This window comes from Desulfovibrio subterraneus, assembly GCF_013340285.1.
GTDB lineage: Bacteria > Desulfobacterota > Desulfovibrionia > Desulfovibrionales > Desulfovibrionaceae > Halodesulfovibrio > Halodesulfovibrio subterraneus.
Map to the genome: position 1 here is coordinate 114,820 of NZ_BLVO01000016.1, position 57,186 is coordinate 172,005.

50 protein-coding genes (2 of these 50 cut by a window edge) are annotated in these 57,186 nt (G+C 58.3%); 23 read left to right on the forward strand and 27 right to left on the reverse strand.

Translation table 11 applies throughout. The features are described from left to right. Together HUV30_RS14935 and cydB are read left to right on the forward strand one after the other, a co-directional pair. A protein-coding gene (locus HUV30_RS14935; protein ID WP_174406307.1) for a cytochrome ubiquinol oxidase subunit I crosses the window boundary here: on the forward strand, positions 1-1,018 show its 3' portion. It extends 287 nt beyond the left edge of the window; 1,018 of the gene's 1,305 nt are visible here — the last part of the coding sequence; its start codon lies off the left edge, out of view; it ends in the stop codon at positions 1,016-1,018. Positions 1,019-1,057: 39 nt separating this feature from the next. Then, positions 1,058-2,086 (forward strand): cytochrome d ubiquinol oxidase subunit II, encoded by a 1,029-nt coding sequence (gene cydB, locus HUV30_RS14940; RefSeq protein WP_174406308.1) that lies wholly within the window; start codon positions 1,058-1,060, stop codon positions 2,084-2,086. Positions 2,087-2,367: 281 nt separating this feature from the next. On the opposite strand, the gene HUV30_RS14945 is transcribed toward cydB, so the two are convergent. The 3 genes from HUV30_RS14945 to HUV30_RS14955 all read right to left on the reverse strand — a co-directional run bounded on the left by HUV30_RS14945 (position 2,368) and on the right by HUV30_RS14955 (position 4,936). Further along, entirely contained in the window at positions 2,368-3,306 is a 939-nt protein-coding gene (locus HUV30_RS14945) for a universal stress protein (protein WP_174406309.1), read from the reverse strand. A 260-nt stretch (positions 3,307-3,566) separates the two neighbouring features. After that, complete coding sequence (locus tag HUV30_RS14950; RefSeq protein WP_243452210.1) at positions 3,567-4,442, reverse strand: DUF169 domain-containing protein; 876 nt, start codon at positions 4,440-4,442, stop codon at positions 3,567-3,569. Between the two features lie 41 nt (positions 4,443-4,483). Beyond that, the gene (locus HUV30_RS14955) at positions 4,484-4,936 is read right to left on the reverse strand and encodes a MarR family winged helix-turn-helix transcriptional regulator (protein WP_174406310.1); all 453 of its coding nucleotides are present in this window, start codon (positions 4,934-4,936) and stop codon (positions 4,484-4,486) included. 213 nt (positions 4,937-5,149) lie between these two features. Here HUV30_RS14955 and HUV30_RS14960 point away from each other — a divergent pair, with 213 nt between their 5' ends. The 4 genes from HUV30_RS14960 to hisG all read left to right on the forward strand — a co-directional run bounded on the left by HUV30_RS14960 (position 5,150) and on the right by hisG (position 9,078). Continuing rightward, the gene (locus tag HUV30_RS14960; protein WP_174406311.1) at positions 5,150-6,238 is read left to right on the forward strand and encodes a thiamine-phosphate kinase; all 1,089 of its coding nucleotides are present in this window, start codon (positions 5,150-5,152) and stop codon (positions 6,236-6,238) included. A gap of 374 nt (positions 6,239-6,612) precedes the next feature. Continuing rightward, positions 6,613-7,620 (forward strand): tRNA (N6-threonylcarbamoyladenosine(37)-N6)-methyltransferase TrmO, encoded by a 1,008-nt coding sequence (gene tsaA / locus HUV30_RS14965; protein WP_174406932.1) that lies wholly within the window; start codon positions 6,613-6,615, stop codon positions 7,618-7,620. Positions 7,621-7,768: 148 nt separating this feature from the next. Then, positions 7,769-8,185, forward strand: a complete 417-nt coding sequence (hisI, locus tag HUV30_RS14970) for a phosphoribosyl-AMP cyclohydrolase (RefSeq protein ID WP_174406312.1) — start codon at positions 7,769-7,771, stop codon at positions 8,183-8,185. After that, positions 8,185-9,078 carry an ATP phosphoribosyltransferase gene (gene hisG, locus HUV30_RS14975; protein WP_174406313.1) on the forward strand — a complete coding sequence of 298 codons (894 nt, stop codon included), beginning with the start codon at positions 8,185-8,187 and terminating at the stop codon, positions 9,076-9,078. The genes hisI and hisG overlap by 1 nt, the downstream gene beginning before the upstream one ends. 68 nt (positions 9,079-9,146) lie before the next feature. Here the strand turns inward: hisG and HUV30_RS14980 are convergent, their stop codons facing one another. From HUV30_RS14980 to HUV30_RS15005, 6 genes are all read right to left on the reverse strand, one after another. After that, positions 9,147-9,926: a hypothetical protein gene (locus tag HUV30_RS14980; RefSeq protein ID WP_174406314.1), complete on the reverse strand. Its 780-nt coding sequence runs from the start codon at positions 9,924-9,926 to the stop codon at positions 9,147-9,149. A gap of 354 nt (positions 9,927-10,280) precedes the next feature. Next, positions 10,281-10,919 (reverse strand): lysophospholipid acyltransferase family protein, encoded by a 639-nt coding sequence (locus HUV30_RS14985; RefSeq protein ID WP_174406315.1) that lies wholly within the window; start codon positions 10,917-10,919, stop codon positions 10,281-10,283. Between the two features lies 1 nt (position 10,920). Continuing rightward, on the reverse strand, positions 10,921-11,973 hold the full coding sequence (locus tag HUV30_RS14990; RefSeq protein ID WP_174406316.1) for a phosphatidate cytidylyltransferase: 1,053 nt from the start codon (positions 11,971-11,973) through the stop codon (positions 10,921-10,923). Positions 11,974-11,977: 4 nt separating this feature from the next. After that, positions 11,978-12,616, reverse strand: coding sequence for a CDP-alcohol phosphatidyltransferase family protein (locus HUV30_RS14995; RefSeq protein WP_174406317.1), 639 nt, complete (start codon positions 12,614-12,616; stop codon positions 11,978-11,980). Positions 12,617-12,894: 278 nt separating this feature from the next. After that, positions 12,895-13,365, reverse strand: coding sequence for a hypothetical protein (locus HUV30_RS15000; protein WP_174406318.1), 471 nt, complete (start codon positions 13,363-13,365; stop codon positions 12,895-12,897). A 2-nt stretch (positions 13,366-13,367) separates the two neighbouring features. Next, a complete protein-coding gene (locus HUV30_RS15005; RefSeq protein WP_174406319.1) occupies positions 13,368-14,144 on the reverse strand; it encodes a DUF4198 domain-containing protein in 777 nt (258 codons plus the stop codon). A 187-nt stretch (positions 14,145-14,331) separates the two neighbouring features. On the opposite strand from HUV30_RS15005, the gene HUV30_RS15010 reads away from it, so the two are divergent. From HUV30_RS15010 to HUV30_RS15040, 7 genes are all read left to right on the forward strand, one after another. After that, complete coding sequence (locus tag HUV30_RS15010; protein WP_174406320.1) at positions 14,332-15,084, forward strand: GGDEF domain-containing protein; 753 nt, start codon at positions 14,332-14,334, stop codon at positions 15,082-15,084. 7 nt (positions 15,085-15,091) lie between these two features. Beyond that, positions 15,092-16,327, forward strand: coding sequence for a SpoIIE family protein phosphatase (locus tag HUV30_RS15015; RefSeq protein WP_174406321.1), 1,236 nt, complete (start codon positions 15,092-15,094; stop codon positions 16,325-16,327). A 4-nt stretch (positions 16,328-16,331) separates the two neighbouring features. Further along, positions 16,332-16,868: a SiaB family protein kinase gene (locus tag HUV30_RS15020; protein ID WP_174406322.1), complete on the forward strand. Its 537-nt coding sequence runs from the start codon at positions 16,332-16,334 to the stop codon at positions 16,866-16,868. 14 nt (positions 16,869-16,882) lie between these two features. Further along, complete coding sequence (locus HUV30_RS15025) at positions 16,883-17,278, forward strand: DUF1987 domain-containing protein (RefSeq protein WP_174406323.1); 396 nt, start codon at positions 16,883-16,885, stop codon at positions 17,276-17,278. A gap of 448 nt (positions 17,279-17,726) precedes the next feature. After that, entirely contained in the window at positions 17,727-18,551 is an 825-nt protein-coding gene (gene aroE / locus HUV30_RS15030) for a shikimate dehydrogenase (RefSeq protein ID WP_174406324.1), read from the forward strand. 113 nt (positions 18,552-18,664) lie between these two features. Continuing rightward, the gene (locus tag HUV30_RS15035; protein WP_174406325.1) at positions 18,665-19,825 is read left to right on the forward strand and encodes a YjgN family protein; all 1,161 of its coding nucleotides are present in this window, start codon (positions 18,665-18,667) and stop codon (positions 19,823-19,825) included. A gap of 8 nt (positions 19,826-19,833) precedes the next feature. Beyond that, on the forward strand, positions 19,834-21,027 hold the full coding sequence (locus HUV30_RS15040; RefSeq protein ID WP_174406326.1) for a M48 family metallopeptidase: 1,194 nt from the start codon (positions 19,834-19,836) through the stop codon (positions 21,025-21,027). A 33-nt stretch (positions 21,028-21,060) separates the two neighbouring features. Here HUV30_RS15040 and HUV30_RS15045 read toward each other — a convergent pair whose 3' ends face one another. From HUV30_RS15045 to HUV30_RS15060, 4 genes are all read right to left on the reverse strand, one after another. Beyond that, complete coding sequence (locus HUV30_RS15045; RefSeq protein ID WP_174406327.1) at positions 21,061-21,783, reverse strand: DNA alkylation repair protein; 723 nt, start codon at positions 21,781-21,783, stop codon at positions 21,061-21,063. 35 nt (positions 21,784-21,818) lie between these two features. Next, positions 21,819-22,736, reverse strand: a complete 918-nt coding sequence (locus tag HUV30_RS15050; protein ID WP_174406328.1) for a LysR substrate-binding domain-containing protein — start codon at positions 22,734-22,736, stop codon at positions 21,819-21,821. Positions 22,737-23,064: 328 nt separating this feature from the next. Continuing rightward, positions 23,065-23,985, reverse strand: a complete 921-nt coding sequence (locus HUV30_RS15055; protein WP_174406329.1) for a dihydroorotate dehydrogenase — start codon at positions 23,983-23,985, stop codon at positions 23,065-23,067. Between the two features lie 12 nt (positions 23,986-23,997). Next, the gene (locus HUV30_RS15060) at positions 23,998-24,816 is read right to left on the reverse strand and encodes an iron-sulfur cluster-binding protein (protein WP_174406933.1); all 819 of its coding nucleotides are present in this window, start codon (positions 24,814-24,816) and stop codon (positions 23,998-24,000) included. 391 nt (positions 24,817-25,207) lie between these two features. Between HUV30_RS15060 and HUV30_RS15065 the strand changes: the two genes are divergently transcribed. Next, positions 25,208-27,217 carry a peptidase U32 family protein gene (locus HUV30_RS15065; RefSeq protein ID WP_174406330.1) on the forward strand — a complete coding sequence of 670 codons (2,010 nt, stop codon included), beginning with the start codon at positions 25,208-25,210 and terminating at the stop codon, positions 27,215-27,217. 247 nt (positions 27,218-27,464) lie between these two features. Next, entirely contained in the window at positions 27,465-28,127 is a 663-nt protein-coding gene (locus HUV30_RS15070; protein ID WP_174406331.1) for a hypothetical protein, read from the forward strand. Positions 28,128-28,240: 113 nt separating this feature from the next. On the opposite strand, the gene HUV30_RS15075 is transcribed toward HUV30_RS15070, so the two are convergent. The 4 genes from HUV30_RS15075 to HUV30_RS15090 all read right to left on the reverse strand — a co-directional run bounded on the left by HUV30_RS15075 (position 28,241) and on the right by HUV30_RS15090 (position 31,908). Further along, positions 28,241-28,663, reverse strand: a complete 423-nt coding sequence (locus tag HUV30_RS15075; RefSeq protein ID WP_174406332.1) for a universal stress protein — start codon at positions 28,661-28,663, stop codon at positions 28,241-28,243. A 300-nt stretch (positions 28,664-28,963) separates the two neighbouring features. Next, positions 28,964-30,265: a TRAP transporter large permease gene (locus HUV30_RS15080; protein ID WP_174406333.1), complete on the reverse strand. Its 1,302-nt coding sequence runs from the start codon at positions 30,263-30,265 to the stop codon at positions 28,964-28,966. A gap of 2 nt (positions 30,266-30,267) precedes the next feature. Continuing rightward, the gene (locus HUV30_RS15085; protein WP_243452211.1) at positions 30,268-30,810 is read right to left on the reverse strand and encodes a TRAP transporter small permease; all 543 of its coding nucleotides are present in this window, start codon (positions 30,808-30,810) and stop codon (positions 30,268-30,270) included. 81 nt (positions 30,811-30,891) lie between these two features. After that, positions 30,892-31,908: a TRAP transporter substrate-binding protein gene (locus HUV30_RS15090; protein WP_174406334.1), complete on the reverse strand. Its 1,017-nt coding sequence runs from the start codon at positions 31,906-31,908 to the stop codon at positions 30,892-30,894. Positions 31,909-32,178: 270 nt separating this feature from the next. Between HUV30_RS15090 and HUV30_RS15095 the strand changes: the two genes are divergently transcribed. Further along, positions 32,179-34,524: a sensor histidine kinase gene (locus HUV30_RS15095; protein WP_174406335.1), complete on the forward strand. Its 2,346-nt coding sequence runs from the start codon at positions 32,179-32,181 to the stop codon at positions 34,522-34,524. A 108-nt stretch (positions 34,525-34,632) separates the two neighbouring features. Here HUV30_RS15095 and HUV30_RS15100 read toward each other — a convergent pair whose 3' ends face one another. Then, complete coding sequence (locus HUV30_RS15100; protein WP_174406336.1) at positions 34,633-35,586, reverse strand: zinc dependent phospholipase C family protein; 954 nt, start codon at positions 35,584-35,586, stop codon at positions 34,633-34,635. 229 nt (positions 35,587-35,815) lie between these two features. Next, complete coding sequence (gene cls / locus HUV30_RS15105) at positions 35,816-37,261, reverse strand: cardiolipin synthase (RefSeq protein WP_174406337.1); 1,446 nt, start codon at positions 37,259-37,261, stop codon at positions 35,816-35,818. Positions 37,262-37,485: 224 nt separating this feature from the next. On the opposite strand from cls, the gene HUV30_RS15110 reads away from it, so the two are divergent. From HUV30_RS15110 to HUV30_RS15120, 3 genes are all read left to right on the forward strand, one after another. After that, positions 37,486-38,556: a M24 family metallopeptidase gene (locus tag HUV30_RS15110; RefSeq protein WP_174406338.1), complete on the forward strand. Its 1,071-nt coding sequence runs from the start codon at positions 37,486-37,488 to the stop codon at positions 38,554-38,556. A gap of 82 nt (positions 38,557-38,638) precedes the next feature. Beyond that, positions 38,639-39,640: a proline dehydrogenase family protein gene (locus HUV30_RS15115; RefSeq protein WP_174406339.1), complete on the forward strand. Its 1,002-nt coding sequence runs from the start codon at positions 38,639-38,641 to the stop codon at positions 39,638-39,640. Positions 39,641-39,873: 233 nt separating this feature from the next. Then, positions 39,874-41,727 carry a hypothetical protein gene (locus HUV30_RS15120; protein WP_174406340.1) on the forward strand — a complete coding sequence of 618 codons (1,854 nt, stop codon included), beginning with the start codon at positions 39,874-39,876 and terminating at the stop codon, positions 41,725-41,727. Positions 41,728-42,069: 342 nt separating this feature from the next. Here the strand turns inward: HUV30_RS15120 and HUV30_RS15125 are convergent, their stop codons facing one another. From HUV30_RS15125 to carB, 5 genes are all read right to left on the reverse strand, one after another. Then, complete coding sequence (locus HUV30_RS15125; protein WP_174406341.1) at positions 42,070-43,068, reverse strand: KpsF/GutQ family sugar-phosphate isomerase; 999 nt, start codon at positions 43,066-43,068, stop codon at positions 42,070-42,072. A 314-nt stretch (positions 43,069-43,382) separates the two neighbouring features. Next, positions 43,383-45,491: a sensor histidine kinase gene (locus HUV30_RS15130; protein ID WP_174406342.1), complete on the reverse strand. Its 2,109-nt coding sequence runs from the start codon at positions 45,489-45,491 to the stop codon at positions 43,383-43,385. Between the two features lie 8 nt (positions 45,492-45,499). Then, positions 45,500-46,294, reverse strand: a complete 795-nt coding sequence (locus HUV30_RS15135) for a substrate-binding periplasmic protein (RefSeq protein WP_174406343.1) — start codon at positions 46,292-46,294, stop codon at positions 45,500-45,502. A 236-nt stretch (positions 46,295-46,530) separates the two neighbouring features. After that, positions 46,531-47,940, reverse strand: a complete 1,410-nt coding sequence (purF, locus tag HUV30_RS15140; RefSeq protein ID WP_174406344.1) for an amidophosphoribosyltransferase — start codon at positions 47,938-47,940, stop codon at positions 46,531-46,533. A gap of 2 nt (positions 47,941-47,942) precedes the next feature. Further along, complete coding sequence (gene carB / locus HUV30_RS15145) at positions 47,943-51,206, reverse strand: carbamoyl-phosphate synthase large subunit (RefSeq protein WP_174406345.1); 3,264 nt, start codon at positions 51,204-51,206, stop codon at positions 47,943-47,945. A gap of 333 nt (positions 51,207-51,539) precedes the next feature. On the opposite strand from carB, the gene HUV30_RS15150 reads away from it, so the two are divergent. From HUV30_RS15150 to HUV30_RS15165, 4 genes are all read left to right on the forward strand, one after another. Continuing rightward, positions 51,540-52,322 (forward strand): prepilin peptidase, encoded by a 783-nt coding sequence (locus HUV30_RS15150; protein WP_174406346.1) that lies wholly within the window; start codon positions 51,540-51,542, stop codon positions 52,320-52,322. Between the two features lie 166 nt (positions 52,323-52,488). Beyond that, the gene (gene hisH, locus HUV30_RS15155; protein ID WP_174406347.1) at positions 52,489-53,130 is read left to right on the forward strand and encodes an imidazole glycerol phosphate synthase subunit HisH; all 642 of its coding nucleotides are present in this window, start codon (positions 52,489-52,491) and stop codon (positions 53,128-53,130) included. Then, positions 53,120-53,899 (forward strand): imidazole glycerol phosphate synthase subunit HisF, encoded by a 780-nt coding sequence (gene hisF, locus HUV30_RS15160; protein ID WP_174406348.1) that lies wholly within the window; start codon positions 53,120-53,122, stop codon positions 53,897-53,899. Before hisH ends, hisF begins: the two co-directional genes overlap by 11 nt. A gap of 324 nt (positions 53,900-54,223) precedes the next feature. Beyond that, positions 54,224-54,859, forward strand: coding sequence for a LysE family translocator (locus HUV30_RS15165; protein ID WP_174406349.1), 636 nt, complete (start codon positions 54,224-54,226; stop codon positions 54,857-54,859). Between the two features lie 271 nt (positions 54,860-55,130). Here HUV30_RS15165 and HUV30_RS15170 read toward each other — a convergent pair whose 3' ends face one another. The 3 genes in view from HUV30_RS15170 to HUV30_RS15180 are tightly spaced (at most 13 nt apart) and all read right to left on the reverse strand, a layout consistent with a single transcriptional unit that may run on beyond the window. Next, positions 55,131-56,174 carry a GGDEF domain-containing response regulator gene (locus HUV30_RS15170; protein ID WP_205245244.1) on the reverse strand — a complete coding sequence of 348 codons (1,044 nt, stop codon included), beginning with the start codon at positions 56,172-56,174 and terminating at the stop codon, positions 55,131-55,133. Continuing rightward, a complete protein-coding gene (locus tag HUV30_RS15175; RefSeq protein ID WP_174406350.1) occupies positions 56,171-56,755 on the reverse strand; it encodes a chemotaxis protein CheB in 585 nt (194 codons plus the stop codon). The genes HUV30_RS15170 and HUV30_RS15175 overlap by 4 nt, the downstream gene beginning before the upstream one ends. A gap of 13 nt (positions 56,756-56,768) precedes the next feature. Beyond that, positions 56,769-57,186: the 3' portion of a CheR family methyltransferase gene (locus tag HUV30_RS15180; protein ID WP_174406351.1), read on the reverse strand. It continues 419 nt past the right edge of the window; 418 of the gene's 837 nt are visible here — the last part of the coding sequence; the start codon falls outside the window, past its right edge; the stop codon is at positions 56,769-56,771.

A 57,186-nucleotide genomic window follows, 5' to 3' on the forward strand; every position in this document is an offset into this window, starting at 1 on the left:
CATTGAAGCCACGGCGGCCTTCTTCCTCGAATCCACCTTCCTTGCCGTATGGTGGTTCGGTTGGGAAAAGGTATCCAAGAAGATGCACTGTTTCGCCATCTGGATGGTGGCATTCGCCTCCAACCTCTCCGCACTCTGGATCATCATCGCCAACGGCTTCATGCAGAACCCCGTCGGGTATGTCATCCGTAACGGCCGCGCAGAGCTGGACGACTTCTTTGCCGTTGTGACCAACCCCTATTCCATGGGGCAGTATCCGCACACGGTCATCGCATCGTGGATGCTGGCAGGCTTCTTCGTGATGGGTGTTTCCGCATGGCATCTGCTGCGCAAGAACGAAGAGGCTTTCTTCCAGAAGTCCTTCAAATACGGTGCGGCCTTTGCGCTTGTTTTTGCCGTGACAGTAGCCATTTCCGGCCACCATCAGGGTAACGTGGTTGCCGAACTGCAGCCTGCCAAGCTGGCTGCCATGGAATCCCACTGGGAAACCATGAAGGGCGCTCCCATGAACCTGCTGGTCATGCCTGACGAAGCGAACGAGAGAAACTCCATTGAAGCTCTCGCCGTTCCCAATGCGCTCTCCATTCTCGCCTTCAACGATCCCAATGCCGAAGTGAAGGGCCTGAAGGACTTCCCCAAGGAAGACCGTCCGCCCGTGCTTATCACCTTCCTCAGCTTCCGCGTGATGGTGGGCCTTGGCACCCTGTTCCCGATTCTCGCAGGCCTTGCATGGCTGTGGCGTGAAAAGATTCAGGAAAAGCCCTGGCTGCTCAAGGCGCTTATCTACACCATCCCCCTGCCGTACGCGGCCATCATGTTCGGCTGGACAGTGGCAGAAGTGGGCCGCCAGCCCTGGATCGTCTATGGAATGATGCGCACGAACGATGCTGTATCCCCCGTGGATGCCTCCTCGGTGCTGACCTCCATCATTGCCTTTGTGGTGGTCTATTCACTGCTGGGCGTGCTGGACATCTACCTGCTGCGCAAGTATGCGCTGAAGGGTCCCAAGAAGGCTTAGGGAAAACTCGCAGGCAACCTTTATCCAGAGGGTTACAATATGTTTTTGGAAACCGTATGGTTCATGCTTTGGGGCCTTCTCTGGGCCATCTACTTCATTCTTGACGGGTTCGATCTCGGCATGGGCACGCTGATGCCGTTCCTTGCCAAGAACGAAAAGGAAAAACGCACCATCTACAACGCTGCCGCACCCTTCTGGGACGGTAACGAGGTGTGGCTCATCACTGCAGGCGGCGTAACCTTTGCCGCGTTCCCCAAGGCGTATGCCGTCATGTTCAGCGCGCTTTATGCACCGCTGCTCATGCTGTTGTTCGCCCTGATCTTCCGCGCTGTCAGCTTTGAATTCCGCAACAAGGTGGAATCCGACGCATGGCGCAAGGTGTGGGACTTCTCCCTGTTCCTTGGCAGCTTCGTACCCGCATTGCTGCTGGGCGTGGCCTTTGCCAACCTGTTCCAGGGCATTCCCATTGACGGCGAAGGTGTCTACCACGGCAACCTTCTCAAGCTGCTCAACCCCTACGGCCTGCTTGGCGGCGTGATGTTCGTGCTCATGTTCTGCCTGCACGGTGCGTTGTGGCTGGCCATCAAGTCTTCCGGCGAACTGCACGAGCGCGCCATGAAGACCGCGGCCAACCTGTGGCCCTACTTCCTTGCTTCCGCAGTGGCGTTCCTTGCGGCCAGCGCAGTCTACACCAACCTGTATGACAACTATCTGGCCATTCCCCCGCTCATGGGCGTGATCATTCTGGCTGTGGTGTCTCTGTTTACCACCCGTCTGTTCATTTCCAGCGATTCCACCGTGCTTGCATGGTTCTCCAGTGCTGTGACCATTCTGTGCTGCACCCTTTTCGGTGTGATCGGCATGTTCCCCGCGCTGATTCCCTCGAACATCGACGCCCTGTACCATGTTACCATCTACAACGGTGCCTCCAGCCCGCTGACTCTCAAGATCATGCTGGGCGTGGCGCTCACCTTTGTGCCTGTTGTCATTTTCTATCAGGCATGGGTGTACAAGGTGTTCTCCTTCAAGATCACGGACAAGGATCTTGCTTCCGACGAAGCGTACTAGTCCGCGATTGCGATTGATTGAAATGCGAAGGCCGCCCGAAAGGGCGGCCTTATCTTTGGGACACTGCCCGTGTCGTTGCGGATTGCGGTAGCAGATAACGAGAAAGGCCGCCTGTTGGGAGGGCGGCCTTTCTCTCTGTGGGTGGGCTTTTCAAGGACAGGCATTGCGGCTGTACCCCTTAGGGGTGGTTGGCTTCTGCGGGAGGAGGCGTGCGTGCGTTCCGCAGAAGGTGCTCGGGGTACAGCCGCAACCACGCGAGCGTGGTAGGGGGGTAGCTATGGTTAACAAGTCAGCCAGAGGCAGGCGTTGTTCAATTGTCTCATCACGTCTCTGGACACGGACCCCATGAGCAGGCGGCGCATGAAGCTGTTGCCGTAGCCTGCACGGCCCATGGCGACCACGGCAAACTTGCCCCGTTCGCACACGGAAAGGATGCCTGCTGCCGGATCGTTGTCCGTGACGACGCGCACACGGATGGAATCGGAAGGTACACCGCGTTCTTCCAACTCGTTGCGACACTCTTCGAAGATCACTTCCGGCGGGGTGGGGTTGTTGTTGCGGTCGCGCAGCACGCGCAGCAGTGTGACGTTTTGTGTGCCCTGCGAACCGAGGGTTTCGCCAACGTGGCGCACCATGTTCATGGCGTAGCGGGAACCGTCTACGCAGAGCAATATATCGCGGCGCTTTTCCACTATGGAGGGAGCAATCCACAGCGGAATACCGCAGGAAGCGTCGATGACTTCACGTGTGATGTCCGGAATGCCGTCCAGCATGGCCTCGAACCACGAACGTCCGCGATTGCCGAGCACGAGCGCATGGTGATTGTTGGCTGCGGATTCCTGAATCAGGTCAAGGGCCTTTGTCTGGTTCTGGGGACGACTGATGAGGCTTATATTGCCCTCGGGTATGCCCGCCTGACGGAGCATGCCGCTGGCCAGCTGCAGGCTGTGTCTGCCCATTTCGCGATGGCGGGTGTAGATCGCTTCGTCCATTCTGCCGGCTTCCACGGGCAGGCCGTAAGGGCCGGGAACCACTCCGTGGCTGGGCGGCAGAAGATGCATGAGCCTGAAATGCATCCTGTCGAAGTCCTTAAAGAACTGTGAGATAAACTGCACTCCGAACAAGTGTTCGGGCTGCTCGCCTACTGCGATGAGCAGACTGGGTATGTCCTGCACGTCGGCTCTGGGAGCTGTCTTGCTTGACTGCACTTCCTGTAGCATGGCTGTTCCTCCTGTGCGGTGACTTGCCCGCGGCGTTTGGGAAATTTTTCGCAAGGAGCATGCCAATATGGTGGCGCAAAAATAATACGGAAAAACAGATAGTTGAAGCAGTGGTGCGGGAAGGTGTGTAAGCGCTTACTGTAACACATGCTGACACTTACTGTTGGCAGTTGTCCCCCTGAACGGCAAAAGCCCTTGCAGAGCGTGGCTTTGCAAGGGCGTTAAACAATCTGACACTCAACCGGATAACGGACAGTCGATCAGGACTCCTCGCCCCATGTTTTTGCACTGCGCCGGGCTTTTTTGAGCACGGTGTCCCATGTGTGGGTCATGAGGAACGATTCCGGCGCCCGCAGCACCATTGTGCGGAACAGTGCGGCAGGAATGGAGAAGAACAGTTCATCTGTCTTGAGGAACTTGCGGGCGGAAGGGTCCCAGCCGCCGAGCACGGCCCGCAGCTGGCCCTTTTCTTTGTACCGCAGGGGCCATGTTACGGCACCGCCGCAGGCAGCACTCCAGGGTGATGCAACCACTTCAGGATCGCCCGTGACAAAGGTTGCCAGCTGGTGCAGGCCGCAGAGCGGTTCCGGCCGGGCAAAACAGAGCACCAGTTCCGGCTGTTCGTCTTCCGTGAACTGGTCGAGCGGCTTGATGACACAGTATGGCTTGGGGGCAGGGCGCGGGTCGGTTATGGCAAAGATGCGGCGCAGGGCATCCGGTGATTCGCAATACCGCTCGCCTTCGGAAAAATTGGGAATACCCGTGGAAACATAGTGGATTATGGTTTCCGTCTGCGGGCCATGGAACCCCAGAAAGAAGGAGCCGCCGGGGCACCCGTACTGGTCGGCGGAAAACCACGCTGTCGTGTTCTTTTTTCTGGCGCGCCAGATAGTTCCGATGATGCACGAAAAACCGCCGAACACAGCCAGCCAGTTCACTTCTCCCCGCTGCTCCCGTTCGGGAGTGGGGCGCTCAAGCGGTTGCGGCGAAAAGCCTTCTTCCGGCTCCTTGTCCGTATAGAAAAGGCCCATGGGCATTTCGGCCATGCCCAGCCGTTCGAGAAACCGGGGCAGGGCAGCCATGACCTTCGCCATGCCTGTCGCCATGTCCGTCTCATTGGCGCCTTCAAATTCCATGTTCGCCTCCTTCATATGCGGGTATGCGCCGCGCATGAGTTTCAGGTTCCGGAATGTTCAAGCCGTTCCACGAGCGATTCCAGCAGATTCGCCGCCTTGTGCAGGGCGATGGGGTCCAGCCCGCGGGCAATGTCATTTGCCCAGAGCACCTGCTTTTGATGTATGGTGTTCAGGGTTTCCTGCCCTTTTGCGGTGAGCATGACCAGCTTGGCCTTCTTGTGCGACGGATTGGCCGCAAAGGAGACCAGTCCGCGTTCAAAGAGTACGTTTACAGAGCGTTGCACACTTTGCCGCGTCAGCCCCATGATGTCTGCAATCCGCGGTACGGGCAGCGGGGCGTTCTTCAATGCTCCCATCACCTGCCACAGTGCGCTCGAAAGGCCATGCTCGCGGGTCAGTTCGTCTCCGGCCGCGATGAGCCGTCCGTTCAGACGGAAGGTGGCAAGGAGCAGGCGGGTATATTCATCGCCTTCAGGTGTTCTGTTGTGCATCATGACAGAAGATTGTCATTTTGACAGTGTTCTGTCAAATGGAATCGTGTTCCTTTGTCCGGTGCGGAAGCCTGTTCCGGCGGGTGTTCTTTTCAATTCTCGCACATCTGTGTACCATGAGCAAATGCCGAAGCTTCCGGAGCCGCCAGCTTTGCAAGGGTGCTCCCGGGCCGGTTCATTTCTCCGTTATTTATCTTCCGCAAGGAGTTTCGATACATGAGCCGATTTACATCCGAAGCCGCATTTCTCGCCTGCATCGACCGGCATTTCCCCAACGAGCACCCGCACATGGTGCGCGGCAGGGGGGATGACTGCGCTGTTCTCGCATGCCCTGAACGGATGAGCCTTTCCAGCGACCTGTTTCTGGAAGGCATCCATTTCCGATGCAGCTATTTTTCGCCCGCGGATATCGGGTACAAGTCCCTTGCCGTAAATCTGAGCGACCTTGCCGCATCGGGCGCGGTTCCGCTGGGGTTCAGCCTCGGCCTTATGGTGCCGCCCGCAGACCGCGAAGAGGCGTCGGCTGATCCTGCCGAGGGCGTGGTCGGTGGTGCCGATGCCCAGTGCGTTCTGAACGGTGCGCCCATGGGAACGGAAGCGTATTGGGATGCCTTTTTTGAAGGTATGGCCGAGCTTGCGCGCGAACATGGTGTTGCCCTGACAGGGGGCGACCTGAGCAAGGCGCCCGTGTTGGGCGTTTCCGTCTCGGTATGGGGTGGCCCTGCGGCCTCGGAGCAGGGAAGCGTGCCGTTTCTGCACCGCTCCGTGGCCAAGGCTGGCGATGTGGTGTTCATAACCGGCGATTTCGGGCTTGCCCGTATCGGGCTCATGGCGCTGGAAAGCATGGGCCGTGATGCGGAAAATCTGTATCCCCGTGCCGTGCGGGCGCATCTGCGCCCTGTGCCCAGAGTGGCAGACGGACAAGCCATTGCCCGCTATGCGGCGGTGCAGGGTGGCGAGCCGCGTATGGGGCTCATGGACCTTTCCGACGGTCTTGCGCGCGACCTGCCGCGTCTGGTCGGCACCGACAAGGGCAGCCAGTTGTGCGTTGAGCTGGAGATTCCGGAAGAGGCCGTGCACGAAGAGATTGCCACCTACTGCCTTGCCAACGACCTGCACGCTCTTGAGCAGGCCACGCTTGGGGGAGAGGATTATGCACTTGTCGGCACCTGCCCGCCCGAGTGGCTGGAAGGTCTGCGTACGGTGCTGCCTGGGGTGCGCGTGCTGGGGCATGTTGCCAAGGGTGATGTGCATATGTTGAACGGCATGCCGTGGGAGCCGTGCGGGTTTGATCATTTTGCCTAAGGCGATTCTGCTCGGCTCTTATGTTGTGCTGCTAGCGTAGATTGTTATGTGACTCGTCTGGTCCGTTGCGCCTTCGGCGGGACCAGAGAGGCCTCAGCCGGGGCGTGCCGCCCCTCAGCAAGGCCCCTCTGGACTCCCCTGCCTCGCCCCTGCTGTTCGTTGTCTGGCATGTGTCTCGCCAGCATGCGAAGCGCATGCAATTGGCATGTGGGGCTTTCAGAGAATGATTGCACCTGAGCGTGAAGAAGCGGAAGGCCTTGTACACTGTCGAAGAATATTTAAAAACGGCTCTGCAGTTGCTCCTTGTATCGTCAGAGCATATACAGCATGAAGGATGAAGCCCGGAATCACGGCACCGCATGAGGGAGAAAGGAATGGACAGGGAGTTGCAGATTATCGGTACGGTCAGCTCGTCGCTGAAGCGCCTTGAAGAATGCCCCAAGCAGGGCGACGAAGGTGCGCCGGAGGCGTGGGTGGAAATTAATGAAGCCTTTGTTCCCGGACTGGATTCCCTTGTGGAAGGCCAGAATGTGACGCTGCTGACATGGATGCATCAGGCGGACCGCGAGGTGCTGGCTGTGCATCCCCGTGGTGACACGGACCGCCCGAAACGCGGGGTGTTCAACACCCGTTCTCCTGCACGTCCCAATCCGGTGGGCATGCACGAGGTGCGCATTCTTGAGATCAAGCGCAATCTGCTGCGTGTGTTCCCGCTGGAAGTGATAGACGGTACGCCGGTCATCGACATCAAATCGGAATTCATCCAGCGCAGGGGCGAGCAGGATGCCCGCACCACATGGGGCGGCGGCATTCCCTCACGCGAGGCGGATATGCTGCGCGATGTGTGCCGCCGTGCATGGCAGCGCAGGCTGCTTTCCGGCTTCAACGGCAATGTTTCCATGCGGCTGGGCGAAAACTGCCTTATCACCTGCACCGGTTCGGCCAAGGGCAACCTCAAGCCGGGCGACCTTGCTCTCATGAATATTGTCACCGGTGAAGTGCTGGCAGGTGGCAAACCTTCTTCCGAGGCAGGCATGCATCTGGAAATCTACCGCAACCAGCCGCAGGCACAGGCCGTGGTGCACACGCACCCGCCCAAGCTGCTGGCGCTTGGTGTGCGTGTGCCTGTGCAGGATATGCTGCGCCTGCCCATATTCGAATCCGACCTTATCCGGGCAAAATTCACCAGCATACGCGACAATGAACCCGGAACGCAGGCTCTGGCGCGTGATGCCGGTGTCGCCGCACTCCAGCATGAAGGCATCTATCTGGAACGCCACGGGCTTGCCTGCTGGGGGCCGGACCCCGCATGGGCGCTGGCGCTGAGCGAAGAGATAGAGCATCTTGCGGGCGTGCACCTTGACGTTCTTGTCAAGGAATAGCGGCATTCCCGTTTCATGCGGCTCCGCAGCTTGCAAAATCGTAATAAACGCGGTACTCGGCCCTTCCACCCTCACGCTTGTGCGGGCGCACATTCCTGTGCCTGCAGCAACCTGCACGGTGAGATAACGCATAAGGACATTAGAGGTTATGGCAGCCAAGAATCCTGATGGTTCCCCTGATTTTGCCCCGGACTTCGCCCCTGACTTTGCCAAGGGCGGAGGACTTCTTCCCGCCATCGCACAGGACCACGCCACCGGCGAGGTGCTGATGATGGCCTACATGAACGAAGAATCCTGGAACAAGACTCTGGAAACCGGCGAAGCCCATTACTGGAGCCGCAGCCGTGGCACCCTGTGGCATAAGGGCGGGACATCAGGCCATACCCAACATATCGAGGCCGTCCGCCTTGACTGCGACAGCGATACCATTCTGCTGCTCGTGGATCAGATTGGTGGCGCGGCCTGTCACAAAGGGTACAGAAGCTGTTTTTATCGTGAACGCAAGGATGGCAACGTGTCCATCTGCTCACCCCTCGTATTCGACCCCAAGGAGGTCTATAAATAATGTCCCAGGACCAGAACAACCAGCGTCAGATCAAGCTCGGCATTCCCAAGGGTTCCCTTCAGGATTCCACCCTCAATCTCTTTGAACGCTGCGGCTGGAAGGTGCGTCAGCATCATCGCAACTATTTCCCCGAAATCAACGATCCCGAGATCACCTGCCGCCTGTGCCGCGTGCAGGAGATTCCTCATTACATTCAAGACGGCATTCTGGACGTGGGCCTCACCGGTAAGGACTGGCTGCTGGAAACCGGCGCAGACGTGCATGTGGTTTCCGACCTTGTGTACTCCAAGGTATCCAACCGTCCCGCGCGCTGGGTTCTGGCCGTGGCCGGAGATGCTCCCTACCGGAAGCCGGAAGACCTTGCGGGCAAGCGCATTGCCACGGAACTGCTCGGTGTGACCAAGAAGTATTTTGCCGATCTGGGCATTCCGGTAGAGGTGTTCTATTCGTGGGGCGCCACGGAAGCCAAGGTGGTTGAAGGGCTCGCCGACGCCATTGTGGAAGTGACCGAAACCGGCACTACCATCCGCGCCCATGGCCTGCGCATCATTGATGACGTGCTGGTGACCAACACCCAGCTTATTGCCAACAAGGCCACGTGGGAAGACCCGTGGAAGCGTAAGAAGATTCAGCAGATAGACCTGCTGCTGCAGGGCGCATTGCGCGCGGACGACCTTGTGGGACTGAAGATGAACGTACCCGGCGACAAGCAGGATGCCATTCTCTCTCTTCTGCCCTCGCTGAATTCGCCGACCGTGTCCCAGCTCAAGGATTCCCACTGGCTTGCCGTGGAAATCGTTGTGGACCGCCGCATCGTGCGCGATCTCATTCCCCAGCTGGTAGACGCCGGTGCAGAAGGCATTATCGAGTACTCGCTGAACAAGATCGTGTAGCAGCCTGCTGCGCACATCAGGATGAAACAATGAAGGGAGGCCGTTTGGCCTCCCTTTTATTTTGCGGATCAGAAGGAGATAATCTGCATTTCCAGCATCTCCTTTTTCTTTTCAAGGAGTTTGTAGGAAGCACTCTCTTTGTCTGATTCTCTTTGCTTTAGTTGGGTCTCAACAAACTTGAACTGGTCCTCCAGCTCTTCCTTGGTGAGTTTGCGGTGTTCTATGGCGGAACTAATGGCTTTGAGGCCGTTCATAAAGGAACAGGCGTTGTGGTACTGCAGAGCATCCATCATGCCGGTGTCTATGGAATATTCAGAAGTTTTCTTGTCCATGCCCTGCTGAAGGGCAGTACGCTTGCTGTTGCGGTCAAGGTCAATGGCCCGGGTTATGGCTATGGCGAGGGCGTTGTAATAAATCTCTTCGTTGAAGAGGGACCGCTCGCTGTTGGCCATGGCTGCGGTTCCGGCAAGAACCGACTTGGTGCCCTCGCCTCCCGCAAAAGTGGCGGTTCCTGCGAGAATTGTGGTGAGTGTGCCGAAGCCGACGTTAAGAGACGCTGCATTGGCAAGAATGTCGCCTTTATGTTTCTCGCAGCGCAGGTCCGAAAGCATGATGTATGACCGAAGAATCTGATTGCGGGCCTGTTTGGGGCTCAGGTTGGCGTATTTATCCTGTGTTCCTGATTTGCCTGCAACAGGGGCGGTTCCCTCTGTTCCCTGAGAGGACGCGGCAGAACCGCTGTCCTTTTGCTCTTTGGCCTCAGTGTGAGAGGCGATTGCCGCCAGCTTCGTGAACTCGTCGCTGGAAACGTCAATGAACAACTCTCCATTTTTGTTTTTGGTGAACATTGTGCCATCGGTTTTATTCATGACGTGCACGTCGTTAACGACGTACAGACCGCCGCCGCAGCCGCAAAGTAGGCTGAAGCAGAGCGGAAGTAAGGATACCTTCCACCACGATAAAGCCATGTAACTTCCCTCCAGTTAAAGGATTGCCGGATAGAAGGCCCAGTAATGGAGTAGAGCGCATGCGTCTTATGTGGCGTTCGGGAAGAGGCGGAAAAGAGGGGAATATGAGGCGAGAGATACAGAGCCGCACTGACTCTATATCTGTTTTGAAATATAGCCGATGATAATGTATGCCACGTTGGAAACTGATAAGGGAGGCCGTTTGGCCTCCCTTTTTTGAGATGTCGAATGATTCTACTCTGTCGCCGTCGGCCTGTTCCGGTCCAGCGCTGTTCTGATGGATTGCTCCAGCGTGGCGGACAGGGCCTTGCGCCCTTGCGATGGGCCGAGCGCGGCGTAATCCCGCCCAAAGACCGGATCGAGCAGTTCAAGGCGTATGGCAAAGGGAACGGGAATGATTCCGCCGCGCGGCAGGCTCTTTTCCACCCCGTGTATGCAGACCGGATAGACAGGAATGTCGGGAAACTCCATCGCAAGCTTGCCTATGCCGCCTTTGAATTCCTGCAACTCACCGGGCTTGCCGCGAGTACCTTCGGGGAACAGCACCAGCGAATAGCCTTCGCGCAGGGCCTGATGCAGCGGTTCCATGGCGTTGGCGGCGTTTTTTGCCCGCCTGTCGAGCAGCAGCATGTTGAAGAGCGCCTTGCCCGCCATTCCTCCAAGACCGTGACTGAAGTAATCACCTGCCGCCACAACCTTGACGCGGTTTATGAGGCTGAGGGGGAACAGCCGCAGAAGCATTACCGTATCAAGATGGCTGTTATGGTTGGCCACCACAATGCACTGGCTGCGGCAGGTCGACCGCACGGCCGGATACCCGAAGAGCAGCGCAATGAGACAGCGGCAGACCGCATGCAGACAAACGCGCAGCATCTTAGAAATACTGCCAGTAGATAAGGTGAAAGACGATGGGAACCGTGAAGACCAGACTGTCTATCCGGTCGATGATGCCTCCGTGTCCGGGCAGAGACGAGCCGGAATCCTTGACCCCGATATCGCGTTTGACCATGGAAAAGGCCAGATCGCCGAACAGGCCGAGCATGCCTATCATGAAGCCGACAAGAGCACTGTAGGCATACGACATCCTTCCATCCGGGAAGTCCGGCATGAGGGGAACGAACACCAGCGAGAGCAGGGCGATGAGCACGGCGGAAACAAGCCCTGCGGCCCATGTTTTCTTGGGGCTGATCTCTGCCGCGATCTTGCGCTCAAGGAACGATCTGAGTTTGCCTTTAGGCATTGCTGCAGCCTTGCGGGCCAGCCCCTTGCCCACCCAGAAGGAGAGCAGGTCACGGGCTTCCGTCAGCGCAATGCAATACATGAGCACGATGGGGCCCATGTTGATCATGAAGAGGCAGTGTCCGAAGTTGTGGACAAAGAACATGAAGCCCAGCGCGATTACTCCCATGGACTTCAGGCAGCCCTGTGTCCGGTTCTGCAATATGAACAGTATGGGGATGAGCAGAAAGACATAGACCGGAACAAGAATGATGAAGAGATTGTACCACTCTATGTAGGCCAGGAGAATGATGGTGGGAATGGCCAGATAGCTTGCGAGAATGGCGCCCCTGTCTTTGAAGGAGAGAACCTTGTCTCCCGCCTTCTCGTGCATGGGCAGCATGGAATAGTATTCGCGCAGCGCAGCAAAGGACAGGAACCCCAGAAACAGGAACGAGACAATGCGGTGGGTGGAAAGGGCCAGCATGAAAACGGCCACCATCCACCACCATGTTATGGTCCTGTCGCGGATTTCCGGCCCCATGGCCATTTCCTTGGCTTCCATGACGCGCCAGATGATGGAGAACAGCGAGAGAATACCCACCAGAACGGCCATTATCCAGAGCATCTCGGTCTGGCCCTTCATGTGCAGCAGCACAAAGGAAGCGCCAATGGCAACAAGAAGCACCAGCTTGTTGAGCAGGGTCATGCCGCTACCTGCCTATCCACGTATAGGATTCGTACTTCTTGCCTTCGGCGACCTTGAGCGTCTTTTTTATGCGCACCAGGCTCGTCATCAGCACGAAGCAGCAGACAATGCTGATGTATATGCCGCCGTATTCGATGAAACCGGGGAAGATATAGCAGAGCAGGGCGAATGCACCTATCCAGATGGCGCGGTCGGGCTTGCCGCCGAAGAAGGTCTCGTGCCGACGCACACCTCCGGGCAGGCTTTTGCCCAGCACGCCGAAGTATTCCGCCATCCAGATAAGCACGATGAATATGAATACGGGCATGTCCGGCAGCTGCGGCACGAACAGAAGCACGCCGTAGCATATGGTATCGCCGATCACGTCCAGAGCTTCGTTGCAAAGTTCACCGGCCACGCTGCCGGTCTGGTATTCTCTGGCAAGCATGCCGTCCAGCGCGTTCATTGCCATGCGCAGGACAAGGAATACCGGCGTGAACACCAGCATCCAGCGGCATGCCTCAAAGCGAAGGCCCAGAAAAAGCGACAGGGCCACAAGAAAAACGAAGACCATACCAAGTATTGTTGCCTGATTGGCCGTCATCCATGATCCACCCAGCCAGCGAACGACCTTCTGGAAATTGCCTTTTTGCAGATACAGCATGAAAATATACCGCGTTCCATGACCGCCAGCCCCCCGGCATGCGGATCATGTCACGTTTGTTACAGAGTTTGGCCAGCGTTGTTCACCATCCGTTGCCGGATTGAATATCTGCCGTATCGCAATGAGATGCTTGAAGCAAGAAATACATGAAATAGTATATTGTGGTCTGAGATCTTGCTGTAAGACTTGCAGGCCGGTGTACTATTTCTGCATGGCTGACGAAAAGGGGAGAAGGCAATTGTGCCTTCTCCCCTCATGTACTGCATGGGTTTCCGGAGCTATCCCTTGCGCCGTCTGAGCAGCAGGCCTGCAAGGCACAGGTTGGCCAGCAGGCTCAACCCCAGAATGGTGCGTTCGGCCATGGGCGGTGTTCCCGCAGACTGGGCCGCACTGTATGCGCCGTCACCGGAAGTGGCGTCACCGGATGTAAGCATGTCTTCCGTCACGGTAACGGTCATCACGCCCTTGTGGCCTGTGCCGTCCGATGCCTCCACCCGCCATTCACCCGACCTGTCCGGAACAAAGGCAAACTTGCCCTGTGCGTCCGTCCTGCCGTTCTGGAACTCAAGGTCAGGTGTGCTCTGCGGGCCGAACACCAGCACGGGAACATACGACATGGGCTCGTTGCCACTGTAGGCAAAGAACACGGTCAGGGCCTTTGATTCCGCCATGCCGTAACTCACACCATGCCCGAAGGCGGGGCTGGCGTTAATGACCATCAGGGCAATGGCAAACAACAGTCTGCGCATGGCTAGTGCGCCGCCCCGCGTACAGGGAATACCAGCGTGGCACGCATGACGTGCTGCTCGTAGTTGCCGTCCTTTTCATCCACGGCATACTGCACGCGCACCATCCACAGGCCCGGAGCGGATATGGGCAGGGCGGCTTCGCCTTCGCCATAGGGTTCGGTAAAGCAGGCATAGGTGTTGGGCAGGTCGGTGAAGCCGTCATAGGTTGCGGTTACGGCCTCCGGAGAAACGGGCTTGCCCTTGTGGAGAATGCGCACCTTGAGAATATCGCCCGGCTTCAGGGCAAGCGGGTTATTGAGCGGCACAATCTCAAGCTCGTCGCCCACCACGGTGTTCCAGCCATCGGTCTTGCCGTCCACGGCCAGCAGGGTCTTGCTGAATTTCTCGTATTTGCGCGACCATATCACCCCCGGCAGCGATGCACGGTCACCCTTGAGAATGCCCTTGGGGGTCTTGCTCCATATTTCGCCGAGCCGGTGCCCGCGAATGACGGCTGCACCGCCTCCCTTCAGGGTAACAACGCCCGTATAGGACTTGAATGCTTCATCGGCCTTCAGGGGAACCTGCTTGCCAAGGTAGCTGGCCTGCACGCTGGCGGCATCTTCCAACTCTTCACTTTTCATGAACACATGTGATGCCCCAAGGCTTATGGGCAGTTCCTGTCCGGCTGTGTAGGTGTTCCAGTATTGGGGAACAACAAGAAATTCATGTGCATAGGCGGGAAGTGCCGAGGCGAGAAGCAGAGCAAGTCCGAGCATGGTAATGGGAAAACGTTTCATCGCATCCTCCTGTGAGTTTTTGTAAGGCGACAAGTAGCACAAAATAGCAAAAGGTGTCACGCATTGTTGTTCAATCAAAGTTTCGTGAATCAGGCGGGTTATCTTTTAGTGAAAAAATATATTGATTTTGATTTTCATTTTCACTACCAATGGCCCCATGACGCTAGGGGAGGGACTGAACACACTCATGTACCAGAAAGAAGAAGAATGCATTGAACGGGCGGAGGAGTTTCTGGCCTCCGTGCTGACCGGCACGGAAGCGGAGGCCCCCTTCGGTGAGCTGCTGGACGTGGCCCGCAAGCTGCTGCGGCAATCACGCAGGCTCGTCACCATGGGCGACCGCATGCAGGCCCAGCTGAGCACGCTCAATGATGAGCTGACCCATATGGCCCGCACCGATGCCCTGACCGGACTGGATAACCGCAGATATTTCATGGATCAGGCGCGTCGCGAATTTTCCCGTTCCCGCAGGACAGGCATGCCCCTGACCCTTCTGCTGATCGATGCGGATCATTTCAAATCCGTAAACGACACCTGGGGCCACGATGTGGGCGACAAGGTTCTGCAGGAAATAGCGGATGTGCTGCGTACATCCGTACGCGCCCACGACGTTGCCGCCCGTTTCGGAGGCGAAGAGTTCGTGGTGCTTCTGCCGGAAACGGACTGCCGCGAGGCGGCCATCATCTCCGAACGGGTGCGCGCCGCCGCGGAAAACCGCCTGCTCAGGGTTGATGATTTCGCGGTGCAGGTTACGCTGTCCGTGGGGTGCACCACCGTCAGCCCATGTGAACGCAGCATGGATGTCGATGCTTTGCTCAAGCGGGCAGATGTTGCCCTGTACGCCGCCAAGAAGAACGGCCGCAACAGGGTAGAGCGTTACCCCGGTCCGGCCTGCACGCCCATCTGCTCTTCCGCCGCCAACGGCCATCCCACTCAATAGGTGCCTCATGCGAATCAGAAAACAAGAAGCTCCGCAGCGGGTGTGCTCGCTGCGCAAGGGCTGCCATGGTTCAGGCCTGCTCTCCGGCGTGCGCACGGTGAGCAAGATGCGCTGCATTCTCGTGCTGTGCCTCATCGTATGCCCCCTTGCCCTGCTCATTGCCATGGAAGGGCAGGCGCATACCGAGATGATCAATATTCTTGCAGGGTGGATAGCCCTCGGGTTCATCATGCTCATGCCGCTCTCTCACTGGTTTTCCGACCTGCTGGTGCTGCGTAACGTGCGGGAACTGAACGCCCTGTGCGAGCAGATGAAAACCGGCAACCTCACACCCTTTGCCGAGCCGCCCACCGAGCCGGAAGGGGGCGATGCGCTGCAGGCCTTGCGCTACAACATGTTCTGGATAGGGCACATCATAGACAGCCGTCAGCGAGCCCTGAACGGTGCCATGCGCAATCTGCACGCCGCGCAGGAGCAGCTTGTGCAGTCCATCGAATACGCAGGGCTCATCCAGAATGCCTTTTTGCCTTCCAAGCAGACCCTGCATGAACTGTTTGCCGATCATTTTCTCATCTGGGACCAGCGTGATGCCGTGGGCGGCGATGCCTACTGGGTAAAGCGCACGGAGCGGGGATTGTTTCTGGCCGTGGTGGATTGCACGGGGCACGGCGTACCCGGCGCGTTCATGACGCTCATTGTGCATTCGCTGTTCGAGCGGCTTGAGGTGAACGCCATGCAGGGCGACCCCGCCGCCGTGATCGGTGCCATGAACAGGTCCATCCGTCAGGCGCTGGCGCAGGACCGTGAGAACCCTCTTTCAGACGACGGCATGGACTGCGCCGTGGTCTATGTGGATGTTGCTGACGGCATGCTGCACTTTGCCGGTGCGCGCAGCTCGCTCTATGTGCGGTCCGTGCAGGGCGAGGTGCTGGAAATAAAGGGAGATCGCTGCGGGGCGGGCTATGTGCGCACGCCCGAAGATCATGTCTTTTCCAGCCAGTCGCTGCGCATTGCGCCCGGCATGCGGTTTTATTGCCTTTCCGACGGGCTTGTCGATCAGGTGGGCGGTGTGAAGCACCTGCCTTTCGGCAAGAGCCGTTTCAAAGATTTTGTCAGCCGATGCGGCGAACTGCCTTTTGACCGGCAGAAGGTTCTGCTGGAAGAGCAGTTCAAGGAATACATGGGGCGTGAGGCGCGTCGGGACGACGTGACCGTGCTCGGTTTTATGATGCATACAAGGTAGTGAAATGAATATGAACATGCTTTCCTATCATGAAACCATGAGCCGCGAGGGGGTGGTGCTGTATTACAATGGCCCCATTTCGCAGAGCGTGGTGGAAGGTGTCGGCGACATGATGCGCCGCAAGATGGTGCTTGAGGATAACGGCATGCAGCTGGCCCAGAAGGTGTTTTCCGTTCTGGTGGAACAGATGCAGAATGTCATCTGCTACGCGCAGGATATCTGTACCCCCGCAGTGTGCATGGGTACCGGCCAGATCATGGTCGGCCGCAACGGCGAGGAATTCTATGTGGCGTGCGGCAATCCCGTCAGCCGCAACCGCGAGGCCCGCATCCGCGAGCGCATAGACATTGTGAACGGCATGTCGCGCGAAGAACTCAAGGCCTACTACAAGGAACAGCGTCGCAAGGGACCGGACGAGGATTCCTGCGGGGCCGGATTGGGGTTCATTGAAATGGCCCGCAAGGCCAGCCGTCCGCTGCAATACCGTTTTGATCCCATAGACGACGAGACATCCTTCTTTGCCGTGAAGGTGCATGTATAGGAAGAGAGGCATACATGAGTTCCCTGAGACACTTCATCGTGGAGCCGACCAAGTCGTCTCCCGCCATAGATTTCAACCCGGAGACGCACAGCATGAGCCTGCGCGGGGAATCGTATCCCGAAAACTGCGCACGCTTTTATGAGCCTGTGTTCGACTGGTTGCGTGATTACCTTGCCGCCTCGCAATCCGAGCCCATGGTACTGGATATGGAGATCATCTATTTCAACAGCTCCAGCTCCAAGGCGTTCATGGACCTTTTTGATCTTCTGGACGGCGCGGCGCAGGCGGGCAAGCCCGTGAGTGTGCGCTGGCGCTATCATGAGGAAAATGAAACGGCCCTCGAATGCGGTGAGGAATTTCAAGAAGATGTGCAGCACATGGCCTTTGAGCTGGTGCCGGTGGCTGCCTGATCCATACCCGTTCCGCAGACTCTGCCGGCATATGCGGCAGGGACGATTGCATTGCGCGGGACTCTCTCGCGTTTGACAGGTCCGGCCCCGGGAATTCGGGGTGCGGGCCTGCCGTCGTGTCCGGTCGTTACGTGACCTGTTACATGGCCTGCTACATAGGTCTGTCATGTGATCTGTCAGGTTACCTGTCAGGTAGCCTGTTCTGTCGACAGATCCTGTAATCTGATCTGCGAACCGGTCCTTGTTGGATAACTGGCACCCCTAGTCCCGTGTCTTGTCCGATCCCTTGTCAGACCTTCTCGGATCGTTACCGGACGTTCGTTGAAGCTGGCCCCCTTGACCAGACCTGCTGCTCGCGGCACTGTGCTTCTGGTGCGGTGCATGGTGGCACCGCGGGTATGATTCCCCCGATAATCGCGATAACCCCAGACAGACAAGGCGACAGAACATGACTCGTATTCCTGAAAAGCTCTACGGCATCATCGGGCATCCGCTCGGTCATACCATGAGTCCCGCCCTGCATAACTGGGGGTTTGAACGGTGTGGCATTGCGGCCGCATATATGGCGTTTCCCACCCCGGCTGAAAAGCTGGCGGACTTTGTTGCGGCCTTCCGCACTCTGCCTCTTTCCGGTGCCAGCGTGACCATCCCGCACAAGGAAACGGTCATGCCCATGCTGGACGGCATTACCCCGCTGGCGCAGGCCGTGGGCGCCGTGAACACCCTCTATTGGGACAACGGCAGGCTGATGGGCGATAATACGGACATCACCGGTTTTCTCTCCCCCCTGCGGCAGCATGCGGGCAGCATAGACAGTGCGCTTGTGCTGGGCGCGGGCGGTGCGGCCAAGGCTGTGCTTGCCGGACTGCGCGAGCTGGGCGTGGCGAACGTGACCATAACCAACCGTTCGCCGGAACGGGCGGCTGCGGTGGCACAGCCCTTCGGCGCGGCTGTGGTGCCATGGGATGACCGCACGAAGGTGCAGGCCGGTCTGGTAATCAATTCCACCCCGCTGGGCATGAGCGGCGATAATGCAGACCGCACCCCGTATCCCGCAGATGCCTTTGCAGGACGCAGAGGCATTGCCTATGATCTTGTGTACAACCCGCTGCGTACCCGTTTTCTTGCAGAAGCAGACGCCTCAGGCTGGCAGACGCTGGATGGTCTGCATATGTTTGCCGCGCAGGGCAGAGAGCAGTTTCGCATCTGGACCGGTGCAGAATTGCCTCTCGAAGAAGTGCGCGACTGCATACGAAAAATACTGTCGCTGTAACGCGGGCAAGAGAAGCATCTGTATCCCCGTCCGGATATTGTATTCGGATGGGGGTTTTATTTTGTAATCTTGTGTAGTAAAGGCAGCGGCAAAACACATTGCAAGGGGCAATTATGGAATTGCAGGAAAACGACGTATTGTATGCGGGGGGCGCATCAAATGGTCAGGGCACGCCGCAGGCTGCGCCCGTGCAAGGTGGGGGATTCACCTTTAGCGGCGAAGGCAGAGACGGCTTTCGTCAATTTGTGGCATTCAAGGGCAGCGGTTGGGAGCTGTTCAAGATCTGCATTGTGAACTTTCTGCTCACAATCATTACGCTCGGCATATATCACTTCTGGGCCAAGGTGCGGGTCCGCAAATATCTGTGGTCGCACACGGTGGTGGAAGGGGAACCGCTGGAATATACCGGCACCGGCAAGGAACTGTTTTTCGGCTTCCTTATCGTTGCAGGGGTGTTCATTCTGTACATGGTGCTGCAGATGGTTCTTGAGCGCATCCACCCCGGTCTTTCCGTTCTGGCGGCGCTTCTGCTTTTGCCTTTCTGGTTTTTTGCCACTTACAGGGCTGTGCGCTACCGCCTGACCCGTACCCGCTGGCGCGGTATCCGCTTCAACCTTTCCGGCAGCGCATGGAAGTACATGTTCCTCGCGCTGGGGCAGAGCCTGCTGAACCTGATTACCCTGTCGCTGTGGTACCCCAAGTCGTGCGCGGTGCTGCGCAAGCGCATCATCGGCAACATCTGGTACGGCAACCGCAACTTCACCTTCTCCGGTAAGGCGGCTCCGCTCTATGTGTCTTATCTGGTGGCGGTGCTCGGCATAATCGGGTTTGGTGTTGCCGGTTTCATGCTGGCAGACCTGCCCACGGCCTTCCTGCAGATGAACTCCAATCCCGGACCGGAAGGATTCAAGTCCCTCGCCATCGCCATGGGTACGTTCTACGGCATGTTGATTCTGGGAGTTCTGGTGTCCCAGTGGTTCATGTGCGTGCTTATCCGGTGGGAAGTGGGCAATACCGGTTTTCCGGGTGTGCGGTTCCGCAGCTCTCTGACCTTCGGCAGATACTTCTGGGTGCAGGTGAGCAACCTGTTTCTGGTGTTACTGACGCTCGGCATCGGCACGCCCTGGGCAGCGGTGCGCAGCCTCAAGCTGTATCTGAACACGCTTGATGCGGAAGGGAGCCTTGATTACGCCCATCTTGCACAAGATGCGCAGGAAGCACCAAAGTTCGGCGAAGGGTTCCTCGAAGCGTTTGACGTGGACCTTGCCGTATAGGGGGGAGCATGACGCAGCCTGACCCTTCTTCCCGGCCTCATATTCCGGCGGCTTCCACTGAATCACCTGAACAGGGGAAGCCTGCCGGCTTTCGCTATTACGACGGGCATTCCGCCCAGCCGCATGCGGTGGATATTCGTCCGGCAGGGAGCCATCTGCAGATAGTTTCCCCGGCAGGGGCATTCATGGCCTCGTGGAGTCTGGACAGCATAGTGCTGCCGGATTTCATGAATCCGCCCTACAGCCTTATCCACCTGCAGAAAGGCGGGCAGGATACGGGCGAGCGTCTGACCGTCATGGACGGAGCTGCCCACGAAAGGCTTGCTCCGCTGTTGCTCGGCGTGCGTATCAATGCCCGGCGGACCAGCCTGAACAAGTGGCTGCGTGTCTGCGCTGCGGTGTGGCTGCTCGGGCTGCTGCTGTGGTGGGGATTTCCCTATGCCACGGACGCAGTGGTGTCGTTGGTGCCCGTGGATGCGGAGATTGCGCTTGGTGAAGATGTGCGCGATCAGGTGGGGGCGATGCTGGCCCGCAAGAACGCGGGCAAGGTGCTGCACTGCGGAAATCCTGCCGGCATGGCTGCGCTGGATGCCTTGACGGAGCGGCTCTCTCTCGTGGATGAGTCGCCGTATCCCATGTCCGTGAGCGTGATCAATTCAGGCATCGTGAATGCCTTTGCGGCCCCCGGCGGAGCCATTCTCGTTACCTCCGGTCTGCTTGAGGAAACGGAGTCTCCCGAGGAACTGGCGGGCATTCTGGCGCATGAAATGGGGCATGTGCGCGAGCGTCACGGCCTTCGCAGCATGGCGGGCGTGTACGGCCTGCAGGTGCTTGGTCTGCTTTTCTCAGGCAACAGCAAGGGCGTGTTCGGTGATACGGCGCAGGGGCTGGCCCTGTATATGACCACCTCGTCGTGGAGCCGCGATTTTGAGCGGGCTGCTGATGCCCACGCCTTCACGCTGCTCCGCAAGGCTGGATTGAATACGCAGGGGCTGTCCACTTTCTTTGAACGGCTGGAAAAGGACGCGGAGAAAGACAAGAACCTCTTCCCTGCGCTCGCCATGCTCAGCTCGCATCCGGCAACGGCTGCACGCATCGCCATGCTGCGCGAGATGGAGCAGGCGGCCGGTAAGCCTGAATATGCCCTTGTTTCCGTCATGTCCGCAGAGGACTGGAAGGCCGTGCAGAATATCTGCCAATAGCACCGGCCGGATTCCCAGTTGTTTTCTCAGTCGTTACGACTTCACATGTTTCAGCGCCTCACGCCTCGTCAGGGAGCTGAGGCGCTTTTCGTTGCGCAGCACATAGTCCGTAACCGCGGCGGGTTTTGTCTTGGCATATTCCCGCAAGGCCCAGCCTATGCCCTTGCGCAGGAAGAATTCTCCGGCCATGGGCGAAGGCGCCAGGCTGGGGTCTATACACGCCTGCATGAAGGCAAAATCCGTGGCCTGCTTGAACCTGAGCTGGCAGAGAATGGCCGTGCGCCGCTTCCACATGTTGTCGCAGGCAGCCCATTGCAGCAGCAACGGGCGCATGGTGTCCGCATCGTGGGCGAGCAGGGGGCCGAAGCTGTTTGTCATCTCATCCACATAGTCCCACCACGCTCCGGTAACGACCAGTTCTTCCAGCAGTGCCAGCAGCCGGTCATCGGCCTTGTGCAGATATCCTGCGTGCTTTTTGTGATGCAGCAGGGTCAGGGCGCAGTAGCGTTCTTCTCTGTACGTCGCGTTGCGCCACAGGTGGGCCACGGTATCCAGCAGGCAGTCGAAATCCAGCGGCAGCCGCTTGGCATAGAGCGGCTTGCATGCCTGCACGCGCAGGGGTTTTGTGCAGCCCAGAAAAGGCATTTCGGATTTCATGTACGCCTGCATGGGCGCGGCATTGTCCTCTACGGCCACAGCCCGCAGGTTCTCCCGCAGGCCGGTGACAAGGTGCATGTCTGCATTCGGTGTGTTCATGAGCTGCCTGTATGGTCCTGTAGACAAGGGCGGTGCTAGTGCTGCGGGTTGCGCATGATCCAGGGCCACATGGTTTCCAGATGCTTTCGCACGTGGTCTGCAAAGGCCTGCAGCAGGGTGGACTTGTATTTCTGGCGGTGGGTGACGGAGTAGAAGCGGCGCTTGAATTCAACGCCTTCCACCTGCACGGGAAAGAGTTCCGCGTTGGCCAGCTCGCGCTGCACACAGAAGGGCGACATGCAGCTCAGGGTGTCCGGGTTCTTGAGCACCATCTTGATGGATTCTATGTGCTCAAGCTCCAGAAACAGGTTCAGTCGCTTCTTGGCGGGGCCAAGATACTCCCACATGGTCTGGCGGGTGCCTGAGCCGGATTCGCGCAGCACCCACTTCATGTCCAGCAGTTCTTCCAGCGAATATTCGCGTGCCGAAGCGAAATCCTTGTCGGATGAAACCACCACAAGTTCTTCCGTGCACAGTTCGCGGAATTCCGCCACGCGGCATTCGTAGTCGCCTTCGATGAAGCCGAGGGCCACGCTGCCGCTTTCTATGCCCGCAATAACGTCTGCCGAGTTGCGGCTGAGCATCTCCACCTGTACTTCGGGATACAGGCAGCGGAAGTCGAAGAGCACCTGCGGCATGATGTAGTCCGCAATGGTGGAGCTTGCGGCAACAGTCAGCACGCCCGCCATGCGGTTCAGGCGGAACATGGTTTCCACTTCCTGCAACTGTTCAAGTGCGGGGCGGATGCGGTTGAGCAGCAGTCTGCCGCTCTCGTTGGGCACAAGGCGGTTGCTTATGCGGTCGAAGAGCTGTTCGCCCACGGAGTCTTCCAGCGACTTGATGGCCATGGAGACGGCGGACTGGGTGATAAAATGCTCTTCGGCCACTTTTCCGATGTGCGGATTGCGCATGAGCGAGACAAAAAGCTCGAGTTGACGTACTGTGATGTTCACTGTCGACCTCTTCAAAATTTTTGATCGACTTTTTAAATATTATAAATTTGCTTTCCAGGCTAGTCCGGATACGATGACTTCACCATCACAACGGGAAACAAGTATGCCCATTACTGCCATTTTAGGTATACATATTCCGACTAGTTGGTTTTGCGCTTCTTCCTCCTTTTTCCCCTAGAGGCCCTGCATGCCCACACCCGCAGGGCCTCACTTTTTGGCGAGTGACTAACGCCGAAAACTCCTTTGCATCAGTGCGTGCCGTACGCACAAATAAACCCGCCCGAAAGCTTGCTTCCGGGCGGGTTTGCCTTTGGGGGGAGAGGGATTATCAGGCTTTGAGCGAGCCGCGGAATTCCTCAAGGTCGGTGATGTTCATCTTCTGCAGCAGCTGTTCAAACTCCTGCACAAGGCGGAAGCTGAAATCGGGCCGCAGGAAGTTGGCGGTACCCACCTGCACGGCGTGCGCGCCCACCAGCATGAATTCCAGTACATCTTCAGCCGAGGCAATGCCGCCGATGCCGATGACGGGAATGTTCACGGCGCGGGAAACCTGCCATACGCAGCGCAGTGCCACGGGCTTGATGGCTGGGCCGGAAAGGCCGCCGATCACGTTGGCCAGCAGGGGCTTGCGGGTGCGTATGTCCACGCCCATGCCGGAAAGGGTGTTGATGCAGGAGAGCATGTCCGCGCCTGCGTCTTCCACGGCCTTGGCAATGGTGGTGATGTCCGTGACGTTGGGGCTCAGCTTGATGATGACGGGCTTGTCGCCTGCCATGCGCTTTACAGCCTCGGTCACGCGGGCGGCCTGCCTGGCGTCCTGACCGAACAGGATGCCGCCTTCCTTCACGTTGGGGCAGGAAATGTTTACTTCAATGGCGGCAATGCCCTGCTCGCGTGCCAGCACGCCGGTAAGCTCGGCAAATTCGCCGGGATCGCAGGCATAAATGTTGGCAATGACGGGCAGTTCACGCCACGGCAGCTTGGGCAGCTTTTCCGTGATGAAGGATTCGACTCCGGAATTCTGCAGGCCCACGGCATTGAGCATGCCGCAAGGCGTTTCAGCAATGCGGGGCATGGGGTTTCCGGCGCGCGGTGCGAGCGAAAGCCCCTTGACCACAATGCCGCCGAGGGTAGTCAGGTCGCCATAGGGCGCAAATTCCACACCGTAGCCGAAGGTGCCGGAAGCGGTGAGAATGGGGTTCTTGAAGCTGAAATCCGGCAGACCGGGAAGATTCAGACGCATATCCATGTACATTGCTCCCTAGTCTTCGGAAAGGTTGACCTGGTGCGCCCAGAATACGGGGCCGTGGTTGCACACCTGCGCCCTGCCAGCGGCAACACCGTTGACCTGCATGTCGTCGGAAACTTTGGTGACGCAGCCGAGGCAGGCGCCTACGCCGCAGGCCATGCGGGTTTCCAGCGAAAGCTGACAACGGGCATTGTGCTTCTGGCTGAGCTGCTGCACAGTGCGCAGGAAGGGCGTGGGGCCGCAGGCCAGCACAAGGCCGTTTTGCCCTGCAAATTCTTCGATACGCTTGTCCATGCAGTCGATGAAGGCAGCGAGGTCTTCGGGCTTCTGCTCATGATGTGCATCGCCCATGATCTTTTCGTTGATGGACTCGTAGGGGTAGCAGTTCAGCGGCATTCTGTGGCCGAACTCCATGTGCAGGTTCCACGGTCTGGGGTGGGTGTGCACGTAGCCTACGAAGGGGGCAATGCCTATGCCGCCTGCGAGCAGCAGGGTGGGGGTATCGGGTTCCATCTCGAAGCTGTTGCCGAGGGGACCCCATACGAGCACCTCATCACCGCTCTTGAGGCTGGCCATTCTGCGGGTACCGCGGCCGACAGCCTGAAAAAAGAGGACAAGGTCGCGGTTGCTGACGCGGCAGATGGAAAAGGGACGGGCCCAGAGCATGTCCAGTGCCCAGCCGCTGGGGCGGACCATGACAAACTGGCCGGGCTGCCAGCTCTTCCATGTGGGGCGTTCGAGTCTGAGGGCGAAAAAGAGGTGTTCGCCCGCAATCTGCCCGAAGGGGACGTTGTCCAGCACCTTCAGGGTAGTACATTGTTCGTTGGTCATGAGTGTTACCTTGGGATATCGGGATGCGCTCGGATGGCTTGCGCGTATGCGCATAACAATGAGCCGCAGTTGTGATCTGGCGTAGGCACAGGCCCGCAGTTGAACGTTTTTCGGATACGAAATGAAGAGGCTGCGGGGAGCAATGTCGCCAGCCATGACATAGTCCGACATTCTTCCGGTGGCAAGACTTCATTTTAGTGTTACCATATTGCAGTTGCCAGCGAGCCCATCTATGGTTATGTGCATTGCCCGCCATATGAAATGGTATTAGCTCCGGAGACCGATTTCCTTTATTTTTCTCTCGCTTCTCCAGCAACGGGCCCGGATACCGCGGCAGGCGGCAAATTTCACACGGCGAAAGGGCGAATCCCGCCCGCGTCAAAGAGGTCATATGCATAAATTTCCTGAAATTCTGGCACCCGCAGGGGATGCCAAGGCTTGCCTGTCCGCACTGGCTGCGGGTGCCGATGCGGTATATCTCGGGCTCAAGCATTTTTCCGCCCGCGCACAGGCGGGCAACTTCGCCACGGGCGAGCTCTCGCGCATTGTGGAGCTTGCACACAAGGAAGACCGCCGTATCTATGTGGCGCTGAACAGCCTGCTCAAGCCGGGCGATCCTGACGCTGCAGGGCGTCTTATTGCGCGTCTGAAGCGCGACGTGCAGCCCGATGCCCTGATCGTGCAGGATCTCGGCGCGGTGGAGATGGCCCACCAGGTGGGCTTTGAAGGTGAACTGCACCTTTCCACCCTTGCCAACGTCACGCACCCCGGTGCCCTCAAGGTGGCACAGAGCCTTGGTGTTTCGCGCGTCATTCTTCCCCGCGAACTCAATCTTGATGAAGTGCGCATGTGCAACGACGCCTGCCCCGAGGGCATGACCCTTGAGCTCTTCGTGCACGGCGCGCTCTGCTACTGCGTTTCCGGCCGCTGCTACTGGTCCAGCTACATGGGCGGCAAGTCCGGTTTGCGCGGCCGCTGTGTGCAGCCGTGCCGTCGCGTGTATCAGCAGAACAAGCGCAAGGGGCGTTTCTTCTCCTGCATGGACCTTTCTCTGGACGTGCTGGCAAAGACCCTGCTGCCTTTGGATAATCTCAAGTCGTGGAAGATTGAAGGCCGCAAGAAAGGCCCGCATTACGTGTTCTACACCACGGCTGCCTACAAGTTGCTGCGGGATAATCCTGAAGATCCTTCCGCACGCAAGCAGGCAGAGCAGTTGCTGGAGCAGGCGCTTGGCCGTCCTTCCACGCATTCCATCTTCCTGCCGCAGCGTCCTTATTCGCCCACCCAGCCCAGTGAGCAGACCAGTTCCGGCCTGCTGGCGGGCAAAGTGGTCATGGAGCCCGCTGCCAAAGCAAAGAAGGGTGAGCGCACCTACCCCAAGTATTATTTCAAGCCCCGTTTCGAGTTGCTGCAGCATGACTATCTGCGCATCGGGTACGAAGATGAGCCGTGGCACTTTACCGACCGCGTGGTGAAGCGTGTTCCCAAGGGTGGCACCTACATGCTGCGCGCCCCCGCACGCAAGGACCCCAAGTCCGGCACCCCGATTTTCCTCATCGACCGCCGCGAGCCCGAGCTTGTGCGTCTGCTGGATGAGTGGGAAGCGCGCCTGAAGCGCTGCAAGGGCCGCAAGGGTGAAGCTGTTGAATTTACGCCGGAATACCCCAAGGCAGGCAAGCGTCTGCCGGTGGTGAACGTGATTCTGCGTCCCGGCCTGCCCCATGGCAAGGAAGGCAAGGCAGGCAAGTTCACGGCCAACGTGAACGGTCTCTGGCTTGGCCCCAAAACCCTGCAGACCGTGGGCCGCACCCTGTTCTCGCGCATGTCGTGGTGGCTGCCGCCGGTTATCTGGCCCAACGAAGAACAGGCATGGCAGCGCATGGTGCATCAGGCCCTGCGTAACGGTGCACGGCATTTCGTGCTCGGTTCGCCGTGGCAGGTGTCCCTGTTTGAAGATGCCAAGGCCGACCTTGTGGCCGGTCCCTTCTGCAACCCCGCAAACCCTGCGGCCATTGCTGCCCTGAAGGAACTTGGCTTCCGCGGTGCCATTATCTCGCCGGAAATGTCTTCCGAAGATGTGCTGGCGTTGCCCAAGGAAAGCTGCCTGCCGCTCGGCATTGTGCTTTCCGGCTTCTGGCCCATGGGTATATCCCGCCTGCCACACGACGGCGTAAAGCTTAACGAGCCGTTCTCCTCGCCCAAGGGCGAAGTGTTCTGGATGCGCAAGTACGGCCAGAACACGTGGATTTACCCCGGCTGGCCGCTGGATATCGAATCCAAGCGCGATCAGCTTCTCGCGGCAGGGTACACCATGTTCGTGAAGATGCTGGAAATGCCTCCGCAGGACGTGCCGGAAGCCAAGCGTACATCTCCCTTCAACTGGGATCTGCCGCTGCTGTAAGGCATGCTGCTGTGGAAAATACAAACCCCGGTCACCAATGTGGCCGGGGTTTTTTATGAAGTACAATGGATGTATGTGGTAGCGATTAGTTGCACTATGAATAATCTTGCAAGAAATAGTTCTGTACGCTAGACAGTCGCTGCGCTGGGGGGCGCGGTGTTTATAGGAAGGTGCGGTGCGGAATGAGGGGGCGATATCTGCTGCCAAATGCCTTTGGGGGGTAATTTGCAAATTACAAGGGAACAACATGAGAAAGTTGTATGAGACACTCAGTCAGGCAATTGCATTTGCAATGAGTTTTTGGTTTTTCCGTACGGCGTGGCTCTTAAAGGGGGAGGCATCATCAAGAAAGGGCCGTATGTTTGATGTGCTGTTCCATAATGAATTGTTGAGTCTGGCAGTGCTTGCTGCCGGATGCGCATGGTTCCTGTATTGCGGTTTCAAGAAATCCAAAACTGAAGAGACAGGTATTCAGGGTGGAGGAGCGGTTGTGCCGTCTTTCATTATCGCCAATTACATGGCCCCCTTTGTTTTCACGATTTTCCATCCCTACTGGGGAGTGGATGATCAGATGTTCTCGTTGATCATGCGTGGATATATCTGTGCATCCATTGTCGTGGCAGGAGCGTACATGCTCTTCTCCAAGGAGTTTGGCGGGGCGCTGTACGTATGGATGAAGAATAATGCCAAATCACGGGCCAGAAGGATGCTGGGTTTGCTTGTCGCTTCGGTGAGCACGGTTGCATTATTCTTCTTTTCCGTGGTGCGCGAAGTGCCCTATGATAAGCTGGCAAAAGAATTGCCGTTTCTGTACCTGATTCTGTCAGTTATGTTTTTCGGTTTGTGCTCCGGTCTTCGCTATTGGGGCATGGAACGCGCGGAAGCCCGCAGTGGTGTTTCCGCCCAATAGAACTGCAGACTGCGGCGGAGGGGGCTTAGCCGCTGTTGCTTATAGAAAAAGAAAGGCCGGGCAGCGTATGCTGTCCGGCCTCATTATTGCCTTGGTTAAAGCCTGTCCGTCAGTTAGCGGGCAATGAGCACCGGCAGCTTGGATAGGTGGAGCACTCGGTGGGTTACACTGCCGAGTACCATGCCCTCAAAATCACTCAGCCCGCGCGAACCCATGACGATAAGGTCGCACTTCTCGCGTTCCGCCACGGCGCATATGGTATCGCCGGGTTCTCCGGCTTCAATGATTTCGGAATACTTCACACCTTTATCTTCCAGAACCTTGCGGTAGGGTTCCAGCAGGGATTTGCCTTCCCGCACCAGTTCAGAGAGCAGTTCTTCGCGCGCCAGTCCACCGATCAGGTTGGGAATTTTGCCCATGGCAAAGAGCAGAATGATCTCGGCACCCATGGCAGTCGCCATGCCCATGGCTTTGCGTTTGGCGAGCTGGGAATGCGTGGAGCCGTCCACCGGCACAAGTATCTTTTTGAATTCCATGATGAGCACCTCCGTTTGATATTGTTGAGGGGTTTGCTCGAATGTTCCCGGAGGTTGCCTCACATGGAGGCAGCGGCATTTCATCCGGGGAGGGGTACTCTAAGAATAACAACGATGGAGGGATGATACAATGGGCGGTGGAAACAAATCATCATTCATAGCGCCTTCAGCCGTTGGGTAACGGCTGAAGGTCCGGAGGCTATACCCTGCGGGGAACGCATCAAACTACATGCGGAGGGAGAAGTGCGGCGCATTCCGCCATTCCATTCTTCTCCCCCCTGCCTAGCTCCCTGCATCAACCTACATCAGCGAGGGCAGATAGGTCGCCAGCTGCGGGAACATCAGCAGCAGCGCACAACAGACAAGGTAGGCACCGATGAAGTAGCCGACGCCCTTGAACACCTTTTCGATAGGCACATCCGTTGCGGCGGATGCCACCACAAAGGCGGTAACCCCCACCGGCGGGGTGATGGCACCCATGGTGGTCACCACGGTAATGAGCACGCTGAACCAGATGGGATCGTAGTTCATGGCCTGCACCACCGGAAAGAAGATGGGAATGGTCACCAGCAGCAGGGCAAGGGCGTCCATGATCATGCCGCCTATGGCGTATATGCCGCAGATAAGCAGAATGATGATCAGGGGCGGCAGCGAAAGGCTGGTGATCCAGTCTGCAGCCACAAAGGGCAGCTGCGTTATGGCGAGGAACTTGCCGTAGATCACCGCGCCCAGCAGAATCACCATGATCATGGAGGAAATGCGCAGGGTGTCACTTACGGAACTAATGAACTTGCGCACGCTCATGTGGCCGGTGGCAATGCTGATCATCAGGGCAATGGCCGCGCCTGCGGCACCTGCCTCTGTGGGGGTGAAGAAGCCGAAGAACAGCCCGCCCATGACAAGGGCGAACAGAATGACGATTTCAATGGACCCCGGCAGGGAGGCAAAGCGTTCCTTCCAGCCCGTCTTGGGACCGGTGGGACCCCATTCGGGATGCCGCCTGCACAGCCACATGATAGTGCCCACAAACAGGCCCATGAGCAGCAGACCGGGGATGAGGCCGCCCATGAAGAGCTTGCCGATGGATTCGCCCGTCTGCAGGCCGATGACGATGAGCACCACACTGGGGGGAATGAGCACGCCCAGCGTCGCGCCCGCAGCCACGGTGCCGGTGGAAAGAATGGAATTGTAGCCGTATTTGCGCATCTCCGGCAGGGCCACGGTGGACATGGTGGCCGCGGTTGCGGTGTTGGAACCGCAGATGGCCGAAAAGCCCGCACAGGCCAGCACGGTGGCAATGGCTATGCCGCCCTCGATATGACCGAACCATGCGTACACGGCCTTGTAAAGGCGCTCGTTCACGCCGGAGTAAAAGCAGATCTGGCCCATGAGGATGAAGAAGGGAATAACCGTAAGGCCGTAGCTGGAGAACACGCTCCACACCTCGCCGCCGAGCATGCTGAGTGCCGGTTCCGGCCCGACCACGATGCCGTATCCGGCAAGGCCGATAACCGCCATGGCAAAGCCCACGGGTATGCGGGAAATGAGAATGGCCCCGAGAAGAACAAGAACGGAAAGAAGCCCTGCGTATACCGGTTCCATGGCTATACCTCCTCCGCAAGCAGCACAGTTTTGAGGAAGGAGATGAACAGCACAAAGCCCATGGCAAAGCAGCCCACGCACACGGCCCAGACAAAGGGGTGGTAGATGATCTGCAGGGTCTCGGAAAGCTCGCCCAGCTCCACGATGAAGGCGGCGAGCTTTTCCAGCTCCAGCCCCGCGTGGATGAAGAATGCGGCAGAGGCCAGATGCACGGCCGCATCAAGGGCCAGACGCACGGGGCGCTTGAACCGTGCGATGAAGAACGCCACGAAGATATGGCTGCGCGACTGCTGAGCATAGGCCAGTGAAAAGGCGGCGACCACCGCGCCCATGAAGCCCATGAGCTCGAAGGTCCCCTTGAGCGGATAGCCGATGGCTCTGCCCACCATGTTCCAGCAGGCCAGCAGCATCATGGCTGTCAGGGTTATTCCGGCGAATACGGCCAGCACAAAGGAAATGTGCGCGCCTACCTTGTCCAGAAATAGCAGCGAGGAGTGCCTCATCAGGTTCATCCGCTCCGTGCGGGAAAAGGCTGGCCGGGCCATGGCCCTTTCCTGGTAAAAAAAGGGTCCGCCCCGTGGAACAGCAGTTCCTGACAGGGCGGACGAAATGTATTTCAGTTAACGTTACCGGTCGTACTTGGCCTTCAGGGCGGCCACATCGTCCAGCACAGCCTGCGTGTCCACGCCTGCCTTGGTGGCGGTCTCTTTCCAGCTGTCGAAGAGCGGAGCGGTCAGCCTGGCAATCTCGGCCTGCACTGCGGCATCAAAGCTGTATACTTCGACCTGATAGGTGGCTTTTGACCACTCAAGCGATTCCTTCACGTGGTTGTCCATGTACTGTCCCGTCCACTGGGCCTGTTCGGCGGAAAGGTCGTCCAGCACCTTCTTCACGTCGTCGGGCAGGCTGTCCCACTTCTTCTTGTTCATGATGACGGCGAAGGGGTAGACGGAAAGGTTGGCCACGGTTTCATACTTGCACATCTCGGCGAACTTCATGTCCTTGAGCACGTCGAAGGAGGTCAGCAGCCCCTGAATGATGCCTTTCTGCACGGCTTCCGGCACTTCGGGCATGGGCATGGAAACCGGCACCGCGCCGAGCTTTTCCAGCACGGCGGAAAGGGAGCCTGCACCGCGCAGTTCAACGCCCTTCAGGTCGTCGAGGGTGCGGATGGGCTTTTTGGCCATGAACTGCGAAGGGGCGGAGCTGAACATGGTCAGCACCTTGAATTTGGACAACTCGGCAGGCTGATGCTTGGCATACAGATCCCACAGCGCGCGGGAGGCACCTTCTGCTGAGGTGAAGCCCTGCGGCAGCTCCATGACACTCATCAGCGGGAACACACCGGGGTGGTAGGCAAGGCTGATGCAGCCAATGTCTGCCTGTCCGGTCATCACGCCGCGCATCATGTTCTTGGCATCCAGCAGGGTGGAGCCGGGGTAGGTGGTGACAGTTACGGCACCGTTGGTGCGGGCTGCAACTTCCTTGACCCAGCGTTCCATTTGTACACAGGGAAAAGTGGGGGCGGGGGGAAAGTTCGCATACTTCAGATTGATGCCGGAAGCGCTGGCTCCGGTAACCGCGAAGGCCATAACCGTGAGAATCATGGAAAGGGCCGCAATGCCCGTGCGCAGTGCTTTCATTGCAAACTCCCGCTTGCTGGAAAAAGGGTGAGTATGAGCCGCGTCGGCAGGAGCCTTACGTTCTCCGCCGTTGGCTTTGCATACCCAATGTGCGAGTTGGAGATCAAGCAGTTTTTACAAAAAGGGAAAACCGGACGCGAATATGGCACTCCGTTGAAATGCGCAGCAAAACCCGCGTTCATGAGGGAAAATATCATGGTTCGGGAAGTGGGGGGCTGTATTGTGTAGCATGGCAGCCGGTTCCGGTTGTCACTGACCGAGGTGAACACATTGGAAAAAAAGATCCTATCCCGTTTGCGCCCCGAGGCAGGGCGCCGTGAGCATGCAATCCGGTGCATGCCGCTTGCGGCGTGGCTTCGGGTTGCGGCTTTTTGCCTGCTGGCGGTGCCTGCGCATGGCGCCCCGGGCATGGCCGGAGCGGGCTTTTTTGACTGGTTCGGGGGAACGCTGGCCATGACGGCTCTGCTGGTGCTGGTGCCGTTGTGCGCGATGCTGCTCTGGCATCGTTATGCCCGTCCACGTCTGGACGAGGTGCGTCGGAATGCCGTGGTTATAGAAGCCTGCCATGCGTTGCCTTCCTTGGCCGGAAAGGACGATGTCCTGCTGCGCCCGACCCTGGTCCGTTTCGCCATGGAGGTGACCGGTGCACCGTTGGCGTATCTGGCGCTCTTTGTGCCGGAACCGGTCATTGTCTGCCATGCGGATGAAAGCGGCATAGTGGTCGGGGCTGAAGGGGCAGGGCGGACAGCGGAAAGAGGCCGGACCGGAGAGACAGGCGCAGAGAGGGAGGTACCTCTTGAATCGCGCGAGTTCTGGAGCGGGTTGCTGGATGGCGATGCCTACGCGCTTGCCGAAACCGGCTCGGAGTGGATTGGGTGCGCATATCCGCTGGAACAGGATGCCATTACGCGACATCTTGCAGTGGTCATGATGGCGGGTCGCGCCCCCGTGGCTGTTCTGGGCGTTGCGAACGGCCCTTCCCGCTTTACAGAAAAGGATGCCGGACGGCTGAAGGCCATTCTTGCGGCGGCGTGGGAATGCGTGCTGCTGCGTAATCAGCTTGCAGACAAGGAGCGGGAGTTCTCATTGCACCGCAGCATCATGCAGGCTGCCCCCATGGGGCTTGCCATATTGAATTTTCATGGCGATCTGCTGACGGTCAATCCTGCCTTCCGGTCCCTGTACGGGATGAATGATCACTACAAAACTACTTCTGCTTTCAGTCTTGTACGTCCGGACAGACGCCACGTGCTGGAAGACGCCATAACGCAGGTCATGCATGTGGGCGGCGCGCCGCTGGAACTGGAGATGGAACACCTGCGGGATGATGGCGAGTTTGTTGCGGGCGTGTCTCTTGTCCGGCTCGGAGGGGCGGGCGAGATACGCCTGCTCATGACGGTGACCGATGTAAGCGCGAAGAGAGAGGCCTACCGCCAGCTTGAGGGGCATCGTGACAGGCTGGAAAAGATGGTGCTGGATCGCACTGTGGAGCTGCAGAACGCCCTTGTCTTTGCGGAAACAACACGAGACCGGATAGACATGATCCTTCGTTCCATTGCGGACGGCCTGCTGGTGACGGACATGCATAACCGCATAACGCTCATGAACAGCAATGCGGAACTGTTTCTCGGCGTGGCGCTGCAGGATGCAGTAGGCATGCAGGTGGGGCAGGCGCTTGGGCAGAAGCCGTTCAGAATGTCCGTGGAAGAGCATGTGGCCCGAACCCGCAACGGCGCTGTGCAACAGTTCGAATTTGCAACCGTCACTCCGGGTGGCGTTCAGGACCGTTACATCCGCGCCGTTGCATCGCAGGTGCTGGATAAGCATGACCTTCCCGCAGGTGTTGTGACCATCATGCACGATGTATCAAAGGAACGGGAACTGGACGTCATGAAGTCGGAATTTCTTTCCATGGCGGCGCATGAATTACGCACCCCGCTTACGACCATTCAGGGATACTCCGACTTGCTCAGGAACCGTAGTGACTTTTCGGAAGAAGAGCGCAGCCGTTTTCTGGACATAGTCAATCAGAACGCCCAGACCCTTTCCGGTATTGTTTCCGACCTGCTTGATATTTCGCGGATTGAATCGGGGCGTAGCTTTACGATGAATTATGAGACCTTTGATTTTGCGGAACTGACGCGGACGCATGTGGAATTGTGGCGGACCGGAAGTGTCGGCGGCAGATTAAGCAGTGTGGGCCACGTCATCAATTACGAAGGACCGGATTCAGGCGTGCTGGTTCACGGAGACAGTATCAAATGCCAGCAGATTCTTGAGAATCTCATAGGCAACTCCGTGAAGTATTCCCCGCAGGGCGGTGTCATAACGGTGCGCGTGGAGGCTGATGCCGTACTCGCAAGAGTTTCGGTGCAGGATCACGGCATGGGTATGAGCAGGGAGCAGCAGAACAGGGCCTTTGAAAAGTTCTTCCGCGCCAACACGGATGGCGGCATTCAGGGAACAGGTCTGGGGTTGCCCATCGTGAAATATTATGTGGAGGCGCACGGCGGTGAAGTCTGGCTGGAAAGCGAACAGGGCAAGGGTACGCGGGTCAGCTTCACCCTGCCCACGGCCGAGGTGACCAAGGCACGTCTGTACACGGCGGCGGGCTAGAAGGCAAAATCGTCGAACAGCTGTTCAGCTGGGCGGGTGGCCCGCACCTGACAATTGCTCAGGCAGGTTCGCAGGAACTCAGGGGTGATATCGAGCCGCCAAAGCCGCCTAAACGGCCTCGGCAAAGGGTGCGGGTCTTGTGTGCAGCTCACAGCACTGCGCTGCGGATGCAGGCAGTTCAGGCAGGTCCGCTACAAAGGGGTGCAGGGGAAACTGCAGCGGGAAGGGATTGCGGAAGGCCAGCGGGGCGCGCCCGCGGCACAGGGCCTTGGCATCGGATAGCGGATGCTCGCCTATGGGGTCCAGCGTGGTTATGCGGGAACCGAACGGGTCGCTCAGCACGTCCACCACAGCCCGCAGGCTGGCATTGAGCATGGGGGCGAGGGAGGCGGCATCCCGTGTCTGCGGTGTGACAAACCCGCACACGGAAAGCGATGTACGCCATGTCGAGCCGCCGCACAGGGCCATGCTGCTCTTGAAAACCTGTTTCTTGAGCTGAAAGGGCATCTTGCCCGCACGGGTGGCGGTGCACAGAGACGTGTCCGCGTCGTGGGCGTGGCGTGAGGTGAACAGGCGCACGGCATTGCGGGAATCCCAGCGCACAAGGCGGTCTGCCTGTGCTTCAATATACACATGGCTCAGTTTGCCGGAACCCGGCGTGGTGCTCATCATGGCGGGTACGTAGTTGTTGTGCGCCACAATATCTGCCGCAAGGTGCGAAAGGTAGCCAAGGGCGTAGGCCTTGAGGCGCGGGCCGTGCACGCTGTCCAGCAGCTTCAGGCCGGTTTCCCAGTTGTGGCTGTGTCCGGGGCGCACGGCGCAACCCTTGCCTATGAATATGTCTGCGGAAAGGCAGCCATAGGTAAAGGCGTCCTTGTGCGCGACGATATGGCGCGCGGCAAGGGCGGGCAGCAGGGCGACATTGGCAAACACCCAGTTGGCCGTGGCAATGTGTATTCCGGGACCCCACGCAAAGGCATGGTCGGGCAGCAGGGCCAGTACGGCAACAGCAACTGCACACAGAGAGGCAAGGCGCCTGAAGGAATGAAGGCTGAATGTCATGCGGCTGAGTGGTCCCGGGATGAAAAGATTATGCGCGCGTGCCGGAACATGTTCCGTGAGACAGGTGAAACCGGCAGAGGAGAGACCAGACGGGAACCGCACGCGGGAGAGATAGTAATCGCCTTTGCGTGTGTGTCAAGAAGATGCGGGAAGACGTGCGGACTAATAACGTCGGACTGTTACAGATAATGCAAAAATATTCCGCTGTGCGGGCGGCATGTTAGCGCGGCTACATGTAGGGAGAAAAAAGCCAGAAAAAAGCATCGCGCAGTCTGGCCGGAAGGGGACGCCCGTCCACTTCCTCAAGGGTGACCTCCTGCGATGCCCGCTGTATGCGCTCGAAATGACGGCTCATCTGCCGTCCGAGGTTCATGTCCAGCACCTCGGCGGTGAGTTCGAAATTGAGCCGCAGGCTGCGGGGGTCGATGTTGGCGGACCCCACATGCACATACATGCCGTCTGCGACCATCAGCTTGGTGTGGCAGAACGGGGGAGGCTGGTAGAAAACACGCACTCCCGCCTGCAGCAGTTCCCACAGCAGGTTGCGGGTGGCCCAGTGCACAAAGGGCAGATTGTTCTTGGCGGGCAGAATGATGCGCACGTCCACCCCCCGCAGCACGGCAGATTGCAGCGCACTGATGAAATCGCGTGAGGGCAGGAAATACGGGGTCATTATCCGTACAGAACGGCGGGCCGTGGAAACGGCTGCAATGAGCACCGAGGCCAGCGGGTCGAATTCGTTGTCGGGGCCGTCCGTGATAACGCGGCACAGGCAGTCGCCTTCGCACTGTTCATGCACGGTGAGCGGCGCATCGTATTTGCCGGTGGCGAATCCCCAGTCTTCCAGAAACGCGCCCTGCAGCTGGGCCACCACAGGCCCCATGAAGCGGAAGTGCAGGTCGGTCACACGGCGCGGATTATCCGATTCTGCCATATGCCGTCTGCCTATGTTCATGCCACCCGTAAAGCCTGTTATGCCGTCTGTGACCAGCACCTTGCGGTGGTTGCGCAGGTTTATGCTGAGCTGGGGAGGAAAAAGCTTGGGCGGCAGAAACACTGCAACCGGCACACCGGCCTTTTTCAGCAGGGAGGAGGCCCGGGGCCAGCTGTATTTTTCGCCCACGCCGTCAACGAGTACGCGCACGTCCACGCCGCGTTTCACTGCTGCAGAAAGTGCATCCACAAAGGCGCGGCCCAGCGGACCGGTTTCCATGATGTAGGTGGAAAGATATACGGTGGCAACGGCGTTGTTGATGGCCTCCAGCATGCGCGGATAGGCTCCCTCGCCGTTATGCAGCGGCTCTATGCAGTTGCCGCCGCACAGGGGCATGCCCGTGGCTGCGCGCCCTATGCGTTCAAATTCGCGGTAGCGGGGGGGAATAAAATCCACATCCAGCGCCCCCACGGGGGTGAAGCGCTCCGTGCCGCCGTGCAGCCAGCCGCGCCCGTGGGGCTGCTGGGCCAGCGCTTCTTCACGCAGGCGCAGCGCACTGCGGCGTACGCGGTTGATGCCGAAGATGTAATAGAGAATGGGTCCGGCAACGGGAAAGGTGAGGCACACGGCAACCCAGCCCAGCGCGGCACGCGGGTCGCGCTTATGCAGCAGGGCATGACCGGCCACGAGGGCCGCCATGATGAAGGTAATGGGTATGAGGTACCAACTGAGTTCGGCCATGGAGCACTCCGTCGAGTCCGCCCGTGTCTCTGTGCAGACGTGTCCGGTCGGTCTCAGTCTTGAGTGAGTGTGCACATTGCTGTCTGATGCATACCGTGAATTACATGGCAGGTCCATCCCTCTTGCCATATCCTCCGAGATGCTTGAAGGTATTGGCAGATCTGTTGTCCTGAAGCCTGAAACACATTCCGGAGCGGGAACGCTCTGCATATATCGGAGACTTCATGAATACCGCACGTTTCGCCGAACGCAGGGAAAAACTGCGTGCACTGATGCACGAAAAGCAGCTGGATGCCCTGTTCATAAGCCACGAGGCTAACCGGTTCTATCTTTCCGGTTTCGAACTGCACGATCCGCAGAAGAACGAGAGCAGCGGCTATCTTATCATCTGCGCAGACGGCAGAGACTGGCTGTGCACCGATTCCCGCTACAAGGACGCTGCTGCACGGCTGTGGGATGTTGACCGGGTGTTCATCTACACCAGCCGTTCCGCCTCTGAGATGAACGGGCTCATGCGCAAGCTGCGCCTCGGCAAGATCGGATTCGAGGCAAAATCTCTCAGCGTTTCTTTTTTCGAGCTGTTGTCCGAAGACCTGAGCATGGAGCGGGCCGACGGGCTGGTGGAAAAGCTGCGCGCGATCAAGGAGCCGGAAGAGGTGGAGCGCATGCGCCGTTCCTGTGCGCTCAACCACAGGCTTATGCAGGCGGTTCCCTCTTTCTGCTGCCCCGGGCGCACCGAAGCGGCTGTGGCGTGGGACATTGAAAAGTTCTTCCGCGAAAACGGCGCAAGCGGTCTGGCCTTTGATTCCATTGTTGCGGTGGGCCCCAATGCTGCCCTGCCGCATGCCATTCCCGGTGCGGACGTGATTACGGAAAACTGCCCCGTGCTCATCGATGTGGGCTGCCGTGTGGACGATTACTGCTCCGACCAGACGCGCACCATATGGGTGGGAGACAGGCCCACTCCGGAATTTTCGCAGACCATGGCGCAGGTCAGGGCCGCGCAGGATGCCGCCATACGCGTCATACGTCCGGGCATGAAGGTGTCAGACGTATACGCCTGTGCACGCAAGGTGTTTGAAGAAGCCGGCGTTGCGCAGTTCTTCACCCATTCCCTCGGTCACGGTGTGGGGCTTGAAACGCACGAAGCCCCCGGTGTGAGCCCCAGAGTGGAAGTTGAGCTCAAACCCGGCATGATTATCACCGTGGAACCCGGCCTCTACTATCCCGAATGGGGTGGCATACGCTGGGAATACATGGTGCTCGTGACGGAGGACGGTGCCGAGGTGCTATAGCCCGTCGCAATATTCTACCAGACCGTGGCCCGCTGGTGCAGTATGCAGTCGTTTTCCCCATGACAACAAACGGGAGGCGAGTATGCGATACTGGCAGCGGGCCATGATTTTTTGTGCACGGCACGGCGGGCTGACTGCGGCCGTGCACGGCAGTTCCTTTATGACACGGTTTTCACGGCAGTTCGTCGCGGCGGAAGACTGCAGAGGGGCCGTTGAGCGCATGGTGCAGCTTCGTGCGGAAGGCAGGCGCGGGTCTCTGTTCTACCTCGGTGAATATGTGGAGAGTGCGCAGGAGGTGGAAGCCACTGTGCAGGCCCTGCTGGCGGGCATTCCCCTGCTGGCGTCAAGCGGGCTGGATGTGCATGTTTCTGTCGACCCCACCCAGATAGGCTCCATGCTCTCGTGGGAGCTGTGCCGCGAAAATGCGCAGCGGCTGGCAGAGGCAATCAGGGACAGCGTGCAGGATGCTGCCCCTTCTGCTTCCTTTGGCTGGCCTGATGCTTCCCGTGACCGGCAAGAAGTTTCCCGTTCCATGCTCATGCTGGATATGGAAGACAGTTCCGTCACGCAGCCCACGCTGGATCTGTATCATGCACTGCATGACGCCTCCCTACCCGTAGCGGTGACCGTGCAGAGCTACCTGCACCGGACAACGGACGATCTGGCAGCGTTGGTGGCAAAGGGGGCAGCCGTGCGGCTGGTGAAGGGAGCCTTTGCGGAGCCTGCTTCACGTGCGCATGTGCGCAGGGCGGATGTGGATGATGCCTATCGCCTGCACATGACCATGCTTTTTAGCAGCGCGGCCCGTGAGACAGGAGTATACCCTGTGCTGGGCACGCATGATGAGCGCATGATGCGCTTTGGGGCTTCGCTTGCGCAGGTGGGGGGATGGGCCTCCGACGGCTGGGAGGTGGAAATGCTGCTCGGCGTGCGCCCTGCGGTGCAGCAGCGGCTTGTCCGGCAGGGTACGGCGCTGCGGCTGTACTGTCCCTTCGGGCAGAGCTGGTGGCCCTACAGTGTGCGGCGCATTGGTGAAAATCCCCGCAATGCCCTGTTTGTGCTGCGGAGCATCGCCGGAGTGTAGTCCGGCCTGCCGGTTGCAGACACTCCGGCGGCCGCTGGTGCTCGCGGAGCAGACGCGGCGCACGAGGCACAAATATAGATAATTATAGGTAGGTGCATAAAGAATTGTAAGGAGGGTGCCGATTAAAAGGCACCTGCCGTATGTGAGTGATCAATCTCGGATGGATTGGTGGTTTATCCGTCGTGCTTTCCGGCAGGTGGTTGCATAAACGCTGCTGCATGCTGAGGTGCCACATGAACATAACGGATGCCACTGGCAAGATGCGGGTTACCCCTTCTGTAACCCCTTCTGGGGCCTCTTCTGCGACCTCTTCTGCGACCTCTTCTGCGAACGGGCGCATCAAGGAATATGATGACAGCTCCTTGCGGGATAAGTCCGAAGAGATCCGCAAGGATTTTGTAGAGATCTCCGGTGATGCTCTCAAGAAGTGGGTGGACGAAAAGAATCAGACCACAGAGGCGACGCAATTCTGGAATACCTATTTCAGTTACGATCGTGAGCCCGCCCAGCAGGGCGTTTCGCGAACGATTACCCTGAGCGGAAATGATATCGAAGTGCTGGAGTATCAGGACGGCAAGCTGCGCAAGAAAATAGCCGGCACCTTTTACGGCGACAAGGTTACCACCAGCACGGAGATATACAATGCAAGGGGCGATCTGGCACAGACCGTGGATGCAACGCTGACCGGACTTGAGGACAAGACCGCATGGACCACCACCGGAAAGGTGAAGAGGGATATCCGGTGGTTCGGTAACGATGGCAACGTGGCAAGGGAGATGAAGGATTCCATGGAATTGCGCTCCAGCTATACTTCGTACAAAGAGCTCATGGCGAACATTGGAAGCAACTCGCTTGATCCGGCCGCCGTTGGTGACACCCAGTCCGATCAGTTCGACCTTACCCTGAACGACCTGCGGAATCAGATGACCTTCGATTCCCACATGAGCAAGTATTCCGCCGTGCTCTATCAGTATGAAGAAGGGATGCTGCGCAAAAGTGTCGCGCTCTCCATGCGTGGAGACTATCTCAATCTGACCAACAGAACCGAAGATGAGCAGGAAGGGATGGGCGCTTTCTCCACAGCCGAGCAGGCCCATGCAACGGAACTTTCCCTGTCGGTGACGGACTATGACAAGCAGGGGCGGGTGCTGCAGGAAGAATCCCTCCGCGAGTCGGAGCATAACAGCAATGAAAGCGGCGATGGCGAAATGAAGCAGCATTACACGCTGGCCCGCTATAATGAAGGCACTATTGTGGAGCGAAGCACGGGTGATTTTGCCATGAAAGAAGGCAAGGGCGGCAGCTTCGGGCGGCGTCCTTCCATTCTGGACACACTGGCGACCTCGCAGGAGGAGTATGCCTCCACCGTGCCGCAATCGGCCTCGCAACTGCTGGCCACTGAGAGCGTGGGCTTTGCGACTGAGGCGGACCACTTCGGCTATGCCTTCAACAATTCGGCACAGGCAGATGCGTACAACGCAGCCCGCAGAATTGCGGCATTCGGTGAGAACCAGAATCCCTACAGCCTCACATGGACCACGGAAAATTATGTGGACGGCAAACTCGCCGCCAGAAAGGTGGATGAGGAACGCGCCGTGCTCAATCCGGCAAGAGAGCACTCAGGCTTCCGTACGGGCGGCGGCCTGACCGAAGATGCCCGCCCGCAGACGGTGCACAGCTCGAACCATGTGGAAGAAAGCTACCGGAACGGCATGCTGAACGTGCACGCCGAGTTGAATTTCAATGAATACATTAGGGAAGATGCGCATGGTGCGGATGTTATCCGGACGCATGCGTCCGGCTGGAAGAATACTGGGCTCACCCGCCGGCATGTGGATGATACCATAAATGCCCCGCTGTACGAGGCGGACAGGGACGGCCATGCCGCTTCTTACGCCATGGGCAGGGTGCTGGACAGAACGCTGATGGGGATGCACAGCTTGTTTTCGAAACTGGATTATCAGAATTATGAAGAGCCGGAGCAGGGCCTGTCTGAAAGCTTGTCAGGTAGCGTGTTCGGGCGTTCGCCCGAAAGCTCGTCCGAAAGCTCGTCCGGTAGCTCGTTTGGTAGCTCGTTTGGAAGTTAGACAGGCAGCGTGTTTGTTTTCGCCCGATAAGATTGTCAGGCCTGTCTGGTTGTTCGGGCATGCCGGGCATGTCAGACATATCGGGCAGAACGGGAGATTGCCGGTGAACGGTTCAGGGGAATGCCCCCCCTTTGTTTTCAGTAACACCATATTCCCGTTAAGCCGTGATTGAGGGCCAACAACGAATTTTCATCGCATTTACGAGGTGCAGGTACGTTAGGTTCCTGCCCGCCGGAGGCGAATACAACTCAAAATGACGTTGTCAGGCGAACGCAAAACAGCCCGTCGTTTCCGGCGGGCTGTTTTGCTTCATAGCTTAGATGAACGGGCTGTCTGCGGCGATTACCGGCCGCTGAACTTTACGCCGCCCTTGCCGAGCAGGTCGTGCAGGTGAATGACGCCGCACAGGGTCATGTCGTCGTGCACCACAGGCAGAACGGTGATGCCCTTGGCTTCCATCACGTCCAGCAGTTCGGCCACGGACTGAGCGGGCGTGGCATGGAGCGGGTTGCGCACCATCAGCGTGTGCGCAGGGGCCTCCATGTCCATGGTGCCTCTGCACACCATGCGGCGCACATCGCCGTCGGTGATGATGCCGGTGAGTTTCTTGCCGCTGTCTGTCAGCACCACCGCACCGAGCGTGCCTTTGTCCAGCGTTTCCAGCGCCTGCCGGATGGTAACGGTGTCTTCATCATGCGGCACTCCGGTGTGCATGAGGCTGTTCACGCGCAGGGAAAGACGCTGCCCCAGCGCGCCGCCGGGGTGGTATTTGCGAAAATCGTCCGCAGTAAAAGACTTCCAGTGGATAAGGCACACGGCCAGCGCATCGCCCACCGCCAGCACCGCCGTGGTGGATGCCGTGGGAGCAAGATCCAGCGGGCATGCCTCGCGGGGGACAGCCGTGTTCAGCACCACATCGGAGAGTTTGCCCATGGTGGATTCCGGCTTGCCCGTCATGCACACAATGGAAACGCCCAGCGAGCGCATGGTGGGGAGCACGGCGTTCAGTTCGTCGGTCTCGCCGCTGTTGGAAATGGCGAGCACCACGTCTTCGCTGCGGATCATGCCCAGATCGCCGTGCGCCCCTTCAACGGGGTGCAGGAAGAAGGAGGGCGTTCCGGTGGAAGAGAACGTGGCCGCGAGTTTACGTCCCACAAGGCCGGATTTGCCGAGGCCGGTGACCACGACGCGGCCCTTGCATTCGGCCAGCAGGGTCACCGCGTCCACAAAGGGGCCGTTCAGACGGTCGCGTACCGCCTGCAGGCCTTCTATTTCAATATTCAGCACTTCCTGACCAAGTTCCAGCCAGTCGGTGCGCGGGGTGCATTGATTATTTTGCATCAGGTTCGTCTGTTCCTGCTTCAGGTTGAGCGGACGCCGCCCCGATGCAAAGGCGCATCGGGCGTCATGGTCGTTATCGGCTGGGTGAGCACGTGTCCGCCATCCGGCGTCGTCCATAGGGTGTCGCCATGTGGCGTAGAATGGCACCGGAATCGATAAGACGCGGCGAGTATAGTACCGTAACCGGCGCAGGGCAACGGGGAATGCACCCCATGGGTGCGGGCCGGAATGTGGCGCGCAAACTATGGAAATGAGCCCCGCAGCAGGTTGACCGTCCGTGGGCAGGTATGCGGGTATGTGCCGGGCGGCAGGCGTTACGCCGTGCCGGATGAGGCCGTGGTGTTCGCCGCTTGTCTTGGCTGGGTGAGCGGCAGGATAATGGTGAAGGTCGTGCCTTTACCCACGGTGGAATCGACCTTGATTTCCCCGTTGTGATTCTTCACCACGATGTTGTGGACAATGGCAAGGCCTTGTCCGGTACCTCTGCCGGGGTCCTTGGTGGTGAAGAACTGGTCGAATATCTTGTCGCGTATGCTGTCCGGAATACCGCCCCCCGAGTCGCTGAAGGCGATGATGACTCTGCCTTCATCGCGGCGGGTGGAGATGGTGATGCTTCCTTTGCTGCCGGACTCGCCGACCACATCCTTCACGGCGTGGGCAGCATTGATGAGGATGTTCAGAAATACCTGATTCACTTCGCCGGGAATGCACTCGACAGGGGGCAGGCCGGGATCAAAGTCTGTTTTCACGTCTGCCACATACTTCCATTCGTTTTTTGCCACCTGCACGGTGGTGAGCAGGGCTGCGTTCAGGTCGGTACCCACCATGCCCTGCGGGCCTGAATGGGCAAAGCGCTTCATGGCAGATACGATGGCAACGACCCGCTCAATGCCTTCGAAGACCATTTCAAACACACGCGGCAGTTCCTGTTTTGCAAAGTCGAGGTCCATCTCTTCCGATGCCGCCTGTATCTGTCCGCACAGATCCTTTAGTTCTGCCAGTTTTGCGGCTTTTTCACAGAGTTGGGCATTCAGGTCGTTCAGGCGCATCTGGCCCGTGTGCACCTCTTTGAGGAACACCAGGTTGTCGTGGATGTACTGAATGGGGGTGTTTATTTCGTGGGCAATGCCGGAGGCAAGCAGCCCTATGGATTCCAGCCGCTGCGCGATGCCGAGCTGGTGTTCGAGAATTTTTTTCTCGGTTATGTCTATGAGGATGAGGGCCACATGCGGCTGGCCGTTGATGGACATGTTGAACGTGTATTTGGCGGAAGGGATGGACTTGCCATTTGGCAGCCGCACAGCGCCTTCCTCGTACGACGGAATGCCAGATGCGTATTCGCACAGTTTTCGGGTGCCGGATGAAAAGGTGAAGGTCAGGTTCTCGTCCAGAGTGTCACCCTTGTGGCAGGACGAGTTCGTGTCCACATGCAGCATTTGCTCAGCCACGGAGTTTATCTCGATTATCTCAAGGTCCACGGGGTTGAAAATGACGATGGCGGCCTTCATCTTTTCAAACATGTTGTCCAGCAGGTTGTGGTGCGCGCGCAGGTTGGATTCGGCCAGTGCTCGGCTGATAACCTCGTTACGCAGCGCCTCTGACTGGCTTTGCAACTCCTGCGTACGTTCCCTGACCCGTTGCTCAAGCTCCGTGTTCATCTGCAGCAGGCTATGTTCCAGCTTGCCTTTGCTGAGCAGGGTTTCCGAGAAAATGGCAAACAATTGGTTTATGTTGCGCACCATGTTGCCCAGTTCGTCGTGCTGGTGGGCAGCGGGAATGGGTACCGGAGAAATGGCCGGAAGCTGCGGGTCAACATTGGTTACGTGCGCGGCGATGCCAAGCAGCGGCTTGGTCATGCGGTGGTAGAAGAACAACCCCAGCAGCAATGCAAGCACCACGGCACGCGAAAGCTCATAGACAAAAAGCAGGGCATGCTGGCGGACAAGCCCTTCTGCGAGCGGCGTAAGGTCGGTGGTGATGTGCAGCGTGCCCATGTTTTCATTGTTCTCACCATACCGCAGATGGATGGTTTGATCGGTCACGGGCATGAAAAGCTGGTCCAGCAGGTAGCGGGAAAAGCCCGATATGGGGACGGCGGATTCGGGTTTTTCCGCCTTGGCGAGCTGTTCGCCTATTTCGTTGGATATGCTGGCCGAACGGATGATGGGGAATTCCAGCAGCGACTTCACAATGATTCCGGCTTCTGCAAAGTCGTAGTTGTATGATGCCTGCGCTGCAGAGGGCGACAGCACATGAAGCAGTGTGTCTACCTCTTCAATCAGGCGCGTGCTGGCGGAATCAGCCTCTTTGGCAACGATGTAGACAGAGGAGAACAGGCCCAGAACAAGCGCAATGGCAAGAATGATTATGCCTTGTCGTATGGCGAGCCTGTCGAAGAAAGGGGGCTGTTCGTTAAGAGGCATGGCGTGATTTACTCGCTTGCAGGTTGATTCTTCCAGTCTGTCAGGCCGTAGCGGGCAAGAATGGCCTTGAGCCGGCCCGATTCTCTGAGTCTGCGTATGCCTTCCGTAAATTCTCTGGCATAGGTGGCAGATGCGGGGTTTGCCGGAGAAAATGCCGGATACATTTTTTGGCTCGGCAGGCAGCCCGCTTTGACAATATCGTGTGCAAGATTGTTCTGCATGATGAAATAATCGGTTGTTGCAGGTTCATCCAGCATGACTGATATACGTTTTCCCTGTAGTTTCCGAATGTTTTTGTCAATGAAATCGAGACCGCTTACTTCCTGCACCTTGGCCGCATCCTTGCTGTTGGCCGCAATGTATTCGGTGATGGCATCGCCGAAGTTGTTGCCGCGCAGCACGCCCAGAATCTGCCCCTGCAGAGAGGACAGGCCGGTATAGCGCCATGTGCTGTCGCTGCGGGTGTAGAAGCACCAGCCGAGTTCGGCAATGGATTCATCAGGGAATATCAGGTTCGGGGCTTCTGACTTTGCGGGCGAAAGGACTGCGTCAAGCCTGCCGTCCGCTGCTTCTTCCAGCGCTCTTTCCCATGGGCGTATGGAGAATTCTACGCTGTATCCCAGCGGTTCATATATGGCGCGCAGCACCTCTGCGTAATAGCCGGGATACTCTGCGGCAATGGCTGTGTGGTCATCATTCAGGCAGGAATAGGGGCACCAGTCGTCATAGCTGAAGCGTATGGTGTCCGCGTGGGCGGTCGCGTATAAACTGAGCACAAGGGTCATGGCGATAATCCAGCGCATGGTGTCCTCTCTCTCGTGCCGGAGGGTTGTGTGGTATTTCCCTGCTTTCCTGAGCGATACCGGCTCGACGTTGCTGCCGGTCACGTGGAGGGGATGGGGAATGCAATCATCATAGGGTATTACCATGTTAGGGGCAATCTGCCTGTTATAATCCGGTACGTGTTGGGTGGGGGGAAACGAGAAAAGCCCGGAGTCTTTCGACTCCGGGCTCTTTTTGTTCATATGTCCGTCTGGCGCTACTTCTCCGGCACGGTTCCGCAACCGCACTCGGTACACATCTTCCCGCCGCCTTCGCAGGGAATGGGATAATCACCGGTGAAGCAGGCAAGGCAGTAGTTTTCGGGATGCTTCACGGCCTTGAGCAGGCCTTCGATGGAGATGTAGTGCAGGCTGTCCAGCCCGATGAAGCGTTCGATCTCTTCAACGGTATGGTTCGCCGCAATGAGTTCACCCTTGGACGAGAAGTCGATGCCGTAGAAGCAGGGGAACTTGATGGGCGGGCAGCTCACGCGGAAGTGAATCTCGCTTGCGCCAAGTTCGCGCAGCTTCTTCACGCGGGAGCGGATAGTGGTGCCGCGCACGATGGAGTCGTCCACAATGAGGATGCGCTTGCCCTTGATCATCTCCTTGACGGGGTTGATCTTCACGCGGGTGGAGAAGTCGCGCATGTCCTGCGAGGGCTGGATGAAGGTACGGCCCACATAGTGGTTACGAATCATCGCATGCTCGTAGGGCAGGCCGGACTGCTGGGCATAACCCACAGCGCTGTAGATGCCCGAATCGGGGAACGGCATGACGTAGTCAGCATCCACATGCGATTCAAGCGCCATCTGGCGGCCCATTTCCTTGCGGCACAGGTACACGTTTTCACCGAACACGGTGGAGTCGGGGCGCGCAAAGTAGATGAGTTCGAAGATGCAGTGCTTGGTGGGCTGCGGCGGAATGTCCATCTTGTAGCTCTTCACGCTGGTGCCTTCCACCACGACCATTTCGCCCGGCTCAACGGAGCGGATGAGCTCCGCTTCCAGCAGGTCGAAGGCGCAGGTTTCAGAGGCGAACACATGCGAGCTGCCCACGCGGCCCATCTGCAGCGGGCGGATGCCGTGCGGGTCGCGTATGGCAATGAGCTTGTCGTTGGCCATAATGAGCACGGAATACGCGCCCTTTACTTCCTTGCAGGCCTTGAGCACGGCTTCTTCAACCGTGCCGCCGTTCAGGTATTTGACGATGAGGTGAACGAACACCTCGCTGTCTATGGTGGTCTGGAAGATGGAGCCGGATTCTTCCAGCTGGTTGCGCAGCTCCATCGTGTTCACGAGGTTGCCGTTGTGCGCAATGGCCAGATGCAGGTTCTTGTGCCGCGCAAGGAAGGGCTGGGCGTTACGGATGAGCGATGCGCCGGTGGTGGAATACCGCACATGGCCCATGGCTATGTTGCCCTTGAGTTCCTTGCCCAGATGCCGCTCGTTGAACACTTCGGGCACAAGGCCCATGCCGCGTTCCTCGCGGATGACCTTGCCGTCCCAGGTGACGATGCCGGCACTTTCCTGCCCGCGATGCTGCTGGGCATAGAGGCCGAAGTATGTCAGGCGGGCTGCTTCGGGATGGTTGTATATGCCGAAGACGCCACAATATTCGCGTTTCATGATTACCCCTTGCAGGCGGGTTCGGTTTTGTCGCCCGCGTAGTATTCCTGAATGCTCTTCACATTCAGACCGCAGCGGCGCTGTTCCGCAATCGCCATGGCGATGGCGCGGGCACCGGAGACGGTGGTGGAGTAGGGAACGCCGTAGAGCAGCGTAGCCTGACGGATGGACTTGGAATCTTCCACCGTGCGCTTGCCGGATGCGGTGTTCAGCAGCAGAGCTACTTCGCCGTTCTTGATGAAGTCAACGATGTTGGGGCGTCCTTCATACACCTTGGCAACACGGGTGGCGGGCACGCCGTTCTCGACAAAGAGTTGCGAGGTGCCGGTAGTGGCAAGGATTTCAAAACCCAGCTCGTGGAACTTGCGGGCCACATCGAGAATATTGGACTTGTCGCGATCATTCACCGAGATGAAGACCTTGCCGGACTGGGGCAGGCGCTGGCCGCAGGCAAGCTGACCCTTCATGAAGGCTTCCTCGAAGGTGTCTGCAATGCCCATTACCTCGCCGGTGGAGCGCATTTCGGGTCCGAGCAGAATGTCCACGCCGGGGAAACGGCTGAACGGGAACACGGATTCCTTCACCGAGATGTAGCCGGACTTGCGCATGGATGCGGGGTTCAGTTCCTTGATGGTCTTGCCCATCATCACCTGCGTGGCAAGGCGCGGCAGCGGCACACCCGTTGCTTTGGAAACGAACGGGGCGGTACGCGATGCGCGGGGGTTCACTTCAAGGATGAAGATGGTGCCGTCCTTCACCGCGAACTGGATGTTCATGAGGCCGATAACCTTCAGCTCCTTGGCAAGGGCGATGGTCTGGCGGGTGATCTCGTCCACGATGCTCTGGGGCAGCGAGAAGGGAGGCAGCGAGCAGGCAGAGTCGCCGGAATGGATGCCGGCTTCTTCAATGTGCTCCATGATACCTGCCACATATACGTCGGTGCCGTCGGCAAGGGCGTCCACATCCACTTCAATAGCGCTTTCAAGGAACTTGTCGAGCAGAATGGGGTGCTCCGGCGCTGCGGTGCCTACCACGTCGCGGAAGTAGGTGGCGAGCTGTTCGTCATCATACACGATTTCCATGGCCCGGCCGCCCAGCACGTAGGAGGGGCGCACCACCAGCGGATAGGTGATTCTCTCGGCCACCTTGCGGGCTTCTTCCAGCGTCATGACGGTGGCGTTGTCGGGCTGGGTGAGCTTGAGCTTCTGGATAAGGGCCTGGAAGCGCTCGCGGTCTTCTGCGCGGTCGATGGAGTCGGGGTGGGTACCCAGAATCGGCACGCCGGAGCGCAGCAGCGGCACGGCAAGGTTCAGCGGGGTCTGGCCGCCAAACTGAATGATAACGCCGTCGGGCTTTTCCGTTTCCACGATGTTCATGACATCTTCATAGGTGAGCGGCTCAAAGTAGAGACGGTCGGAAGTGTCATAGTCGGTGGAGACGGTTTCCGGGTTGGAGTTGACCATGATGGACTGCACGCCCATGTCCCGCAGTGCGAAGGAGGCATGACAGCAGCAGTAGTCGAACTCGATGCCCTGACCGATACGGTTGGGGCCGCCGCCGAGGATGATGACCTTTTTGCGGTCTTCCACGACGATTTCCTTGCCCGTTTCATAGGTGGAGTAGAAATAGGGGGTGTATGCCTCGAATTCGGAAGCGCAGGTATCCACAAGGTAATATGTGGGCATAATGCCCATTTCCTTGCGCAGCTGGCGGATGGCCAGTTCGGGCTGCTTCCACATCTCGGCGAGCTGGCGGTCGGAAAAGCCGTATTCCTTGGCGCGGCGCATAAGGTCCACGAGGTCGGCGTTGTCCGGCGTGAGCGAGTTGGCAAGGCCGAAGTCGCGCAGTTCGTCCTCAACTTTGAGAATGTCTCTGATCTGGTGCAGGAACCACGGGTCGATCTTGGTGAGGTCGAATATTTCCTCGTTGCTCATGCCCTGCAGCATGGCGTTGCGCACGTAGAACATGCGGCGCGAGTTGGGGGTGCGCAGCTTGGCGATAACTTCTTCACGGTCGGGCTGCTTGCCGCGGAAGTCGCGGCCAAGGCCGAATGCGCCGATTTCCAGCGAGCGCAGACCCTTTTGCAGCGATTCCTTGAAGGTGCGGCCTATGGACATGGCTTCGCCCACGCTCTTCATGGCGGTGTTCAGTTCGTCCTTGGAACCGGGGAATTTTTCAAAGGTGAAGCGGGGCAGCTTGGTCACCACGTAGTCGATGGTCGGCTCGAAAGAGGCCATGGTCTCGCGGGTGATGTCGTTGGGAATCTCGTCCAGCGTGTAGCCCACGGCAAGCTTTGCGGCGATCTTGGCGATGGGGAAGCCCGTTGCCTTGGAAGCAAGGGCGGAAGAGCGGCTGACGCGGGGGTTCATTTCAATGACCACAAGGTCGCCGTTCTCGGGGTTCACGCCGAACTGCACGTTGGAGCCGCCGGTTTCCACGCCGATTTCGCGCATGATGGCGATGGAGGCATCGCGCATCTTCTGGTATTCAAGATCGGTCAGGGTCTGCGCGGGGGCAACGGTGATGGAGTCGCCGGTGTGCACGCCCATGGGATCAAAGTTTTCAATGGAGCAGATGATGACACAGTTGTCTGCCTTGTCGCGCATGACTTCCATTTCATATTCTTTCCAGCCCAGTACAGACTGTTCCAGAAGGATTTCGGAAGAAATGGATGCGGCAAGACCCTGCGATGCGATCTGTTCAAGGTCTTCCATGTTGTAGGCAATACCGCCGCCCTTGCCGCCGAGGGTGAATGCGGGACGGATGATGATGGGGAAGGCCATCTCTTCGCCGATGCGGCGAACGTCGTCCATGGTGCGGGCAATGGAGGATTGGGGTACCTTGAGGCCGATGTTATCCATGGCCTGACGGAACAGTTCGCGGCTTTCCGCCTTTTCGATGACCGATTCGGTGGCGCCGATGAGCTCAACGCCGCACTCTTCCAGAACGCCCATCTTGGCAACCGCCAGCGCGGTATTCAGACCGGTCTGGCCGCCCAGCGTGGGCAGCACCGCACAGGGACGTTCCTTGCGGATGATGGCGGCTACGGTTTCCGGTTCGATGGGTTCGATGTAGGTGCGGTCTGCAAGCTCGGGATCGGTCATGATACTTGCGGGGTTGGAGTTCACCAACACCACTTCGTATCCTTCTTCCTTCAGGGCCTTGATGGCCTGGGTTCCGGAGTAGTCGAATTCACAGGCCTGTCCGATGACAATGGGGCCGGAACCGATGACCATGATGCGCTTTAAGTCAGTCCTCTTTGGCATGTCTCAATGATTCCCTGTGTGACCATGACTGGTCCCTGGTTAGGATCTGTTGGTGGGTCTGTCTGCCAGTGCCGCCCGCAACGTGGTGCGCGCGAACGGCCGTGTTTCCTCTTAGGGAAGATGGGGCACGCCCTTCACTATGGGGGATGGCGCTGGCTGGATAGCGCCCCCGCCTGAAACCCCCACTCTTTATACTACGAGAGGGCGCTTTGGCAAGGGTGTAAACGGCCTCTTGCCAGCAGGAAAATCGCATGCGATAGGTTCTTTCCTGCAAGTTGCTGCTAAGTCGTTGCAACCGTACATGATCGTGTGCAGATGGGGGCGCCGGAACCGATGACCCTTACGATGACCGTTCTTTTTCCATGGCTGGCCGGTTTTTTCGGGCTGCTGCTCGGCAGCCTGTATACTGTCTGCGTGCACCGGTATCTCACCGGTGAACCTATGTCTTTATCCTCGCTTGTCCATTCCGTCTGTCCTCAGTGTTCCCATCCGCTGCGCCGTGGCGATGCCATTCCCGTTCTCGGCTATCTGTTGCTGCGCGGACGCTGCCGCCATTGCCGCAGGCCCATAGGCATACGCTATCCTCTGCTGGAGCTGGCTTCCTGCCTGTGGGCGGCCAGCGTTGCTGTGCAGTTCGGCCCCTCGCCGCAGTGGATTGTGCTTATGGCGGAAGGGGGTATTCTCATTGTCGCCTCCTCCATAGATGTGGAACGCTATCTGCTGCCGGATATGCTCACCCTGCCGGGCGCAGGCGTGGCCATTGCCGCCTCCATGCTGGTCATGGGCATGTCACCGGTGCAGGTGCTGGGCGGCAGTGCTGTCGGGGGCGGCCTGTTCTGGCTGCTGCAGCGGGGCTACCGGATGATTACGGGTACCGTGGGCATTGGCACCGGCGATGTGAAGCTCATGCTCATGCTCGGTGCCATGAGCGGTCTGGCGGGATTGCCCGTGCTCATAACCGTGGCGGCCGTGGCCGCTCTGCTGGTGCACGCTCTGGTCAGCCTGCTCGGGGGCAGATACGCGCTGCATGCCATGATTCCCTTCGGGCCGTTTCTTTCTTTCGGCGGCATGGTGCAGGTGCTCTGGGGCGGGCAGATAGAGATAATGCTCTCGTAGCCCGCAGTTTGCGCCACATGGTCAGGCAGGGGCGGGTGGTCTCATGATAATCCGCATGAAATGCTTGCCCTTACGCGCGGTGCTTGGTACGTCCCCGTACAGTGCAAAAATCCTGAGACCGTAGTGTGGCGGGATTTGTCATAAGCCTATCAAGAGGAGGATGTGTATGCTCGCGATCCTGAAGTACAAGGCGGGCAATCAGACCAGCGTTCGTCGCGCCCTTGATCACCTCGGCATTCCGAATACGATCACTGCGGACCCCGACGAAATAATGGCCGCACAGGGAATCATCTTCCCCGGAGTAGGCGCTGCCGGTCAGGCCATGGACGAACTGGTGGCCACCGGACTCGATCAGGTGCTCAAGCAGGCTGTGGAGGCGGGCAAGCCGCTGCTCGGCATCTGCGTGGGCTGCCAGATCATGCTGGACTATAGCCAGGAAAACGACACCAAGGCACTGGGCATCATTCCCGGCCAGTGCAACCTCTTTAATCCCGCGTGGGAAGAAGAGGACGGCACCCCCATCCGTGTTCCGCACATGGGCTGGAACAAGGTGACCCCCCGCAAGAGCTGCGAACTGATGCGGGGCATAGACTCCGATGCGGAATTCTATTTCGTGCACAGCTATTATCCTGACCCCAAGCCGGAATATGTGCTCGCCACCACCCACTACGGATATGAGATTTGTGCCATTCATGGCGGTCCCGGCCTGTGGGCGGTGCAGTTCCATCCTGAAAAAAGCGGCAGGCCCGGCCTGAAATTCCTGCAGAACTTCTACGCATACTGTCGGGAGGCTGAAAATGCTCAGTAAACGCATCATTCCCTGTCTCGACGTGCGTAACGGCGTTCTCACCAAGGGCGTGAAGTTTCAGGGCAACGTGGATATCGGCGACCCTGTGCTCACGGCCAAGAAGTATTACGAAGAAGGCGCGGACGAGATTGTTTTTTACGACATTACCGCCTCGCATGAAGGCCGTGGCATCTTCCTTGATGTTGTGGAAAAGGTGGCCTCCACCATCTTCATCCCGTTCTCCGTGGGCGGCGGCATCAATTCCGTGGATGACATGCGCGATGCGCTGAATGCCGGTGCGGAAAAGATTTCCGTGAACTCCGGCGCGGTGAAGAACCCGGACATCATCAGCGAAGGCGCAGTACGTTTCGGCTCGCAGGCCATTGTGCTGGGCATGGACGTGAAGCAGGTCGAGAAGTCCGAGGACATTCCCTCCGGCTACGAGATCGTCATTCACGGCGGCCGCAAGCACATGGGCATGGACGCCATTGAATGGGCCAAGACCGCGGAAGCCCTCGGTGCCGGAGAAATCTGCGTGAACTCCATTGACGCAGACGGCACCAAGGACGGCTACGAGCTGACCCTGACCCGCATGATTTCCGAAGCGGTTTCCATTCCCGTCATCGCCTCCGGCGGTGCGGGCAATCCCAGGCATATGTACGATGCGCTGACCGAGGGCAAGGCCACCGCCGCGCTTATCGCCTCCATTGTGCATTACGGAGAATACACCATTCCGGACCTGAAACGGCAAATAAGCGCCATGGGCGCGAAGATGCGCATGGTCTGGTAGCCCGTATAAAGACCAAGAACGAGCCGCCCGAAAGGGCGGCTTTTTTGTATGGCATGGGCAGGGGACAGGCTGATGGGCGGCCTTACTGTCTTCATGAGGCGATTACACTCTCTATTCTCATCAAAAAATAATGAGAATAGAGGGCTATTCTCATCACACCAGCATAGCCGGGAAGGCACACCGGCGCCTTAAGCCGCAATCCGAGGCCGGAGCATGTCGCGACATCGTGTCTGATATCGGATGTGGTCCCGAGACTACGGACTTGCTGCGTCCGGCAGCCGGTGGTAGGACACTGTCTTTCCATTTTGCCATCAAGGAGTGTCTATGCCCACATATGATCTTGCGCACTGGTTGTCCTTTTTCACGGCGGCTTTTTTGTTGAATGTTGCGCCGGGACCGGATTTCGCGTTCATCCTGAGCCATACGGTCAAGGGTGGCAAACGGGCGGGAACAGCGGCCATGCTGGGCATATGGACCGGAGCCTTCGGGCATGTGCTGCTGGCTGCGCTGGGGCTTTCTGCCATTATTGCCGCTTCGGCAACCGTGTTTGGCGTAGTGAAGTGGGTTGGGGTCTGCTACCTGCTGTGGCTTGGCTGGCAGGCGCTCCGCTCGCAGGGCTCGGATCTGGACATGGGTGAAACCGGCGCGCAGGAAGGCTTGTTCTCCGTGTATCGTCAGGGTGTTCTCGTTGATCTGCTTAACCCCAAGGTGGCCACGTTCTTTCTGGCTTTTCTGCCCCAGTTCGTTGAGCCGGGAGCAGGGCCGGTGTGGATGCAGCTTCTGCTGCACGGCACGCTTATCATCGTGGTGGCGGCCTTAGTGGAACCTCCGCTCATTCTGGTGGGCGACCGCCTGACAGGGCGCCTGCGCGAGAGCCGCACGCTGCGCCTGTGGCTGGACCGCACCCTCGGCGGTGTACTTGTGGGGCTGGGGTTGAAACTGGCGGTTTCCGACCGGTAGCAGGCACACGTCCTGATTGTGCTGAGGTTCGCTATGCCGTTCCGCGTGCATTGACGAATGCTGCGCAGCCTTCCGCGTGTGGCCAGATTCTCCGTACGCCTGTCACCGTCAGCCGTTCCGGCTGGTGCAGGGCGCCGGACTTCGTTGTATCATGAAGAAAAAATCCCCTTCCGGAGTACCGGAAGGGGATTTTTTTATCGGATCGTATAACGGCCGGGATGAACCGTCCGCCATAGCTGCGCCGATAAAGGGCGCTTGGGCAGGCCGTCGTCTAAGCCGTCCGGGAAAGTTCTTCGGGAATGTGGGTGCCTGTGTCCACGGAGAACTGGGAGGAAATGCAGACGCGGTTGCGGCCTTCTTCCTTGGCACAATACAGGGCCTTGTCTGCCGCGTCGAACATGGAGCGCGGCGAGAGAGACTTGTCCGGTATGGTAGAGGCAATGCCGATGGAGACCGTCACAAAGTCCGCCGTGCAGGATGCGCAGTGGGGCAGGTCCTTGGTGGAAACGGCAAGCAGCAGCTTGCGGGCGACATGTTCCGCACCGGGAGTATCCGTTCCCGGCAGAAGGATGGCGAATTCCTCGCCGCCTATGCGCGCCAGCTTGTCCACATCGCGCTGGATGATCTCGGAGAGGGTGAGCGATATGTGCCGCAGGCAGTCATCACCCGCGCCGTGACCGTAGGTGTCGTTATACGCCTTGAAGTGGTCGATATCGAGCAGCAGCAGGGAGAGCGGGGTGTTGTTGCGCATGTTGCGGGCCCACTCTTCGTGATAGACTTCTTCGAAATGGCGTTTGTTGCTCAGCCCGGTCAGGCCGTCCGTGACGGAAAGATAGAGCAGCTGTTCGTTGGTTTCTTCCAGCTGCTGCTGCAGTTCTTCCAGCTCGACGAGCTTTCTGTCCAGCTCGCGGCGTTTCTCGTCCAGTTCTTCCTTATGGCGGTACAGGTCGAGAAACACCCCCACCTTGCTTTTGAAAACAAGCGGCTCAAGGGGTTTGAAGAGATAGTCCACGGCGCCGGATTCATATCCCTTGAATATCTGGGTTTCGCGTTTGTAGGCCGCAGTGACGAAAATGATGGGAATATGGCGGGTCTTGCTGTTGCCGCGCATGAGTTCAGCCACTTCGTAGCCATCCATGTCCGGCATCTGCACATCAAGCAGCACAAGGGCGAAGTCGTGATCAAGAGTATGTGCAAGGGCCTCGGCACCGGAGTTTGCCTCAACGAGTTCTACGTCAAGGTCATTCAGCAAACCGCCCAGTGCCAGCAGGTTTGCCGGTCTGTCATCCACAATGAGTATTTTAGGCTTATTCATGATGCACTCCCCAGCAGATTGATGCACTTTCCAATGTCCTTGAGATCAAGAAGATGGTCCGCGTGCGTTGCTTCCAGCGCAGCGCGGGGCATGGCATCGGCTTGGGCTGTTTCGGGCGTCTGCACTATGGCAAGTCCGCCGAGCTGTTTAATTTTGGCAAGTCCGGCAGCGCCGTCGTTGTTTGCGCCGGTGAGAATGACCCCGATGAGTCCTTCTCCATATGCTTCCGCCGCGGTTTCAAAGAGTACGTCCACTGATGGGCGCGAAAAGTTGACGCGGCTTTCTACGGACAGGGAGATGGTGCGGTCAAGCTCAACCATCATATGGTAATCAGGAGGCGCAAAGTAGACCGTGCGGGGTGCAATGTCTTCCTTGTCGTCCGCCTCTTTCACCGTCAGGGAGCAGCGGGGGGTGAAGTGATAGGGCAGGTAGCTTTCCGAATCGGGACTGATGTGCTGAACAATGAGAATCGGCAGGGAGAATGAGTCGCCCAGTGCGGAAAGAACGGCCTCCAGCGCCGCAAGGCCGCCGGCGGAAACGCCTATGACAACGGCCTCGTATTGTTTTGGGGTTTGGGGCATGTTTGCATCACCATTATAACCGTTTTTTGCGGTATATCTTTTCTCTGTCTGCTATGACCTCGAATTTGTCTGCGATTTCTGAGAACATCAGAGTTTCTTTGGAGCCAAGACACAGGAAGCCGCCGGGACAGAGACTGTCGTAGAAAAGTTTGAGAACCTTGTTCTGCAGTTCCCGATTGAAATAGATAAGCACGTTGCGGCAGAAGATAACGTTCATCTCGCCGAAGACGCCGTCTGTGACCAGGTTGTGGGAAGAAAAAAGCACCTGATCGCGCAGCGAACGCTTCATGACCACACTGCTGTAATCGGCGGTGTAGTAGTCGGAAAAGGACTGTGTGCCGCCCGCCTTCTGGTAGTTCGAGGTGTACTCGCGGACGAGGTCGACAGGGTAGATGCCGTCCTTGGCTTTTTGCAGCACAATTTCGTTGAAA

Bases quoted from the DNA above. Each gene is read 5' to 3' on its own strand.
- carB (WP_174406345.1), bottom strand. From the start codon at position 51,206: ATGCCAAAGAGGACTGACTTAAAGCGCATCATGGTCATCGGTTCCGGC.
- HUV30_RS15020 (WP_174406322.1), top strand. From the start codon at position 16,332: ATGAATATGAACATGCTTTCCTATCATGAAACCATGAGCCGCGAGGGG.
- HUV30_RS15070 (WP_174406331.1), top strand. From the start codon at position 27,465: ATGAGAAAGTTGTATGAGACACTCAGTCAGGCAATTGCATTTGCAATG.
- hisH (WP_174406347.1), top strand. From the start codon at position 52,489: ATGCTCGCGATCCTGAAGTACAAGGCGGGCAATCAGACCAGCGTTCGT.
- cydB (WP_174406308.1), top strand. From the start codon at position 1,058: ATGTTTTTGGAAACCGTATGGTTCATGCTTTGGGGCCTTCTCTGGGCC.
- HUV30_RS15130 (WP_174406342.1), bottom strand. From the start codon at position 45,491: ATGCCTCTTAACGAACAGCCCCCTTTCTTCGACAGGCTCGCCATACGA.
- HUV30_RS15100 (WP_174406336.1), bottom strand. From the start codon at position 35,586: ATGACATTCAGCCTTCATTCCTTCAGGCGCCTTGCCTCTCTGTGTGCA.
- aroE (WP_174406324.1), top strand. From the start codon at position 17,727: ATGACTCGTATTCCTGAAAAGCTCTACGGCATCATCGGGCATCCGCTC.
- HUV30_RS14950 (WP_243452210.1), bottom strand. From the start codon at position 4,442: ATGGAATTTGAAGGCGCCAATGAGACGGACATGGCGACAGGCATGGCG.
- HUV30_RS14955 (WP_174406310.1), bottom strand. From the start codon at position 4,936: ATGATGCACAACAGAACACCTGAAGGCGATGAATATACCCGCCTGCTC.
- HUV30_RS14945 (WP_174406309.1), bottom strand. From the start codon at position 3,306: ATGCTACAGGAAGTGCAGTCAAGCAAGACAGCTCCCAGAGCCGACGTG.
- HUV30_RS15015 (WP_174406321.1), top strand. From the start codon at position 15,092: ATGCGAATCAGAAAACAAGAAGCTCCGCAGCGGGTGTGCTCGCTGCGC.
- HUV30_RS14980 (WP_174406314.1), bottom strand. From the start codon at position 9,926: ATGTTCACCAAAAACAAAAATGGAGAGTTGTTCATTGACGTTTCCAGC.
- HUV30_RS15075 (WP_174406332.1), bottom strand. From the start codon at position 28,663: ATGGAATTCAAAAAGATACTTGTGCCGGTGGACGGCTCCACGCATTCC.
- HUV30_RS15135 (WP_174406343.1), bottom strand. From the start codon at position 46,294: ATGCGCTGGATTATCGCCATGACCCTTGTGCTCAGTTTATACGCGACC.
- HUV30_RS15115 (WP_174406339.1), top strand. From the start codon at position 38,639: ATGCGATACTGGCAGCGGGCCATGATTTTTTGTGCACGGCACGGCGGG.
- purF (WP_174406344.1), bottom strand. From the start codon at position 47,940: ATGAAACGCGAATATTGTGGCGTCTTCGGCATATACAACCATCCCGAA.
- hisI (WP_174406312.1), top strand. From the start codon at position 7,769: ATGGCAGCCAAGAATCCTGATGGTTCCCCTGATTTTGCCCCGGACTTC.
- hisG (WP_174406313.1), top strand. From the start codon at position 8,185: ATGTCCCAGGACCAGAACAACCAGCGTCAGATCAAGCTCGGCATTCCC.
- HUV30_RS15125 (WP_174406341.1), bottom strand. From the start codon at position 43,068: ATGCAAAATAATCAATGCACCCCGCGCACCGACTGGCTGGAACTTGGT.
- HUV30_RS15025 (WP_174406323.1), top strand. From the start codon at position 16,883: ATGAGTTCCCTGAGACACTTCATCGTGGAGCCGACCAAGTCGTCTCCC.
- HUV30_RS15065 (WP_174406330.1), top strand. From the start codon at position 25,208: ATGCATAAATTTCCTGAAATTCTGGCACCCGCAGGGGATGCCAAGGCT.
- HUV30_RS15120 (WP_174406340.1), top strand. From the start codon at position 39,874: ATGAACATAACGGATGCCACTGGCAAGATGCGGGTTACCCCTTCTGTA.
- HUV30_RS14990 (WP_174406316.1), bottom strand. From the start codon at position 11,973: ATGACCCTGCTCAACAAGCTGGTGCTTCTTGTTGCCATTGGCGCTTCC.
- HUV30_RS15055 (WP_174406329.1), bottom strand. From the start codon at position 23,985: ATGGATATGCGTCTGAATCTTCCCGGTCTGCCGGATTTCAGCTTCAAG.
- HUV30_RS15080 (WP_174406333.1), bottom strand. From the start codon at position 30,265: ATGGAACCGGTATACGCAGGGCTTCTTTCCGTTCTTGTTCTTCTCGGG.
- HUV30_RS15005 (WP_174406319.1), bottom strand. From the start codon at position 14,144: ATGAAACGTTTTCCCATTACCATGCTCGGACTTGCTCTGCTTCTCGCC.
- HUV30_RS15040 (WP_174406326.1), top strand. From the start codon at position 19,834: ATGACGCAGCCTGACCCTTCTTCCCGGCCTCATATTCCGGCGGCTTCC.
- HUV30_RS15150 (WP_174406346.1), top strand. From the start codon at position 51,540: ATGACCCTTACGATGACCGTTCTTTTTCCATGGCTGGCCGGTTTTTTC.
- HUV30_RS15110 (WP_174406338.1), top strand. From the start codon at position 37,486: ATGAATACCGCACGTTTCGCCGAACGCAGGGAAAAACTGCGTGCACTG.
- HUV30_RS15165 (WP_174406349.1), top strand. From the start codon at position 54,224: ATGCCCACATATGATCTTGCGCACTGGTTGTCCTTTTTCACGGCGGCT.
- HUV30_RS15010 (WP_174406320.1), top strand. From the start codon at position 14,332: ATGTACCAGAAAGAAGAAGAATGCATTGAACGGGCGGAGGAGTTTCTG.
- HUV30_RS15175 (WP_174406350.1), bottom strand. From the start codon at position 56,755: ATGCCCCAAACCCCAAAACAATACGAGGCCGTTGTCATAGGCGTTTCC.
- HUV30_RS15045 (WP_174406327.1), bottom strand. From the start codon at position 21,783: ATGAACACACCGAATGCAGACATGCACCTTGTCACCGGCCTGCGGGAG.
- HUV30_RS14985 (WP_174406315.1), bottom strand. From the start codon at position 10,919: ATGCTGCGCGTTTGTCTGCATGCGGTCTGCCGCTGTCTCATTGCGCTG.
- HUV30_RS15000 (WP_174406318.1), bottom strand. From the start codon at position 13,365: ATGCGCAGACTGTTGTTTGCCATTGCCCTGATGGTCATTAACGCCAGC.
- tsaA (WP_174406932.1), top strand. From the start codon at position 6,613: ATGGACAGGGAGTTGCAGATTATCGGTACGGTCAGCTCGTCGCTGAAG.
- HUV30_RS14960 (WP_174406311.1), top strand. From the start codon at position 5,150: ATGAGCCGATTTACATCCGAAGCCGCATTTCTCGCCTGCATCGACCGG.
- HUV30_RS14995 (WP_174406317.1), bottom strand. From the start codon at position 12,616: ATGCTGTATCTGCAAAAAGGCAATTTCCAGAAGGTCGTTCGCTGGCTG.
- HUV30_RS15090 (WP_174406334.1), bottom strand. From the start codon at position 31,908: ATGAAAGCACTGCGCACGGGCATTGCGGCCCTTTCCATGATTCTCACG.
- HUV30_RS15170 (WP_205245244.1), bottom strand. From the start codon at position 56,174: ATGAATAAGCCTAAAATACTCATTGTGGATGACAGACCGGCAAACCTG.
- HUV30_RS15060 (WP_174406933.1), bottom strand. From the start codon at position 24,816: ATGACCAACGAACAATGTACTACCCTGAAGGTGCTGGACAACGTCCCC.
- hisF (WP_174406348.1), top strand. From the start codon at position 53,120: ATGCTCAGTAAACGCATCATTCCCTGTCTCGACGTGCGTAACGGCGTT.
- cls (WP_174406337.1), bottom strand. From the start codon at position 37,261: ATGGCCGAACTCAGTTGGTACCTCATACCCATTACCTTCATCATGGCG.
- HUV30_RS15035 (WP_174406325.1), top strand. From the start codon at position 18,665: ATGGAATTGCAGGAAAACGACGTATTGTATGCGGGGGGCGCATCAAAT.
- HUV30_RS15085 (WP_243452211.1), bottom strand. From the start codon at position 30,810: ATGGCCCGGCCAGCCTTTTCCCGCACGGAGCGGATGAACCTGATGAGG.